The sequence below is a fragment of the Pirellulales bacterium genome (genome assembly GCA_019694455.1).
GTDB lineage: Bacteria > Planctomycetota > Planctomycetia > Pirellulales > JAEUIK01 > JAIBBY01.
Window position 1 is genome coordinate 1 of sequence record JAIBBY010000024.1, and the last position, 57,671, is coordinate 57,671.

Sequence of the window (57,671 nt, forward strand, 5' to 3'; positions counted from 1 at the left end):
GAGGTAGCGACCGTAGGTCGCTGGTGAGGGGGCGCTCCTCTTTCAATCTGAAAAGCCCTCATCCGGCCTATCGGCCACCTTCTCCCGGAGGGAGAAGGTCGAACTCGACTTATCAGTCGCTTCCTCCACTCCGCGTCTCGGCGGTTTTCTTCTTCCCACCTCGCCCCCACGGAGCGAAGCGTAGTAGGGGGAGAGGTAGCGACCGTAGGTCGCTGGTGAGGGGGCGCTCCTCTTTCAATCTGAAAAGCCCTCATCCGGCCTATCGGCCACCTTCTCCCGGAGGGAGAAGGTCGAACTCGACTTATCAGTCGCTTCCTCCCCTCGGCGTCTCGGCGTCTCCGCGGTTTTCATCTCCCCACCTCGCCCCCACGGAGCGAAGCGTAGTAGGGGGAGAGGTAGCGACCGTAGGTCGCTGGTGAGGGGGGCTCCTCTTTCAATCTGAAAAGCCCTCATCCGGCCTATCGGCCACCTTCTCCCGGAGGGAGAAGGTCGAACTCGACTTATCAGTCGCCTCCCCCCTCTGCGTCTCCGCGTCTCGGCGGTTTTCGTCTTCCCTGGTCACTCAACTGCGAGCTCGGCGCCTTGACGACTTTGCGTTTCACTTCACCCTGGCATTCACCTCGTCGCCGTCCTACCGCACCATCGTCGGCGTCCAGTCGTTCAGCCGGGCCACGCTTTGCAACGCGGCCTGCATCTCCATCACCAGTCGGTGGGCCAGTTGCTTGCCCGTCACCCGCTCGAGCGCTTCGCCGTCGTGCGACAAAAAGACCAGCGTGGGCAGCACGTCCACTTTGTGCTGTTCGCACAATCGCGGCTGTTCGTCGGTGTCGACCAGCACGCAGACAAACCGCTCGGAGACCGCCACGACCGGGTCCTGGCAAAACGCGTCGGCCGCCATCTCATTGCAATAGCGGCAGGCGTGCGCGGTGAAATACAACAGCACCGGCTTGCCCTGCTCGCGCGCCTGGGCCAGGCCCGCCTCGTAGTTGTCGACAAACTCGATGCGCCCCCGCACGATCGCCGGCGGCGCGGGTTCTGGCGGCGGCGTGACAGCGGCCAGCGAGATGCTGTCGCCCGCTTGCTGGCAACCAGACGCCAGCAACAGCGACAAGGCCAAACAGCCAACGAGCCAGCGGCGATGCACCATCATGTGGGCCCGAATGAGCGGCGGCGGAAGTATGCGGTAGCGCCTGACTACCGCGCGGTCTAGTTGTTATCGCTTGGCGGCGGCGGCGAATTGAATAGCGGCGAGCCAGTCACCACAACTTCGCCAGCTTCGCTCGCTCGTCAGGCGCGTGCGCCGGCGCCGGCGCGCTGGCAAGTGCTTGTGCAGACGGCGGTTGCTCTGCGCCTGCATCGCCGCAATGAAGCGGGCGCAAGGCCGTCTGGACTTTGAAAATCGTTTCGATTAACTTCCGCCCCGCTTCCTGGGGCAGGCGAGCTTCTCGTCTTCCCTTGCGCTCGAAACCCATAGCCCAAAGACACGGATGTCTAGCGGCGCCACGACAGCTACGAGTCCGCTTGCGCCCTTTATGCGCAGCCAGGACCTGATCTTGCCGGTCGCGATCATCGCGAGCGTGCTGGTGATCTTGGTCCCGCTGCCGCCGGCGCTGATGGATGTGTTGTTGTCGGCCAACATCTGCATCTCGGTGCTCACGCTGCTCACCACCATCTACGTGGCGACGCCGCTCGAGTTCAGCATCTTTCCCACATTGCTGTTGGCGGTCACGCTGGGACGGCTGGTGCTCAACGTCGCCACCACGCGCTTGATTCTCACCCGCGCCGAGAGCGACGGCATGTTGGCCGCCGGCGGCGTGATCAAGAGCTTTGGCGAGTTCGTCGCCGGCGACGACATCGTGGTCGGGCTCATCATCTTCGTCATTATCCTGGTCATTCAGTTCGTGGTGATCACCAAAGGCGCCACGCGCATCAGCGAAGTCGCCGCGCGGTTCGCCTTGGACGGCATGCCCGGCCGCCAAATGGCCATCGACGCCGACCTGAACGCCGGCGTCATCGACGAGAAAGAAGCCCAGCGCCGCCGCAGCGAAATCACCCATCAGGCCGACTTCTTCGGCGCCATGGACGGCGCCAGCAAGTTCGTCCGCGGCGACGCCATCGCCGGGTTGGTCATCACCGTCATCAATATTGTCGGCGGCTTGGCGATCGGCGTCTTCGAGTCGGGCATGTCGCTGGCCGAGGCGTCGTCGATCTTCACCATGCTCACCATTGGCGACGGTCTGGTGAGCCAGGTGCCGGCGCTGTTGGTCTCGTTGGCCGCGGGCTTGCTGGTCACGCGCAGTTCGAGCGAAACCAACCTGCCGCGCGAGTTTTTGGGGCAGTTGTTCTCGCGCCCGCAGGCCATGCTGGTCACGGCCGCGTTTCTCATGCTGCTCACCGTCACCGATCTGCCCAAGCTGCCGCTGTCGGCCATCGCGGCCAGTTGCGTGGGATTGGCGGTGACGATGCGCAAAAAGGAACGCCAGGCGGTGGCGGTCGCCGCGGCGCAAGCCAAGGCCGAAGAAAAAAAGCCCGCCGAGGAGAAGATCGAAGACTACCTGGCCGTCGACCCCATGGAGCTGGAGATTGGCGTGGGGTTGATTCGCCTGGCCGATCCCAAACGCGGCGGCGACCTGCTCGAGCGCATCCAGCGCGTGCGCCAGAACGTGGCGGCCGAGCTCGGCATCATCCTCCCCAAGGTGCGCATCCGCGACAACATGCGGCTCGATCAGTTGCAGTACCGCTTCAAGATCGCCGATATGCCGGTCGCCGACGGCACGGTGCATCCCAATTTGCTGCTGGCCATGGAGTCGCCGTTGGTCAGCAACAAGATCGGCGGCATGCCGGGCAAAGACCCCGCCTTTGGCACGCCCGCCTTGTGGATCGACCCGCGCGAGCGCGACCAGGCCGAGATGAACGGCTATACGGTAGTCGAGCCGGGCAGCGTGGTGGCCACGCATCTCACCGAGGTCGTGCGCAAGCACGCCGACGAAATCCTCACGCGCGACGCCACCAAGCATCTGGTGAATCAGCTCAAAGAAACATCGCCGGCGGTGGTCGACGAGTTGATCCCTTCGCAGCTCAAGCTGCCCGAGGTTCAACAGATCCTGCAAATGCTGCTGCGCGAGCGCGTGCCGATCCGGCATCTGGGGCCGATCTTGGAAACGCTCGGCGACTACGCCTCGCGCACCAAGGATCCGATCTTGCTCGCCGAGTACGTGCGGCATCGGCTTGCCCGTGTGATCTGCACCAAGTATCGCGACGACAGCGGTCGGCTGCATGTGGTGACGCTCGACCCGGCGCTCGAAGACCGGATCCGCGCCGGCGTGGAGCACACCGAGCGCGGCTTGTTTCTGCGCATGTCTCCGCCGGCGGTCGACAAGACCTGCCAGATCATCGCCAAGGACGTGGAAAAGCTGGTGCTCGCGCATCGGCCTCCCATCGTGCTGGTGAGCCCGCAGATTCGCGCGGGGCTCAAGCAGATCACCGTGGGGCAACTGCCGAACCTGATTGTGCTGAGCTACAACGAAATCACGCGCGATACGCAGATCGAATCGGTGGCGCTGGTGGCCGACGAAATTCCGGGTCGCTGACGCCGTTCCTCCTTGAATGTCACTTAGTAGCACGCCATGGAAGTGAAAACCTTTCGAGCCGCGACGATGCAAGAGGCCCTGTCGCTCGTCCGTAGCGAGTTGGGCCCCGACGCCGCCGTGCTGCACACCCGGCTGTGCCGCCCCGCTGGCCTGTTGGGCTGGCTGCCCGGCCGCCGCGGCATCGAAGTGATCGCCTCGCGCGATGTGAATGTGCCGAGCCGCTTGCCGAGCCGCATGGCCCCGCGCCGCGATTGGGACGATGCGCGTCCCGAACCGCCCCGCGGCGCGCCCGTCCCGCCCGCTGCCGCGGCGCCCGCCGAGTTGCCGCCGGCGGCGCATCACGAGTTGAAAACACAAATCAGCGAACTGCAAGCCATGGTGGCTCGGCTCTATCAGAACGCCGAACCCAAAAAATCCACCGACCTGCAACCTGGCCTCTTCACGCTCTTCACCAACCTGATCGAAGCCGAGGTGGGCGAAACCATCGCCCGGCAACTGATCGAGCGCGTGCGACAAACAGCGGCGCCAAACGAACTGGCCGACTCACGTTTGGTTCAGGCGCGCTTGGAACAACTCCTCCAGGCCGACGTTCGCGCCAGCGGGCCCATTGCGCCACCCGGCGATCGCTGTCACACCGTGGCGCTGATCGGGCCCACTGGCGTCGGCAAGACCACCACCATCGCCAAGTTGGCCGCCAACTTTCGCCTGCGCGAACGGCGCCGCGTGGGCCTGATTACCGTCGACACCTATCGCGTGGCCGCGGTCGAGCAACTGCGCACCTACGCCGAGATCATCGACCTGCCGATGGAGGTCGTCTCCACGCCGCGCGAGATGCGCGCCGCTGTCGATCGCTTGTCGGATCAGGAGTTGGTGCTGGTCGACACGGCCGGCCGCAGCCCCACCGACGAAGTGCGCATTCAAGAGCTACGCGCCCTGTTGAACGAAGCCCGCGCCGCCGAGGTCCATCTGGTGCTCTCCAGCGTCGCCAGCGCCAACACGCTCAAGCGCACCATCGAGCGCTTCGCCTGCGCGCTGCCCACTTCGCTGTTGTTCACCAAGCTCGACGAAGCGCTCGCCTGCGGCAACCTGCTCGAGGTGCTGCTCGAAACGGGCTTGCCGGTGAGCTACCTCACCGACGGCCAAAACGTGCCCGACGATATCCAATCCGCCACGCCCGCCGAACTGGTGTCGCGGTTGTTGACCGCTGCGACGACAATCGCCTAACGGAACTCATTTTCAGATGCACATCGACCAGGCCAGCCAACTGCGCGATTTGGTCCGCCGCTCTCGCTGCGGCCAACGGCGCGACGCGCGCTGCGCGCGGCTCGTGGTGGTCGCCAGCAGTCAGCCCGGCGTCGGCGCCACCAGCGTCGCCGTCAATCTGGCGGCGCTGTGGAACGATGGCAAGCAGCGCGCGCTGTTGGTCGACGCCGATCTGGCGGCCGCCGGCGCCACTGCTCTGTGCGACATGCAGCCGAGCCGAACGCTGTGCGACGTGCTCTTGGGACGCTACTCATTGGAAGACGCCATCTCCGCAGGCCCCGGCAGCTTGCCGGTCGTCTGCGGCCTGTGGGGCAGCGAACTACTCGTATCGCAAACCGTGGCGGCCGCGCAGCAGTTGATCGAACCGCTGTTGGCGCTGGCCAACTTTCATGTCGTGCTCGCCGATGTAGGCCACGCGCGCTCGGCGCTGGCGCGCGAACTATGGCGCGCGGCCGACCTGACGCTGCTCGTGACCACGCCTGACAACCCGGCGGTGGTCAACGCCTATGGCGCCATCAAACAACAGGCGGCCAGCGGCTGCGCCACGCCGGTGCGCCTGCTGGTCAACCAGGCCGCCACCGACCGCCTGGCCCGCGACGTGGCCGAGCGATTGCAAGCATCGGCGCGCCGCTTCCTCGGCGCCGATGTCGCCCTGGCGGGCAGGATTCCCTTCGATCCGGCGCTCAAGCTGGCCGGACGGCATCGACAATTACTGGCGCAGACCGAACGCGACGCGCCGGCCCCCCGCGCGCTGACCCACACACGCGACGCGCTACAGGCCCACTGGGCCCGCGCCGCCACCGACCCATCCAACGAAAAACCAGCGCGGGAGCGCGCGGACAATTGCCCAATTTACGTACACGGAAAATCGCGCACAGAATCACTAAACGACGAGGTGTTGCTAGGCCGATAACAGTCGAGCACTATCGGCACTTCACCGATAGTCAAACTGTAACGGCAAGATTGAGTTTACTGGCGACGGGAGTCGGGCATCGTGGGCCGAGCCTATGCGGGCGTTCTCGGTCCTCTGGCAATGGCCACGATGTTGGCTCGGGAAGCGTCCTCCAGCGGGAACGCGAGCACGATGCTCCTTCACGCCTGGCTGTCGTTGGTGGTGTTCGCCCTCTTGGGTTCCATCATCGGCTTTCTAGCCGGCCGGATCGTGGAAGATTCGGTCCGGACGGAAATGTTGGCCGAGAAGGCAGCCTTGGCGGCGAGCGAATCGCTTCCGCGCGGCGCGGCGACTTAGTCGCTTCGCTCGCGGCAAACGACTCGCCCGCCTGGACGAACCGCTCAAACGCACGCTTCGCGCTAGTCAGTCACGGAGGATTGCATGACGACGCTGCTCGCTGTCGGTCGAATTCGTACGCACGTCGAAGAAGACATTCAAGAAGTCTGGAAGGCCTTCAAGGCCGACCCAGAAAACGAGCCGCTGCGTAATCGACTCATCGAGCAGTATCTGCCGCTGGTCAAGTACAACGGCGAACGCATCTGGTCGCGCCTGCCCGAAGGGGTGGAGCTGGACGACCTGGTGTCGGCCGGCGTGTTTGGCCTGATGGACGCGATCGACGCCTTCGACATGTCGCGCGGCGTGAAGTTCGAAACCTACTGCGTGCCGCGCATTCGCGGAGCCATGCTCGACGAGTTGCGCAGCATGGACTGGGTGCCGCGACTGGTGCGTTCGAAGTCGAGCAAGCTCAACGAAGGCATCAAAACGCTGGAAGCCAAGCTGGGCCGCCAGCCCAGCGAGGTCGAACTGGCCGAACACATGCAGTTGAGCGTGCCCGAACTGGAAAAGATGATCATGGACGCCAGCGCGGTGAACCTGATCAGCTTGAACAAAAAGTGGTACGAGACCGACAGCTACAAGGACGTTCGCGAGATCGACATTCTGGAGGACAAGAAGGGGGAAGACCCCACGCGCCGCATCCAGAAGACCGATCTGATGCGGCTGGTGACCAAGGGGCTCAACCGCAACGAGCGGCTCATCATCATCCTCTACTACTACGAAGAGCTGACGATGAAGGAAATTGGCGCCACGCTCGACCTGTCGGAAAGTCGCGTGAGCCAAATGCACAGCTCAATCGTGCAGCGACTGCAAAACCAACTCGGCCGCCGCCGCCCCGAGTTCGGCGGCTGATCGGCCGCGCCTCAAATCACGCAATCGCTCGCAGGCGGACCCGCAAGGGTCCGTTTGCGTTGGTGGATAGCGCGTACAGAGCCACTTTGATCAAAACAGCGGCGGCTTGCCCAACTGCCGCCGCACCACCGCCCACTGCCCGGCGTGCATCAGCCAGTGGCTGCCTTGCAACTCGAACACGGCGCCCACGCTCGGCGCGTAGGCCATGCCGGTCGGCTTGTCGAAATCGGCGTCTTGCGTCTTGGCCAGCGCGGCGAGCGTGGCTGCCCGCACCGCCTTGGCCGTCGCCAATAGCTCGGCCTTGTTGGAGAACTTCGCCGGGTCGTCGATCGTGGCGGTTTCCTTGGTGTACTTCTCCGCAAAGCCCGCCGGCAACGGCGGCATCGCGCCGGGCGCGACCGCTTCAATCATCTGCTGCTCGCTGCTGATGCAATGCCCTAGCTGCCAGTTGATGTGGTTGCAGCCAGGCGTCGGGCGGCGCAACAAGTCGGCGTCGGTCAGGTCGTCGACGTAGCCCATCGCCACTGTCTGTCCCATGTCGATCGAAAGTTTCAAGGCGTCGCGCGCGTTCATCGGGTATCTCCTCGCGTGAGAGGGCATTGCGGCCAATTGCCGAATTCTGCCCCGCGCCCGCCGTGCTGGCAAGTGGCGCGCCGCCCCGACGGTGGCCGGCGTTTTGGCGGTCGCCGCGCGTCATGGTAAAAGACTCTCAAAACATCAGGAGCCGTCATGTCGCGAGAAGTGCTACTGCAGCGCGTGCTAGACCTGGGCGTGGTCGCCATCCTCAGGGCCGATAGCGGCGCGCGACTGGCCGACGTGGCCGAGGCGCTAGTGGCCGGCGGCATCGACGTAATCGAAGTCACCTTCACCGTGCCGCAAGCGCATCGCGTGCTGGAAACCGTCGCCGCGCGGCTCGGCGCGCGCGCTCTCTTGGGCGCCGGCACCGTGCTCGACACCGAGACCGCTCGCATCGCCATCTTGTCGGGCGCCGAGTTTCTCGTCACGCCGGTGGTGCGGCCGGCGGTGATCGAACTGTGTCGCCGCTACTCCAAGCCGGTGATGCCCGGCGCCTTCACCCCGACCGAAGTGCTCACCGCTTGGGAGGCGGGCGCCGACATCGTGAAGATCTTTCCCAGCGAAGTCGTGGGCCCCGCCTATCTCAAGGCGCTCAAAGGCCCGCTGCCGCAGGTGCGCATGATGCCCACCGGCGGCGTCAGCGTGGAGAACGTGCATACCTACTTCGAGGCGGGCGCCGCGGCGGTCGGCGTCGGCGGCCTGTTGGCCAGCGCCCAACTCATCGCGGCCGGCGACCTGAAGACCATCGAGAACAACGCACGCCGTTTGGCCGAGGCCGTGCGCGCCTGCCGTGGCAAGTGACGGTGAACGATTCAATCCGAAATCAATATTCGTTAACCACCAGGGGCGCCGATTCCCATCGCCTTCACCTGCCCGTATTGCGGCAGCCAAACCGACGTCTCCGACGAGTTCATTGGCAAGACCGGCCCATGCGCCAAATGTGGGAAAAGCATCACCATCTCACGCGCCGAAGAGCCATCTATTCTGCCGCGGCTTCTAACGACAATTGGCCTCGCGCTGTTGGCCGGTGCTCTGATTGTGGCCATGGCTTACTACCTTCACTTTTTTGATTTGTTCACGGCGGGTCACGGTTGATCGCCATGATTCAACCCTCGCCCATCCAGTGCGGCAAATCCCGGCCGATCGAATGATCTGCGTGCTAATTTGACACCCGATTGCCGGAGTATAGGCTTCTAGTAGTTCGACACTTCGAAGGAACGACAAAGTGGCCAGTTCAACTCCATCATCCGCCGATAGACCGATTCAGCTCCTTTGGGACGATGGTCAGGTTGGCATCACTCCCGAGGACGAAAATCGCTTTGTCATGGCGTTGCCGACCAAGGTCGACTCCGCTCAGCAGCAGGTTGCCCTCGATCGGTTGCGAACCCAGCTTCGCTCCGACTTCTTTCCGATCGTTCACCGGTGGTGTCACAACCATGCCGAGCGCGTGCTGGCCTGCTACATGACGGCGCCGGCCGATCATTACACGATTTACGTCGTGACTCGATCCAATCGCTTTGATCTCACGTTGAGCGATGCGGTTGCCGAGTTGGACTCGCAGTTGTTCGGCGCCAATTGGCCGGTCGAAGTGCTGCAAATCCCGGCCAGCAACGACCAACAATTGCGGGCGTTCTTCGACCCGGCAAGCTCGCTCGAGATTTATCATGCCCAGCGCGGCTGAGCATCGAGAAAAGTGCGAACGACATCGCCAGTTTCTCGCCATTGTGCCCGACGAGTTTCCGGATTGGCTTGCCACGGTCGCCTTCTATATTGGTGTGGAAGCGATCGAAATGATGCTTGCCGAACGCGGCGCGCACAGCCGCGATCATCACGAGCGAAACCAGGCGGTCAAACGACAGTTTCCCAGCCTCAACGCATCTTGGCACACGCTCTACAACATGTCGTTGGATGTGCGCTATCTGACCGCCGACCACTTTCCGACCATCGGCGAAGTGCGTTCCCAGCTCATCGATCGCAAACTGGCGCATGTGCTGAGTTTCGCCCGCGCTCATAGCGCAGAGGGGAAGCGGCTGAAAGCCTGAATCTCGTCCCCAGCCGATCGGTGCAGTAGCAGTCCGCGGCCCGAATTTGCCGAACTATTCGATTTGCTGGTCAGACCGGCGCCGCGCCACCATAATGACCCGGCCTCGTCACCCAGTAGCCTCCCGTCACTTCAAACTTTAGCGAGGGGCCGATGCCAATCTCTTACGCCTGCCCGCACTGCGGCAACCAAACCCAAGTCTCCGACGAGTTCGCCGGCATGTCGGGCCCGTGCGCCAAGTGCGGGCAGACGATCACCATCCCCGGCCTGCCAGGGCAAGCGGCGCTGCCCCCCGGCTATGCCCCGCCGGCGCGCAAGAGCTCGCCGCTCAAGTGGGTGCTGGTGATCGTGGGCAGCATGCTGCTGCTCTTGTGCTGTAGTGGTATCCCGATCGCGCTGCTGTTGCCGGCGGTGCATGCCGCGCGCGAGGCGGCGCGACGGACGACGTGCACCAACAATCTCAAGCAAATTGGCATCGCGCTGCACAGCTACCACGACTCATTTGGTTCATTTCCGCCAGCGTATATTCCTGACGCCAATGGCCGGCCGCTGGTCAGTTGGCGCGTGCTGATTCTGCCGTTCCTCGAAGAGCAGGAGTTGTACGACGAGTACAAGCTCGACGAGCCTTGGGACAGTCCGCACAACCTGGCGCTAGCGCATCGCATGCCGCCATACTTCGCCTGCCCCAGCGATCCTGATGCCATGGGGCAATACACCAGCTACGTGGCCAATGCCGGCCCCAACCGCATGTTTCAAGCGCCTGAGCCGATCCAGTTGCGCGATATCACCGATGGGATGTCGAACACGATCGCCGTCATGGAGGCGGCCGACTCCAAGATCGTCTGGACCGAACCGCGCGACACCAGCGAACAGATCGAATATGCCAGCGACCCCACCAACGGCAGCACGCACCCCGGCGGCAGCAACGCGCTGTATGCCGATGGCTCAGTGCAATTTCTGTCCAACGACATCGACACGGCGGTCCTCGACCAACTGCTGATCATCAACGACGAAGGCGCCGCCGGCGCTCCGCGCGCAGAAATGGGCAACGACCGAGAACCGGGCGCGGCGTATGATGATCGCGACCCATCATCCACCGACGCTGAGCCATAGCGCCAGCACTGCTGGCAAATCAGCGGCCGGCAAACTTTCGCCGCGCTGCGCCGTTTGACCCTCTCGCCGGCGCTGGCTACAGCGCGTGCGCCTGCGCGGCCGATAAGCCACGATGGCGGTCTCTTCCCGCGCGACGGCGCGCGGGCGGCAATTTTCTGGACCGCGACCGTCGCACCGCGTGGCGAAATGAGCATGAACTGGCCGTTGCGCTCCCTCGCTCTCGGACTGGCCCTGGCCAGCGCCGATGGCGCCAGCGCGCAGCCCGCCGCGCCGCCGACCGCCGGCCCGCCACCGGCCAACTACAGCGCGCCGGTGAACCCCGCGCCCCGCGCCGCGTCGGCGGTGGCGCCCCTCTTTACCCGGCAAACCGTGTTCGCCATTCCGTTCAAAATCGACGCCAGCGCCGGCGGCCAGCGCCCGGCCGGCGTGCAGCTTCATCTCTCCGACGATGGCGGACGCACCTGGCGGCTCTACGAGCAAGTGGAGCCGGGCGCCAGCAAATTCAACTTTCGCGCCGATCACGACGGCGACTATCAATTTTTTGTCCGCACGCTCGACAGCGCCGGCCAACTGCAACCCTCCGCGCCGCCTCAAGCCGAGCTGCGCGTGGTGGTCGATACCCTCGCGCCGCGACTGGAGATCAGCGCCACGCAGGCTCAGTCGGGCGAGATCCACGTTCAGTGGCGAGCGCTCGATCGCTTCTTGAAACCACAAAGCCTGAAGGTCGAGTTCCAGGTCGACGGCAGCACGGAGTGGAACGCCGTCACCGTCCCACCGGTCGCCCCTGGCGCCGAAAAGATCGACTCCGGCGAACTCACCTTCTGGCCCGGCGCCGCCGTCCGCGATGTGGTGATCCGGGCGCAGGTCGACGACGAGGCGGGCAACCCCGCGCTAGCGCAAACCGAAGTCGGCGACGGCGCCGCGATTCGCCAGGCGGCGACGCGCAAAGAAGAACCGCTCGACGCGGCGCCAGGCCAATGGCAGTCGATCGACGACCAGGCCAGTCCCGGCGGCAAGCGCTGGACCACCGCCAGCACCGCCCAGCGCCCGCTAGGCGCCGAGCCAGCGCCAGAAGATATTGGCCCGCCTCCGGTGGCCGAAGAAGTGCCGGCCGGCGCGCCCGTGGGGCGCGTCGCCGATTCGTACGCGCCCCCCGCCCGCACGCCGATCGAAACCACTTCCAGCTCCGAAGAGGTCGCGCCCGAGAGCGACCCCTTCTTGTCGCGCGCCCCCCACGAGTTGCCTCCCACCGAGGCCGAGATGGTGGCGCCCGGCGCCGAGCAGGTCGCGCCCGCGGCGGAAGAGAGCATCGCGCCGGAGGAATACGTGGCGCCCGACGAACCCGCCATGACCGCGCCCGATGTGGCCGACGAGCCTGACACCAGCGAACTGGTCATCGCGCCCGCGCAAGAACCGACGCCGCCGGTCGATCCTGCTCCCTTGGCCCGCGACCCGCGCTACAACTTCGATCGGCTCCCCGCTGGACAGCGGCCGCGGCTGGTCAACTCGCGCAAGTTCGAAATCGATTACGAAGTGGAGGCGATCGGCGCCGTCGCCATCAGCAAGATCGAACTGTGGGGCACGCGCGATGGCGGCCAAACGTGGTCGAGCTTCGGCTTTGACAACGACAATCGCAGTCCCTTTACCGTGGCGGTCGATCAAGAGGGGACGTTCGGCTTTCGACTGGTGGTCGAAACCGCCAACGGACTCGGCGGCCTGCCGCCGCGCAGTGGCGACACCGCCGACGTGTGGGTAGCGGTCGATCAAACCAAGCCGGCGGTCCGCCTGCTATCGGTCGACGAGCGCCCCGGCGACGATATCAGCAACCTGGTGATTCGCTGGGAGGCCGAAGACCTGCTGCTGGCCGCCAATCCCATTGTCATCTCTTATAGCGACCGCGCGAGTGGGCCGTGGACCGTCGTCGCCGAGGGACTGGACAACACCGGCGAGTATGTCTGGCGGGTCGATCGCCGCATGCCCGCACGCATCTATTTGCAAGTGCAGGCCCGCGACGAGGCGGGCAACCTCGGCGCCGCCGAGACGCCCAACGCCATCTCGCTGGAGCGGTTGCGTCCGCAAGGGCGCATCCGGCAGATTCGCCCCTCGCGCGACGCTAAGCGCAAAGGCGGCTGGTCCTTCTTGCGCTAGTCGCCGCTGCGCTACCTCTGCTTGCCAACAAGCTTCGCGCGCGGCAGCGGTCTTTGTTCAATACCAATGCGCCGCGACCGTGCGCTACGCGCCCAAAATTTTACGCGCGGCGCTCCACGATTTGCCTACATCACCGATCGCTGCTGCAATATGCTTATGATTTGCGTGTTGAGAAATGATTAGCTCCGACCAACCTGCGCGAGAAATGAATCGGCTGAAATGCGATTCCGCAGACTCTAGCTCAGCGCGGCGCTTGAAAAACACCAGGGAAACAGCGTCATGAAAATTGTTGTCGCAGCGATGGTCACCGCGTGCGCCGTCGTGGCTAGCACACCGGCCGCCGAGCCGTTCAAATCCGATCTGATCACCGAGTGGGGCGCTGCGGTCACCCCAGAGAACGCCTGGACCGAATACCCCCGGCCCCAGATGGCGCGCGAACAATGGCAATGCCTGAACGGCCAGTGGGATTACGCCATCACTCCCGCCACGCAGACCGACAAACCTAAAAAGTGGGATGGCAAGATACTGGTCCCGTTCGCCCTCGAGTCACGGCTAGGGGGCGTGCAGCGCTTGCTCGCCGCGGACGAGGCGTTGTGGTATCGCCGCCCCTTCTCGGTCGCTGGTGCTGGCCAGCGGCGCACGCTGCTCAATTTCGAAGCCGTTGATTACCGCTGCGATGTCTACGTCAACGATCGCCCCGTCGGCGCGCATCAAGGGGGCAACACCGCCTTCTCCTTCGACATCACAGACGCCTTGCGCGATGGCGAAAACGAACTGGTCGTGCGCGTCACCGACCAGACTGAAGAATGGCAACTGCGCGGCAAGCAGGTGCGCAAGCCCGAGGGCATCTGGTACACGCAAGTATCTGGCATCTGGCAAACCGTCTGGCTGGAACAGGTGGCGCCGACGCATCTGGCCGACCTCAAGCTGGGCGCCGATATCGAGAAGGGAACCATCACCGTCAAGCCGCGTGTGGCCGGCGACGCGTCAGGAACCAAGATCCGCGCCGTCGCCAAGGAGGGGGATCGCGTCGTCGCGGAGGCCACCGCCGACGGCGAACTGACGCTGGTCATCCCCGACGCCAAGCTCTGGTCCCCCGCCGCGCCGCATCTCTACGACCTGGAGATTTCGCTCTCCGGCGCCGACGGCCAGTCGCTCGATCACGTGCGCTCGTACGCCGGCATTCGTTCGGTGGGCAAAACGCGCGACGCCGACGGCAATTGGCGCTTCACGCTCAACGGCAAACCGATCTTTCATTGGGGGCCCCTCGATCAAGGTTGGTGGCCCGATGGCTTGCTCACTCCACCCTCCGACGAGGCGATGCGCTTTGACATCGAGTTCTTGAAGTCCGCTGGCTTCAACATGATTCGCAAGCACATCAAGGTGGAACCGCGGCGCTATTACTATCACTGCGATCGTCTCGGCATGCTGGTGTGGCAAGACCAGGTGAGCGGCGGCAAGAATCCCCCCTGGACCCGCCTCAAGCCCGACCCGCAAGACGCCGATTGGCCCGCCGCCGAACACGAGCAGTTCATGCTCGAACTCGAACGCATGATCAGCCAGTTGGAAAACCATCCCTCAATTGTCGTGTGGGTCCCCTTCAACGAGGCCTGGGGGCAGCATCGCACCGTCGAGGTGGGCAAGTGGGTCGCAAAGCGCGATCCGTCGCGCCTGGTGAACATCGCCAGCGGCGGCAACTTCTGGCCGGTCGGCGATGTGGTCGACACCCATAACTATCCCCATCCCACCGAAGCTCTCGACGAAGATCGCTTTGCCGACTACATCCGCGTGATGGGGGAGTTTGGCGGTCATGGGCTACTGGTCCCCGGGCACGTGTGGGACGCCAACCGCCGTAACTGGGGCTATAGCCTCGCCAAGTCCAAAGACGAATACACCGCGCGCTATCGCGATTCGCTCCAGCGCCTGAACGACTTGCGAAAGAAAGGGATCGCCGCCGGTGTCTATACCCAAACCACCGATGTCGAAGGAGAAATCAACGGGCTTTTGACCTACGATCGCAAGGCAGTCAAAATTCCGGCCAAGGACCTGGCCCAAGAGCACCGGATTCTCTTTCAAGACGATTGACCTGAACCTAACAAGGTGCGCTGCCTTCCTGAAATTGGAGGAGCAATGGAAAGTATCGACGTACGCGGGTTGCCAGAGCCATTCGTTAAGGCCATTGCCGCGATGGTGGAATGCCTTCGCCGACAGCCAGTGGATAGCGAAAAAGGGCCACCGACCAAACCGGTGCGACTGTCGACCTGGCCCGGCAAGGTGCTCGGCCAGCTAACCCGCGAGGAGATCTACGATGACCGCGACTGACCAAGCGCTCGTCGACACGAATGTTCTGGTCTATGCGTATTTTCAAGATAGTGAGCATTTCGAGGCAAGTCGCACATTGCTGGAAGCGGCTCAGAACGAGAATGCTGGGCTGTGCGTCGCGCCGCAGAACTTGTTTGAATTCTTTGCGACGGTGACTAATGCGCGCCGAGTGTCACAAGCGAAAAGCTGTGAGGAGGCGCTAAAAGCCATCGAAGAAATTCTGTCGCTTCCAGGTATGGAACTCCTTGTTGTGCCCGCGGACGTTGTATCCCGATGGGCCGACCTCATTCGTCAGGCGCCAGTGGCCGCGAAAAGATCGTTCGATCATCAACTGGCCGCAACCATGCTGGCGAACGGCGTCCTACGGATCTTTACCTTCAACGTCAGCGATTTTCGCGCAATTTCGAGCATTGAGGCAGTGACTCCTTGATTCGGCATCTCGACCCAAGCGTCGTTGCCCGCTTCATCCTCCGCTCAGGTTCTGGTCTACTGGGCACTCGACGTGCGCCATCGGATTGACTCGAAAACGGCCGACCGGCGCTGCTATCACGCATCCCCTTGCCGACCACCATGGCCGCCGCCACGCTCCACGCCATCGACTATCTCGACCAGCCGCAAAAGCATCCGCCGCGGCCGGCGATCGCCGTCAGCGGCGACGAGCGCTTTCTTAAGCGGCTGGTAATCGAAACGCTGCGCCGCGCGGCGCTCGGCGAAGACAACGACTTTTCGCAAACCGTTTTTTCCGGCGATACCGCCACGCTCCGCGACGTGCTCGACGAGTTAGACACCGTCTCGCTGTTCGGACCGGGCGGCCGCTTCATCGTGGTCGAAGACGCCGACGATTTCGTCAGCCGTTACCGCGCCGAGCTAGAGGACTATGTGGCCAAACCGGCCAAGGCCAGCACTCTGCTACTCGATGTCAAAAGCTGGCCCAGCAACACGCGACTGGCCAAGGCGATCGCCGCCAGCGGACTGACCATCGAAGCCACGGCGCCCACCGCGGCCAAGCTGCGCAAGTGGCTGGCGGCCTGGTCGCAAAAGCGGCATGGCAAAGAGCTTGCCGGCGACGCGCTCGATCTGCTGTTGGAGATCGTCGGCCCGCAGCCGGGCCTGTTGGACCAGGAACTGGCTAAGCTGGCGGCGGCCATCGGCGACGCGCCGGCCATCGATGTCCGGCAGGTCGAAGAGCTAGTCGGCGGTTGGCGCGCCAAAACCACTTGGGAAATGCTCGACGCCGCGCTCGCCGGCAACGCCCCGACCGCGCTGGTCGAACTCGATCGGCTCCTCATCGGCGGCGAGAACCCCATTGGGCTTTTGGGACAGGTCGGCTCGACGTTGCGCCGCCTGGCCGCTGCCACGCGCCTGGTGGAAGAAGCCGAACAAGCCGGCCGCCGCGCGTCGCTCCGCGCCGCGCTCGAAGAGGTTGGCGTGCGTCCCTTTGTCGTCGCCAAGAGCGAATCGCAACTGCGCCAACTCGGCCGCCAACGCGCCGGCAAACTCTGCCAGTGGCTGCTCGACGCCGATCTGGCCCTCAAGGGTGACAGTCAGTTGCCCGCGCGCACGGTGCTGGAACAACTCGTGGTCCGCATGGCGCGACAACCGCAAGGAGCCAAATGAAGATCACCGACATACTCGTGCATCGACTGGTTGGCGGCACGCCCGATGGCGGCTGGCCAGATGGCCACGCGCCCGAGGACGACCTGCACGCGCTGGTCGAAGTGCGCACCGACGGCCCGCTTTACGGCGTCGGCAGCGTGTTCACCGGCCATGCGCTGGTGCAAGCCGGCGTCGATTTCTTGCGCCCACAGTGGCACGGCGAAGCCCCCCTCGAACCCGAACGCGTCACCGAAAAGCTGCGCCAAGCCAGCTTCTGGCAGGGACGCGGCGGCGCCATCGAACACGTCATCTCCGGCATCGATATCGCGCTGTGGGACCTCTTGGGCAAGGCGTGCGGGCAGCCCGTGTCGCGTTTGCTCGGCGGCTGCTACCGCCAAAAGATCAAACCGTATGGCTCCATCCTGTTCGACGAGCCCAATCGCCTGCGCGACACCTTGCAGGCGACCGTCGCCCGCGGCTTTCGCGCGATCAAGCTGGGCTGGCGTCCGTTTGGGCGCGTGAGCCACGACTACGACGAGCTGCTGGTGCGCACTGCCCGCGACACCGTGGGCGGCCAGGTCGAGCTATTGGTCGACGCCGGCGGCAGCGAACAGTTCTGGCCGCATGGCTACAAGTGGGCGCTGCGCACCGCCGAGATGCTGGCGGCCTACGAGATTGGCTGGTTCGAGGAGCCGCTCGCGCCGGACGACATCGAAGGCTATATTCGCCTGCGAGAACATTCCCCCGTGCCGATCGCCGGCGGCGAGGTGCTCACGCGGCGGCAGGCGTTTCTGCCGTGGATCGAGCGCGGCGCGGTCGACATCATTCAGCCAGACGCCACCAAATGCGGCGGTCTCAGCGAGGCGCGGCGCGTCGCCTGGATGGCGCACGATCATGGCATACAAATGGTCAGCCACGGCTGGAACACGGCGGTGGGGCTCGCGGCCGACCTCCATCTAGCGGCGGCCATGCCGGTGGCCCGCTTTGTGGAGTACATCACCCCCGCGCCGTATATCGAAGAGATCGTCGTCGATCCGCCGCGGCTCGACGCCGAAGGACTGCTGTCCATCCCGACGGCGCCGGGGCTGGGCATTGAACTGAATCGCGACGCCCTGCGCCGCTTCGCCGGCAAGTGACGCGCGCTGGGTGGGCGCCGCGAGGCAAGGAAACTCGATGAAACCCGTGCTTGTCTTTCGGCATGTCGCCCGCGAACCGTTGGGCACGATCGACGGCGTGTTTCGCCGCGCTGGCGTCGCCTTTCAATATGTCGATCTGTATCACAACCCGCCGCGCGAGTTTCACCCAGAACTCTTGGCCGGGTTGGTGGTGCTCGGCGGACCCATGAACGTCGACGAGCAAGATCGCTTTCCGTTTCTGGCCCCCGAGATCGACTGGATACGCCAGGCGATCGCGGCCCAGATTCCGCTGCTCGGCATCTGCCTCGGCTCGCAGTTGATCGCCGCGGCGCTCGGCGCGCCGGTGCGGCACAATCCCACCAAGGAAATTGGCTGGTACGAGGTCGAAACAACGCCGGCGGCCGACAGCGACCCGCTGCTGCGGCATTTCGCCGCGCGCGAAACCATTTTCCAATGGCACGGCGACACGTTCGATTTGCCCGCCGGCGCGGAACAATTGGCGCGATCGGCCATTTGCGAGCAGCAGGCCTTTCGTTACGGCCGGCAAACCTGGGCCTTGCAGTTTCACCTGGAAGTGACGCCAGAAATCATCGATTGCTGGATCGACGATCCTGACGGCTGTGCCGAATTGAGCAAGCTAGACTATATTGATCCGGCTCAGGTTCGCCGCGATGTCCCGCGGCGGCTCCCGCCCATGCAGCGGCTGGCCGATCAGGTGTTTGGCGAGTTCGCGGCGCTGTGCCAACAGCGCGCCGGCGGCTAGCCCGCCTCCCAGACACGCCCCGCGTCGGCCGCCCCCCGCCTCACACAGTAGTTGGCAACATGCGCATCGTGATTACCGCCGTCGGGCCCGACAATCGTGGCCTGGCAGACCCCATCGTCCACTACGCGACGGCCGAGGGGGGCAACATCGCCGAAATCCAGATGTACGACCACGACGAAGAGCGGCTCTTCGCCATGCTCATGCGGGTCGACCTGCCCGCCGAGCAGTTGCCGGCGCTGGAGCAGGCGATGCGCGAGATCGGCCGGGCAACGGGTCTCTCGGTGCGCGTCTGGTCGTCCGAGCTGCGCGCCGAGCGCCCCCGCATCGCCATCTGCGCCACCTATCGCCCCGAGCCGCCGCTGGCGCTGCTACGCGCCATTCGCGATGGGCAAATTCGCGCCGAGGCGGCGGTGATGATCGGCAACCGCCCCAACTGCCGCGCGCTGGCGGAGCAATTTGGCGTCGATTGGCATCTGATCGGCAACGATCGTGGCGTCCCCGACGACGACAAACTGATCGAGATCTGCGACCAGTACGACGTCGATTACGTGGTGCTGGCCCGCTACATGCGCGTGCTGCCGGCGAGCAGTTGCTGGAAGTACGCCGGCGGACGCATTATCAACCTGCATCACGGACTGCTCCCCAGCTTCCCTGGCATGCGCCCCTACGACGACGCCTATCGCGCCCGCATGCTCACCTTTGGCTGCACCTGTCACTTCATCGTGCCAGAACTCGACGCCGGCAATCAGATCATCTATCAAAGCACCTTCACGGTGCCGCCGGGCATGAAGCTGGCCGACATCGTGCATGTGGGGCAAGAAGACAACGAGCCGCGCTGTCTGGTCGAAGGGGTTCGCCGCGTGGTCGATCGCGAGGTGGAGTTGCACTTCCACCGCGTCGTCGCCCGCCCGGGTAGGCAGGGATGAACCGGCTAGTTTGACACGAAATTCGCCTATCAAATTGGCGTTAGAAGTACCGGCCATCCTTGCGTATAATGCCCTTTGAATCGCTAAGGTTTTGGTCGCTCACTGACGACACGAAACGATAGCCAGTCTGATTAGCGCCCGACACGGTGAGACAATGGAAGTTCGTCTAAGCAAGAAGATACGCAAGATTCTGGCGAACGCGACCGCGCGCCGGCAGCTTTCCGACGCCATGGAGCAATCCGCCTCCAATCAGCGCGCCAATCGCCCGGTGGTGTCCTTGGCGGGCAAGACCTACGAGGTGTTCGTCGGCCCGGTCCTGCCGAACGAACCGGTTGCCGCACAGTAGCCAGGGCATCGTAGCGCCATGAATTTCGCATTCTCGGCGCTGCTAATCCTGTTCTTCGCATTGCCCGGCATCTTTCTTTGCTACGCATATCGTCGCGAACGAGGCCGCCCCGCTGGCCGTGGCCCGCTGACCGACGAAATCCCGCTAGGACTCACGGTTGCGCTCGTATTGCACGCGGGCTGGATTCTTCTTTTCAATTGGCTGGGTTCGTTTGTTTGGATCCAACGATTGGCGTCTGTGCATGGTCCAATCCAGGTCGATTTGCAATCCGCATTGGTCTTGCTCGCGGCGCAGCCTGGCAAAGAAGGAGCGCTCTTTGAGCAGGCTACTAAATCCATTGCAAGCGGTCCGTTCCCACTTTTCTTGTTGGCCTATTTTGTCTCTCTGTGTATGGCCGCCGTCTTGCTAGGCCGCCTGCTGCGTCATTTGGTTCGGCGATTTGATTGGGATCGCCGATTTCCGCTGTTTCGCTGGAATGATTGGTATTATCTCCTACACGGCGAGTCGCCAGATGGTTCGATTCCCGCAACCGACTACGACGCAATTCGTGTGACGGCAGTTGTCGGCGACTACATCTACTGGGGAATTCTCGTAGATTGGTTCGTCGATAGCAGTGGTGTTCTCGACACCGTCGTACTCGTCTTGCCGCATCGACGAAAACACAACTCGACGGACAGCGATCCCAATCCAAAACCCTTCGAAATCCGAGCGGACTACCTAGTGCTCAAGTACGCTGAATGCAGCAACCTTGCTGTCTTGGGAATCAAGCTGCCCGATTTGGTTCATTGATCCCCGTGATGCACAGCGACTTTCATCACATCCCCGTGCCGACGTTTTCTCCCCCAGCGCTGGAGCAAATTCGCAACCATCTGGCCGAGTGCGTGCGGCGCGACTTCCTGCCCGCGGTCAGCGCGGCGATCGGCACGGTCGACGAGGTCCATACCTGGTCGTTGGGCCGTCAAGAACTTGACTCGCCAGCTCCCTTGCGCGACGACGCCTTGTTTTTGATCGCCTCCCCCACCAAGCCCATCACGGCGATGGCCGTCATGACGCTGGTCGAGTCGGGCGAGTTGTCGCTGGTCGCCCCCGCCGCCGAGTATCTGCCCGAGTTCGGCAAAAACGGCAAGCACGCCATCACCGTGGCGCACTTGTTGACGCACACCTCCGGCCTGCCCGACATGCCCCCCTCCAACGCGCAATTGCGGGCCGCGCAGGCGCCGCTGCCCGCGTTTCTGGCCGAGGTCTGCTCGCTGCGGCCGGCGTTTCTGCCAGGGCACGACGTGCTGTATCAGAGCATGGGCTATCTGGTCCTGGCGGCGATTGTCGAAAAGGTGACGGGCCGGTCGCTGGCCCGCGTGCTCGAAGAGCGCGTCTTCACCCCGTTGGCCCTGCGCGACACCACGCTCGGCCGCGCCGCTCAACTCGACCGCGTGGCCGAGATTCGCGTGGCCGGCATGCACAGCGCCAGCGACCTGTTGTGGAACTCTCCCTATTGGCTCGGTCTGGGCGCGCCGTGGGGGGGCGTTATCTCCAGCGCCGCCGATCTGGCCCGGCTCTGCCAGCATCTGTTGGCGATACCGACCGGCCGCCGCGGCGTGATCAGCCGCGCCAGTCATGCCGCGATGACCGCCAACCAGTTCGCCCAAATGCCGTTCGTGCCAGAGACCCATCGCCGCTGCCAACCGTGGGGCCTCGGCTGGCAACTGCACTGGCCCGCCCATCCCAGCGGCTTCGGCGATCTACTCTCCCCCGCCGCGTATGGGCATTGGGGCGCCACCGGCTCGCTGGTCTGGATCGACCCGGCGCGCGGCGTCTTCGCGGTCATCCTCTCCACCGAGCCCTTGGAGCGCAGCCGCCGCTCGCTGGCGCAGTTCTCCAATCTGGTCTGCGCCGCCATCGATTGACGCAGCACACCGCGCGACCGGGGACGCGGCGGGCGTCACCACCACCCGCCGGTAGAGCGCGTCGACCAGTTCGGTCAGTAGCCCCGCCTCGTGCGTCTCCATGAGTAGCGCCACCTTCTCTTGCACCGCGCGGCGCTGGTTGATTTTGTCGATGGTGGCCAACGTCCCTTCGCGCGTCAGCGCGCCGCCGGCGCCAAACTGGCTATAAAGTTGCCGCAGATCGCTGCTGGTCCAGCGCTCGACCAGCCGCGGCTGCTCGGCCAACACCTCGTCGACCAGCACGTTGGTTTGGCGATCGACCTCCTCGCGGCACGGCGCCTGCGGCGGACGAAACAACTCGTGGCTCGACACCCCCAGCCCATCCGCCAGCCGGGCCAAGGTGCGGGCGTGCGGCCGGCGCTGCGCCCCCGAGAGAATTTGCTTGAGCGTCCGCAGATCAACCCCCGCCAGTCCGGCCAACTGCCGGCGCGTGAGCGCCTGGCGCACCATCAGCCGACGGATGTTCACCGCCAGCGCGCCGCCCGTTTGAAAGGGGTCTGCGTGCAGCACCGCCGCGCCTCGCTCGATGATTGACATATACTGAACATCAGTATATTATCGCTGCCGCGAGAGCATTACAAGTTCATCGAGCGCTTCGCGTGCCACAAAAAATGCGTCGCTCACAGCTTGTACTGCGGAATCTTCAGCAGTTCCCCATCCTTGAGGGCCGATTGATGGGCCACGATCCCCGCCACCGTCATGTTGAGCGACTTCGCCACGTCGATCGCCGGCGCGCGCTGTTCCACGATCGATAGCACAAACTCATTTCCCAGTTGGCCATGCGACCCGCCATGTCCCCCCGCGCTGACCGTCGGTGGCAGCGCCGGTTTGGTCAGGTCGGGCAGCGCCGGCGCCAGCCCGTCGTACTGCATGCCGATCATCGATCCATTCTGTCCGCGAACGCGTCCCACTTCGCCCCCAAAGCCGGCGCTGTCCCAGCTTACCGCCATCCGCGCCATGCCCCCTTCGCTGGTGCGGAATAGCGCGACCTCCGTGCCAAACGGGTTTTTGTAGACGTTGTTCTGCGGCTGGAGGTGCTCCAAGATGCTTGGCTTGCCCATGCACGAGACCTCGGTAAAACTCCCATCCGTCACGCCCACGTAATAGGCGTTGGAGTGGGTGGGGTACCACTGCGGCGGCAGGCCCACGCGCCAGTTTTTATAGGAGTCGATCGAGGTGACCGAGTGGTGAAAGTATTCCCCCTCTGAGTAAAGAAGCTGGCCAAAGCCCCCCGCCTGATACACCTGCCGCATGGCGTACAGGTCGTCGTGGTAGCAGGAGGTTTCGAACATCATGTAGTTCAGGCCAGACTCCTTGACCGCCGCGAAAAGCTGGTCCGCCTCTTCCAGCGAACCGAACACGGCGGGCACCGCGCTCGCCACATGCTTGCCATGCTTCAACACGTCGATCGCATGGCGGCAATGGCTGGGGGCGTCGGTCGCGACAAAAATCGCCTCGATGGAATCGTCCTTCACCATCTCCTCGAGCGATGGATAGGTCTTCTCGCAGCGACAGACCTTGGCCAACTCGCTGCAGCGGTCGGGGAACAAATCGCTGACCGCCACCACCTCGACATTCGGATGATCTTGCAGCGAAAACTGCGCGCCGAATTTGCAGACCCCGTAGCCCACGATGCCCATCCGAATCTTGCGGTCCGAGACCGGCGTCCACTGCTTCGCGGCGGCCGGCGCGGCGCCCTGGTCGTCGAACCCCTGAATCTTTGGCGCGTCGGCCGCGTGGACGGTCGAGACCAGCCCGAGCGCGGCGGCGCCGAGTCCGGTTTCCACGAGAAAGGTGCGGCGGTTGGTGGCGTGCGGCATGGCTGCATCTCCTGCGCTCGAAACAACAAATCGGATCGCAGACTCGATTTTAACCGATGCCAGCTACTCTGGCGTCGACAGCCCCCCTCTGGTTCTCCGTCGATTGCTGGTGCGAGCAGCGAGTGTCGCCGTAGACAACCCCATGCCCCCCCCTCTCTTCTCCAGGAAAAAAAGCCAGCCGGCCCGCCTGCCGTGACCCCGTGTCAGAGAGGGGACGGGAACGCGAAACCCAGGAGACGAGCCGGCTGGCGGACAGTCGAATCGCTACGCCTCGCCTACCTTGCCGACACCCAATACGCTGTCGACCTTCGCCTGCAACAGGGTGAGCGCTCGCAGCGATTCCTCCACCAGCGTATGAAACCCCGTGTCGCGAAACAGAGAGTCGATGCCCCATTGTTCCGCGTGGAACTGGAGCCGGCTGGAGTAGAGGCCCACAATCTCCACCGCCTCTTCGGGGGTGGCGGCTTGCACTGCCGCCGCGATCCGCGACAAGGCTTCCTCACGACTGCTTGAGTGATCGAACACATCCAAGATTATTTCCTCGACTGACATCTTGCGTCTCCGTGGTTTGCCTTGCTTTGCCATTGCGATCATTTACCACCCCCAAAAAGGCGAGGGTTGGACCACGACCGGGGGGACTACGATGGTCGGACTCGGCGCCACGCTGAATCCGTAGCCGCCGCCGAACTGGAATTGATAGCCGGGCGTCCCCGGAATCACCGTGGGGATGCCGGTGCTGTAGTTGGGGTAGAAAGCGCCCCCCGCGACCCGCCCGCCGCCGTAACCCGAGCGATACCCCCAGCCGCCGCCACCCCAATTACTCCTCCCCCAGTTGCCGCTGCCACCCCAGTTGCCGCTACCCCAATTGCCTGCGCGAGCCGACGCCGCGCAGCACAAGAGGCACGCCACCAACACGAGTTTTTTCATGGCGCTGTCCTTTCCAAAAGTCCCCTGCTCCAAAAAACTGGCGATCCGGCTCGACGCCAAGCCTGGGGCCATGGCTCGACGCCGCGTTAAGGCCGGCTCGCCAGAAATCTCACGACAATAATCGCCTCGTCAACTCACCCGCCTCGCGGTCGATCTCCGTGCGACGGTCGGCGTGCGCGACCGACTGCGGCAGGCGAGTGAAGCCTTGCAACACTCCCCAGGCAGTCATGGTCGATGAGTTGGTCGGCGCCTAGTTCGGCTTCCAGCAGAACGGCGCGGCGGTTGGTGAATTGGGCATGGCGGAATCTGCTGCGCTCGAAACAACAGATCAGATCACACGCTCAATTTTACCAGAAACCGACTACTTTTGCACTGAAATTGCGCGCAGTTTCTTCGGATTGCGCTGCGCGTAGACAGCGAAGATCTCAAGCTGCGCCACCCCCTCCGCGCGCCGACCTCGGCGCTGAAACTTAGCCGCTTGAGCCGCGCCGGCCGGCGCGCTATCCTGCGCGGGCCGCTCACATCCCTGCCCCAGCGACTTTCTGTGATTGGAACGCCGCCATGATCGTTCGCCACTTGCTCATCTTCGTGTTGACCATCGCCGCGCTGTCGCCTTCTCTCGGCGTCGCGCAAGACCTGCTCAAGAACGGTCAGTTACGGGTCATCAGCTACAACGTGCAGTTCTTGCCGGGCGTGGCCGCCGTGGCCAACAAGCGCAAGGACCCCAATTACCGCGCCCAGACCATCGGCGAAAAGCTGGCCAGCTTCGACATCATTGGCTTCAGCGAGGTCTTCGAGTCCAAGGCCCGCGATCGACTCGTGGCGCCGCTGCGCAAGGCGTGGGGCGAGCAGTTTCAAATGACGTTCAGCCCGCGCGTGAAGCCCAATCGCTTCACCGGCGGCCTGGCGATCGTCAGTCGGTTGCCGTTCTTGGAAACCCACGTGCTGACCTACACGCAATCGAGCAGCCCCGAAAAATACGGCCTGTTGGCCGACGGCTACGCCACCAAGGGGGCGCTGCACGCGCGGGTGGCGGTCACTAGCGCCAAACAGGCGGCGGAGTCGATCGACGTGTTCGTCACACATCTGGAAGCGCGCGAAGACGCGCTGCGGCCATCGCAGTACATCGAACTGGCCGACTTTGTCCGCCAGCACAGTTCGCCCGAGCGCCCGGCGATCATGCTGGGAGACTTCAACACGCATGGCGACCCGGAGGACATGGCCAACCAAGAGTCGGACTATCATCTGATGGTCAGTCGCTTCGCCGCCGCGCGGCCCGAGAGCGAGTTCGTCGATCTCTGGCCGGCGCTGCATCCCGACCAGCCCGGCGGCACCAGCGAGCAAGATGTCGACGACGCCGGCAGCCGCATCGACTACATCTTGCTGCTCAATCCGCGCGGCACGCATCCACGACTGGCGCCGCAGAGCGTGACGGTCAATCCGTATCGCGATCCTAAGGTGGTGGCGCTATCGGATCACTCGGCCGTCGAGGGCGTCTTTCGCTGGCAAAGCGCGAAGTAATCGCCAGCACTTCGCGAGACAATTCACAAAGATTCAAAAAATTGCCTCGCCGATTGCGCTTGATTTTTGCAAACCGCGCTGCATACGATGCCATTGTCGGTACCGGTGCTAACGTGGCCCGGTAAGGCTGGAGCCCGCAGCAAGCCAGGCTGGTCTGGCGAGCCCCGGGGAAACAATGCCAGCAAGGGAGGTGATCCGTGAGTAGACAGAACCAGGTGAGGCTCGCTTAGCGAGCAGCCGACGGGCTGCTTTGCGTCTTGGCGATGCTGTCGCCAGACGCAGCGCTCGGCAGCCAAGCTTTTTAGCAATAGCCATCGGCACAACGCCACTGGCAGGCCCGGCCCCGCTCAACGCATCGGGGCCGGGCTCTTTTTTGCGCCTGCGATTGTTCGCTTCGCTGACTTGGCGCGTCTGGGGTCAATGCGGCGACTCGCTGAGCGCTTGCTTCACAAAGCTTTCAATGCTTTGGCAATAGCGCTCCAGCGGCAGGTCGTCGTCTTCCACGCCAAACGGATCTTCAATCGCCTCGGCCGTCAGTTCCAGCGCCACCAAAAAGTAGATGCCGACGGCCAAGGGCGGCAGCGACCAAACACCCAGATCGAGCGACAACGACCACGGCGCCGCCAACACGTACAGCGCAATCCCCTCACGCGCCAGCGCCTTGTAAGAACGCGCCAGCGGCGTGTTCTTGATGCGCTCGCACGCGCCGCACACGTCCATCAGACCGCGCGCGTGCTCTTCGCAAATCAGCGCCAAGGGGCCGGCCATGCCGCCGGCGCGATACCACCGCCCCAGCTCGTCTTGCAATAGGCCCGCCACGTAGCCCGGCCGGTGCATGCCAGCGGGAATCTCCATCCCGCTGGGGGTCTCGCCGTCGACCGGCGCGCCGTGCAAATGATCGCGCAGCTCACGCGCGAACGCCACCAGCAGGTCCGCAAAGCGGCGGCGCGCGGCTGTGTCGAGCGGCACGAAGGCCCGCACCTTGAGCGCCAAGTTGCGCGAGTCGTTGACCAATTGCCCCCACAGTTTTCGCGCTTCCCACCAGCGGTCATTGGCGGTGTTGTTGCGAAACACAATCAGAATGCCGAGCACCACCCCCAGCGACGCGGTCAACTCCGCGCCCGCCTCGTACGCCGGCAACCGCGCGGCGGCAATCAATAGCGCCGCCAGCACGCTATAGCAGACCGCCGCCAACGACACCCGCGCCGCGCGCCAAGCCACTGCGGGAGACAACAGCCAGCGCTGCCGAAACGTCGATCCGTTCGCGGTGTCGGGACTCGCGGGGGCGGTGGGTGTGCCGGTCGTCATCGCATGTCCGCAAACCAGCGCCGCGCGCGGCGGGAGACGACTAGTTAATCATCATCTTCGTCGTCATCGTCGTCGTCATCTTCCCCTTCATCGTCGTCGTCCCAGTCGTCGTCTTCTTCGTCCTCGTCGTCCCAGTCGTCGTCCTCTTCTTCGTCGTCGGCGTCGTCCGCTTCTTCATCCTCTTCGTCGTCGACCTCTTCCCACTCGTCGTCTTCGAGGTCTTCATCGCCTTCGTCGTCGTCGTCATCGTCTTCGTCGTCGTCTTCGTCATCCCAATCGTCGTCGTCGTCATCGGCGGCGAGCACGTAGGCGCGATCCAACTCGGACCAGTCAGCTAGTCCGGTCGCGCGTGTGCCGGCCAGCACACGCTGTAATGCATCGAAAACGCCTTGCCCCGGCTCGAATGAGGTCTTCACTGATGGCTCCTCTGCGCAATCCTAGTTCAGTTATCCAATACGTTACGGTGTGTCGCTTGTCATGTTGTGCGATGGTGGCCCAGCGGCGCTGGTCGCCGCGACTCTTAGTTCCGCCGCGCGGGGCAGTTCGTCCAAACCCTTCAGGCCGAACACTTCCAAGAATCGCTTCGTTGTTCCATACAGCAGGGGGCGACCCAGTTCGCTAGATCGTCCGACGATCCGCAACAGGTCGCGATCCATCAACTGCCGTAATATCTCGCCGCATTGAACTCCACGTATCGCCTCGATGCCGGCCCGCACGACGGGCTGTCGATATGCCACGACAGCCAAGGTTTCCAACGCCGGGGCCGAAAGCCTGGTTTCCACGGGGGTGCGATGTAGTCTTCGTAGCCAGGCTCCAAATTGGGGTCGCGTCAGCAGCCGATATCCGCCCGCCACTTCTTCCACGCGAAAGGCGCAGGCCGATGCGTCATAATAGCGGTTGAGCTGGCGAACTAATGTACGCGCCTCGGTGCCATCCGCCAAGTTCGCTAGTTGTGCCAATTTCCGCAGGCTCTGCGGCTCGCGCGAGACAAACAGCGCCGCCTCCAGCCGCGCCAATCGCTCGTCGCGCGGCGCGGTGGCCGCTCGCACGCTCTCGCCCGAGCCATGATCGTAACGGTCGCCCCGAAAATGGGCTAGTCTCCCCGCCCCCCAGTTCCGCGCGGCTTGGCTCCGTGCGGCCTGTGCCAACGGATGCCGCGACCCCGCGGTGCTCCACGTCCTCGCGCTCCAGGGCAAACCCTTCATCGACTGCATCCCGGAGGTTCGACAATCCCAACGCGTCGCGTTTGGCTCTGAAAATTGGAGAGAATGGCCGTTCGCGCCCGCCGTTGATCGTCGTGCCCAGGGCGGTAAACGACACAAGGCTATTCCCTGAACTGGTGATTGGCAAGCCACTTTTGAGCCAACCAATGGCCAGTCTGGCCGCCAGAAACGACCTCTGCTGGCCCGCGGGAAAGCAGGAGCCAAATGCGCCAGGTTTGGCTCAATCTTTGCTCACTGAAGCGGCGCGGCGCCGCGAGATTACGGTTGGCGACCGGCCTTCCAGTCTTCGACCGAGCTCAGCACCCGGCGCATCGCCGTTAGTGGGTCATCGGCGATGACCTCGAACTGCCGGCTGTAGCGCTCGCTGCCGGCGACCGCCATTTGACAGTGGAAGCGATACTGGGCGCCATCCGCGCCCCAGCTTTCCAGCAGATAATAGGTCGCTCCCAACTCCTTCAGCCGATGCTGCACCAGCGTAAACGGATCCTCCGTCCGCGGCGAACCGGCGGAAGTACTGCTGAACATCGACATCGCGCCACGTTGCGCGTCGGCGGAACCTGCCCCCACTCGGCGAGCGGCGGCCGGTACTTGGTACGAAGCGCGAACCTCTCCGCCGTCAGCCATTAGCGGCTCGGGTGTCGGCAACTTCGATGCGGGACCAGCCGGCATCGGCCGCGGCGCGGCCCCACCACCGATCCAATCCGCGCCGGCTGTTTGCGCCGCACGCGCCTCAAAGCGTGGCGCTTCCATCAGCCCCAAGCGCTCCTCCTCGCGCCGCGCTTTGCCCGGGTCGGCCCAGGTGGTCGGATCAGTCAAAGAAATGCCCAGCCGATCTTCGCAGCGGGCCAGGAACTGGTCGACGCACGACGGGACCGATTTCCAAAATAGCGCTGCCATCGGCACCGCGACGAGGGTGGCCAACATGACCAAGGCCCGCAATGCCAAAAACGCCGGCGTCTGCATATCGGCGAGGTCTCCGTCCCTGTCGACGACCGCCACATGGCGCCGTGCAACCAAATCGTGCGCAGCGGGGGGCCTCCTGCCGCCTCCAGCGCGGGGCGGATCATAGCGGCGCCCCGCCGGCGTCAACAATGGCAATTGCCCGTATGGCGACCGCGGCCTGCTAGCATCCCGGTAAGCCGCCTATATTGATGCGCTGTCCACCCTTGGCCGCCAGGTCGCCGATGAACGCTCCGCTCTATCTCGATCACAACGCCACCACGCCAGTCGCCCCCGAGGTGCTGGCAGCGATGGACGAATGCTATCGTCAAGGCTTTGGCAATCCTTCCAGCCAGCACGCCGCCGGCCGCAAGGCGCGGCAACTATTGGAAGACGCCCGCGAACGAATCGCCGAACTGCTCGGCGCCCGACTCGCCGGCCCCGCGGCCGACCGGCTGATCTTCACCAGTGGCGCGACCGAGGCCAACAATTTGGCCCTGTTCGGTATGACGGGCGACACGCCGGCGCGCATCGCGGCCTCTCGCATCGAGCATCCCAGCGTCATCAACGCCGCGCGCGAACTGGAACGCCGTGGCTGGCAGGTCGATTGGCTTTCGGCGCAGGCCGACGGCGTGGTGGCGCTGCCCGACTTGCAGGCGGCGCTCGAAGCGCGCCCCAAACTCGTGTGCCTGATGCTCGCCAACAGCGAAACCGGCGTGCTTCAGCCCGTGGCCGAGGCGGCCAGTCTGGCCAGCGAACGCGATGTGCCGCTACATACCGATGCCGTGCAGGCGATCGGCAAACTTCCGGTCGACTTTGGCGGCCTCATGGCTTCATCCATGTCGATCGCCGCCCACAAGTTTCAGGGCCCGCGCGGCATCGGAGCCTTGCTGGTGCGCGGCGGCGCAATACTGCGACCGCTGCTCTTTGGCGGCGAGCAACAGCAAGCCGCGCGGCCGGGCACGGAATGCGTCGCGCTGGCGGTGGGCATGTGCCGCGCTTTGGACCTGCGCCACACCGATCTCCAACAGCAGCAAACCCGCATCGCCGCGCTACGCGACCGCCTGGAGCAAACCTTGTCGCAAGGCTGTGGACCAGTGGTGATTCACGGCGCCGACGCACGGCGACTCCCCAACACCAGCAACGTGTCGTTTCCGGGGGTTGATCGGCAGATGCTGGTGCTGGCTCTCGATCTGGCCGGAGTGGCCTGCTCAACCGGATCGGCTTGCGCCAGCGGATCGAGCGCGCCATCCCCCACCTTGACCGCCATGGGGCTGTCGCGGGAGTGGATCGACTCGGCCATTCGGCTCAGCCTGGGCGCCGATTGCGCCCCGGTCGAAGTGGACCAGGCGGCTGACCGCATCACGGCCGTTGTCAACCACTTGCGCCACGCCAATTCTGGTGGCTGAAATCGCTCTAGTGTCTCGTCAGCGGCCCCAAATTTCTCTATAATTCAGGCTCTTTACCTGGAGCCAATTCTCACCTGGGCTGACGGTTATTTCTTGCTCATCCGAGCGCGAAAAATGAACGTCGCTGTTCATCGGCCGCGCAGCGATCGACAAGCGTCATCCCGCACCTTGGACGGACCCTCTGGCGTGGTCGAAGGCGTCATCACGATCCCGTTTGCCAGCACCGCTTTGCTCGCCGAACCGCGCGCTGCTGGCGAGCCAGGCTCGCGCTCTTCCACAGCCGACTTCTTCGCCGGTCCCGAGAACCGCCTAGCCGTGGTCGCCGCGCTCACGGTCCTGCTCGATCAATGTCCGTATCATCCCGTTGTGCTGTGTGGACCAGCGGGCGTCGGCAAGTCGCACCTGGCGGCCGGCGTCGCGCGGCTGGCGATGTCACGCTTTCCCGACCGCCAGATCATCTACAAGCTCGCCGCCGATTTCGCTCGCGAATTCGCCGAGGCGGTCGACACCTCCAGTGTCGAAGAGTATGTCGGCGGCCTCAGCGCCGCGTGGTTGTTGGTGTTGGAAGATCTCGACCAACTGGCTGGCAAGCAAGCCGCACAGCAGCAATTGGCGTCGTTGCTCGATTGGGCAGAGAGCAACGGCGGGCGCGTGCTGCTCACCCTCTCGCAGCCCCCCGCCTATGGCACAACGTTCATTGCCGGTTTGCGCAGTCGCTTGATGGGGGGCTTGGTCGCGGAGATTCACCCGCCCAGCGAGGCCTGTCGGCGCCAAATGGCCTCGGATTGCGCGGCGCGTCACGGCGTGACGCTCGCGCCAGAACAGTTGACTCGCCTCGCCGCACACGCAGGCGGCGGCTACCGTCAGATCGATGCCGCGGTGCGCCGCATCGCCTTGCGCGCTGCCGTTCCGGCGCATACCCGGCCTTTATTGGATAGTGAAGCGCTGGCGTCGGCGCGACCCGCCGTGAGTCTGTCGCGCATCGCGACACTGGTGGCGCGCGAGTTTGGCCTGCGCGTCGGCGAACTGGCGGGCGTTAGTCGCCGTCGGCAAACGGCACGCGCCCGCGGCGTGGCGATGTACCTGTCGCGCGAGTGGACCGCCGCCAGCTTGCAACGCGTGGCCCAGCATTTTGGCCGCAGCGACCATACCACCGTGATGCACGCCTGCGAACAGACCAAACGCAGATTAAACAGCGACCCGGAACTGAGTCGGCAAGTGGCGGCCATCGAACGAGCGCTCGCCGGCGCCTAAGGTCGCGAGCCGCCTCCTGTGGAAAAAGTGAAGATGATGTGTCGAACAGTTTGCTCTGGCGACTGGTTGCCAACAGCGAGCCAGGGGCGATCAATCAACGCGATTGATTGGCGCCAGGCCGCCGTCGTGCCGCGAACAGGCGAACAACGGTTTATCCACCACGCTGAAAGGGTGATCGTCGCGTAAGAAACGCTTGTCGCTAAATAACTTGCCCGGCGAGTGACGCCGCTGAACCAACACACGCGACCGCGAATCACTACTGCTGCTGACAATACAAAAAAATAAATAAGAAGAAAAAATCCCCAAGAGAAAGGTTCTCGACCCATGAAGGTGTCGTGCGAACGAGACAAGCTGGCTCCCGCGTTTCAAACCGCCAGCGCGGTCGCTCCCGCGCGGAGCACCAAGCCCATTTTGCAGAACGTCAAATTGGAAGTGCATGGCGATTCGGCCACGCTGATCGCCAACGATCTGGAGATTGGCGTGCGCGTGGAAGTGCCCGGCGTGCAAATCGAAACGCCAGGCAGCGTCATGCTCCCCACCTCGCGATTCAATCAAATTCTTCGCGAGAGCGGCGATGCCGCGTTGCGTTTGGAGTCCGACGCGCAAGGCACGCTCGTGCGTGGCGAACGCAGTGAGTTTCGCCTGCTGAGTGAGAACCCCGACGAGTTTCCCACGGTCGCCACCTTCAACGAAGCGGCTTATCACGAGTTGCCTGCCCGCCTGCTGCGCGAACTCATTCGTCGCACGGTGTTTGCCACCGACGTGGAGAGCACGCGTTATGCGTTGGGCGGCGTGCTGATCGAGTTGACCGAAGACAAGATCACCGCCGTCGGCACCGATGGCCGCCGCCTGGCGATGATGTCGGCGCCGGCCGCGTCGGTCGGCGGCCACAAGACCGGCGACACGACCACCATCATCCCCACCAAGGCGATGCATCTGATCGAACGCGCGCTCGGCGACGCCGACAGCGAGATTCGACTGGCGCTCAAGAGCAACTCGGCGCTGGTCAAGAGCGAGCGCACCACGATCTCCTCGCGGTTGGTTGAGGGGCGGTTTCCCAAGTGGCGCGACGTATTCCCCAAACGCGACAGCGCCGCGCGGATCGAAATGGCCGTGGGCCCCTTTCTCTCCGCCGTCAAGCAGGCCGCCATCCTCACCAGCGACGAAAGCCGCGGCGTCGACTTCACTTTCGGCGACGGCAAGTTGACGCTCGCCGGTAAGGCGGCCGAAGCGGGGCAATCGCGCGTCGAACTGCCCATCGCCTACGATGGCAGCGAGTTGTCGATCACCCTCGATCCGCGGTTCGTCATTGATTTCTTGAAAGTCCTCGACCCCGCCAAATCGTTCACCATCGAAATCAAGGACGCCGAGAGCGCCGCGGTTTGCAGCACCGACGATGGCTATGGCTATGTCATCATGCCGCTGGCCCGCGAACGCTAGCATGTCGCAACCAAATTGACCACGACAGGCGCGGCGAAAGCGCTATGATACGTCCGCTGCCACGGGAGAAAATGACCTCACGACCACCCCAACCCATCGGCGATTTGCTCGGCGAGCTCATGGCTCGGCGCGGCTTTGCGCGCGTGCAAGCCGCCGCCGCCTGCGAAAACGCCTGGCGCGACGCCGCCGGTCCGCTGTTGGCGTCCCAGAGTCGCGTGGGCTCGGCGCGCCGCGGCGTGCTTGAAGTGATTGTCGCCAGTTCGTTGTTGGCGCAGGAAGTTGGTTTTCAGAAGGCGGCCTTGCTCGCCCAACTCAAACAGCGACTTCCCGACGAAGGGATTCACGATTTGCGCGTGCGCGTCGGTCGCATCGCCTGAACTAATCCATCTCAGCACATCGCTCTCGCGGTCGCGCCGCGAGAATCAAAAACACAATCGTTCGCGAAGGATCTAGCATGACCGCCGATTCGCCAGAGAACCCGTCCACTGAGAACACAGCGCTGTCAAATACAGCGGCTACAGCTTCCGCGCAGCACAACACCGCGGCGCCAGGCGCTCAGGACGAGGCGGCCGATCAGCCCGCCATGCCAGAAATTCGCAAAGTCGAAGGCGAATACGGCGCCGAGCAAATCGAGTACAAGACCGACCTGGAGCACGTGCGCGCCCGCCCCAGCATGTACATCGGCGACACGACACTGCGCGGTCTGCATCACATGGTTTACGAAGTCGTCGACAACTCGATCGACGAGGCCATGGCCGGCCACGCCAAACACGTGTCGGTGGTCATCAACATCGACGGCAGTGTGACGGTCGAGGACGACGGACGCGGCATCCCCGTCGAGACGCATCCCGACCTGGGCATCTCCACGCTCGAAGGGGTGATGACCAACCTGAAGATGGGTGGCAAGTTTCAAAAAGGCGCCTATCAAACCTCCGGCGGGCTCCACGGCGTCGGCGCCAAAGTGGTCAACTTTCTCTCCGAATGGTGCGAGGTCGAAGTCTGCCGCGACTCGCACGTTTACCAGCAAGAATACGAGCGCGGCGTCCCCCTCACCGAAGTTCGCCGCATTGGCGCCACCGACAAGACCGGCACCAAGGTCACCTTCAAACCGGACGGACAGATCTTTCCGGTCACCAAGTTCAACTACAGCACCTTGCAGCGCCGCCTGCAGGAGTTGGCGTTTCTCAATCGCGGCGTGCGCATCGAGTTTCGCGACGAGCGCGTGGGCCAGAGCGAAACCTTCCACTACGAGCGCGGATTGCTGCAGTTCATCGAGCATCTCAATCGCGCCAGCGAAGCCGCGCATGCCGACATCATCTATATCGCTGGCGATTTCGAAGGCGTGGCGGTCGAAGTGGCGCTGCAATACTCCACCGACTACACCGAAAATTTCCACTCCTATGTCAACAACATCAACACCGTGGAAGGGGGCACCCACGTCTCCGGCTTTCGCACCGCCCTTACCCGCTGTCTCAACAACTACGGCAAAAAGAACAACCTGTTCAAAGACCTGACCCCTTCCGGCGACGACTTCCGCGAGGGACTCACCGCCGTCGTCTCCGTCAAAGTCTCCGAACCGCAATTCGAAGGGCAAACCAAAACCAAGCTCGGCAACGGCGAGGTCGAGGGCATCGTCAACTCCGCCGTCGGCGATTACTTGTCCGACTATCTGGAACGCCATCCAAAGTCGGCGCAGATCATTGTGAAAAAGGGGATGCTCGCCGCCGAGGCCCGCGAAAGCGCCCGCAAGGCGCGGCAACTCATTCGCGAGCGCAAGGGAGCGCTCTCGCACGGCGGTCTGCCCGGCAAGCTCCGCGACTGCACCAGTCGCCAGGTCGAGCGCTGCGAGTTGTATTTGGTTGAGGGCGACTCCGCCGGCGGCAGCGCCGAAGGCGGACGGCTGCGCGAGTTTCAGGCCATCTTGCCGCTGCGCGGCAAGATCATCAACGCCTACAAATCGCGTGAGGACAAAGTCCTGGCCAACGAAGAAGTGCGCGCCATGATCGCCGCCATCGGCAGCGGCATCGGCGAAGAAAGCGACCTCTCCAAAAGGCGCTACAACAAAGTGGTCATCATGACCGACGCCGACGTCGACGGCTCGCATATCCGCACCTTGCTGCTCACCTTCTTCTATCGGCAGATGTTTCATCTCGTCCGCGCCGGGCATGTCTACGTGGCGCAGCCGCCGCTGTTTCGAGTGAAGTCGAAGAAGGACACCTATTACGTGCAGACCGACGAGGAGATGAAGACGCGCCTGCTCGACCTCGGCTTGTCCGAGTGCGTCTTCGAGCCGGGCGATGGTCGCCGCATCGAGGGGGACGAAATCAAGAACCTCTGCCGCATTCTGGCCGGGATGGAAGACGCCGTCATCACCCTCGAGCGCCGCGGCGTCAGCCTCAAGCGCCACGCGCTGCGGCAAGACCCCGCCACCGGCAAGCTGCCGGTCTATCACGTCTTTCTCGGCTTGCAGGAGCATTGGCTCTACACCCGCGACGAGCTCGATCATCTCGTCGCGCATCAAGAAGCGATGACCGGCGTCGAACCCAAAGTCACCGACCAGCATCCGGCCCCGACGCCCCGAGCCGAACATGACGCGGCGAAGCAAAACGGCGCCACCGACAAGACAGTCAGCCGGCTCCACATCGTCGAACTGCATGAGGTGCGTTCGATCAACTCCGCGCTGGCGGAGCTTGCCGGCCTAGGCTTCGACATTCAGTCGCTCATTCGCCAAGAGCGCACCGGCAGCGAGGATCCCCGTTACATCCTGCGCCGCGGCGATAGCGTGATTCCGCTAGAAGACTTGCGCGGCTTGCTGTCCGCCGTGCGGCATGCGGGCGAAAAAGGGCTGGCGATCACCCGCTTCAAGGGGTTGGGCGAAATGAACGCCGAGGAGCTGCGCGACACCACGCTCGACCCGGCCCGGCGCACTTTGCTGCAAGTCACCATGGAAGACGCCGCCGCCGCCGACGACTTGTTTCGCATCTTGATGGGCGACAAAGTCGAACCCCGCAGAGAGTTTATCGAAACGCACGCCTTGGAAGTGCGCAATCTCGACGTGTGAGCGAACCCCCCCCGATTGTAGCTAACTGCTTGCCTGTGCTTGGGTTGTTGCTTACATTCGATTGGTAGTCTCCGCCGGCGCCACGCTGCCGGTCGCGGGCAATGCCTCGCTTCAACCCGCAACGCGTCTTGCTCCACGGTCACACGTGTCGATTGCACACTGGCGACGATTTGCTCGCGCCGGCGCGCCCCTTTCGGTCGCGTTGCTGCTCGCGCTCGCGCCAGTCGCGGCAGGCGCCGAACCCAATGAGGCAGCCGGGCTGGAACTGTTCGAGTCGCGCATTCGACCGTTGCTGCATCGCTCCTGTCTGGAGTGCCACAACAAGGGCGCCGAAAGCGAAGGGGGACTCCAGCTCAACAGTCGAGAGAACATGCTGCGCGGTGGGCAAACCGGCCCTGCCGTCGTGCCGGGCCAACCGGACCAGAGTCTGCTGCTCGCCGCCGTCCGGCACGAGGGGGACCTGCAAATGCCCCCCGAGACGAAGCTCTCTCACGAAGAGATCGACGCCCTATCGCGCTGGGTGTCGCTCGGTGCGCCGTGGCCGTCCGATGCTGAAATCGCCGCCGACCTGTCTGGCGACAAGGAAGACCTCTGGTCCCTCAGGCCAATTCAAGATCACCCCGTGCCAGACGTGAAGAACACGGCCTGGCCACAGTCGCCGATCGATCGCTTCGTGCTGGCGCGATTGGAGCAAGAGCAACTTGAGCCAGCGGCGCCGGCCGACAAGCGCACGCTGCTGCGGCGACTCACTTTCGACCTTGTCGGACTGCCGCCAACTCCAGAAGAGATTGCCGCCTTTTTGGCCGACGAATCTCCCACGGCCCTGGCGACGGTTGTCGATCGTCTGCTCGCTTCGCCCCACTATGGCGAACGCTGGGCGCGACACTGGATGGACCTGATGCGCTACGCCGAGACCAACGGCTACGAGCGCAATCGAGAAAAGGTCAACGCTTGGCGCTATCGCGACTATTTGATCGAGGCGTTCAACTCCGACCTCCCCTTCAATCGGCTCGTCCAGGAGCACTTGGCGGGCGATCTGCTCCCCGATCCGCGCGCCAGCGCCGACGGCAAGCTCGTCCTGTCGCCGCAAGCCACCGCGTCATTGTGGTTTCAAGAGATTCACAATTACACCACCGATTGGCCCACCACGCAGGCCGACGAGTTGGAAGACCAGATCGATGTGCTCGGCAAGGCTTTCCTGGGCCTCAGCACGGGCTGTGCCCGCTGCCACGACCATAAGTTCGATCCCATCAAGGCGGCTGACTATTACTCTCTGGCGGGCGTGATCCTCAGCTCGACCAACGTGCAATCGTGCGTCGACACGCCGCAGGTGCAAAGTCGCCAGGCCGAACTCGCGGCGGCGCTTGACGAGAATCAAGCGGCCATCGACGCGCTCTTGGAAAAAGCCCGCCGTGGCCGAGACGAATTTGAGCGGCGACTGGCCGAAGCGCGCCGCGTGCGCGACTATCTCATGGCCACGCGCGAGTTGATTCTGGCCACGTTCGACAAAAAGAAGCCCATCCCGGAAGTCGCCGCCGCCTACAAGCTCGACGCCGAGCGGCTCGAGCGCTGGATCGAGGAATTCGCCAAGGCCGCCGCGCAGCCCGATGCGCTGTTGGGCAGTTGGACCCGCGTGGGATTGTGCGCCGATGATGTCTTTGGCTATCGCAAAGACGCCTTGCTCCATCGCGCCCAGCGCCCCGCCAATCCGCCGAAAATCACCCCCCTCTTCGAGTTCGAAAACTCCGCTGGCTTCGACGGCTGGACCGTCGCGGGCGCCGCTTTCGCTAGCGGCCCCGAGCTTGGCCAGCCGTATGGCGCACAGGGCTACGCGGGCAAAGGCTTCGCCTCTAGTCACGCCGGCAGCGACGCCTTCACCGGCACGATGCTCAGCCCGCGCATCAAAGTCGATCGCCCCAACTTGTCGCTGGCGTTCCTCCTGGCCGGCGGCAATCACCCGGAACGCGCCTGCGTCAATCTCATCATTCACAGCCAGGTGTTGCATCAAGACGATGGCAGCACCTACACCGGCGAGAACGACCATGTGTTCCGTCCCCAGGTTTTTTCGCTCATGCCATTCAAGGGGCGCGAAGTTTGCGTCGAATTGGTCGACGACGCGCAGGACGAGTGGGGGCACATCATGGCCGACCATTTTTGCCTGATCGATCCCGGACCCGATAGCGGCGCGGCCCCCGATGCGCTGATGGTCAATGACGCCGTGCTGCGCGTCTTGACCGATCCCGCCTGCCGCCAGTCAATCGACTTGGCCACGGGTTACCAAACCGCGATCGTCAACGCCTTGACCGAATGGCGCAGTGAACTCGACCGCTACCTCGCCGCGCCCGAGGGGCAACCCGAGCCCGCCGCCTTGCGCTGGACGCGCGAAGGTTTTGAGTATTCGGAGCGCAACGAGTTGCTGGCCTGGGCGCTATCCGACAATTCGTTGCTGGGTTCGCTGACCGACGCCGAGGCGTCCCTGCCAGAGGCGGATCGCGCCCAACTTGCCCGGCTTCGCGAGCGGCATCAGAAGTTGTCAGCCGAGGTCGAGGCGTCAGCGCTGGCGATCACCAGCGCCGAGGCCGAGCCGCGCGATGCGACGATCCACCTGCGCGGCGACGCGCATCGACCCGGCGCCATGGCGCCGCGCGGCTATCTGCTGGCGGTATCTGGCCCAGGCCCCGCGGTCGCTTCCGGCAGTGGCCGACGCGAACTCGCCGCATGGATGTCGGCCGCTGACAATCCGCTCACGCCGCGCGTGATCGTCAATCGCGTTTGGCAGCGGCATTTTGGCCGCGGCATCGTGGCCACGCCCGACGACTTTGGCCATCGCGGCGAGCCTCCCACGCATCCGGAACTGCTCGACTATCTGGCGACTCGATTCATCGCATCGGGCTGGTCGCTGAAGTCGTTGCATCGCGAGTTGCTGTTGTCGAGCGCCTATCAACAGTCGAGCGCCGCCAGCGCCGCGGCGCGCGAGCGCGATCCCGACAATCGTTGGCTCAGCCACATGCCCATTCGCCGGCTGGAGGCCGAATGTGTGCGCGACGCGATCTTCGCTTCCACCGGCGCGCTGCGGCTCGAAGTCGGCGGACCCAGCGTCAGCTTGGCGCCGCGCATCGAGAACGACGCGCGACGCACCTACGTTGCGCCCACGCACACCGCCGCCGAGCAGACGCCGCGGCGAACCATCTACCTAGAGGTGCGCCGCAACTTCGTCCCCAAGATGCTCGAAGTCTTCGATTTCCCCGAGCCATCAGGCTGCGTTGGCCAGCGGGCTGTTTCGATCACTCCCCTCCAATCGTTGAACTTGCTCAACGACTCGCTGGTCGCCGCGGAGGCTCAGCGCTGGGGAGCCAGCCTGCATGCCACTTCGTTGTCTCCCGCCGAGCGCGTGGATCAGGTATACGAGCGGGCTTTGGGCCGACTGCCAATGGAGGAGGAGCGCGCCACGGCGCTCGCCTTCGTTGCCGACCAAACCGCCCGCCAGGTGGCCGCCGGATCGGCCGCCGCCGAGCGCGACGCCTGGATCGACTTTTGCCACCTGGTGTTCAACCTCGGCGAGTTCATCTTCGTTCGTTAACCCCGCCGCAAATTTATGTTTGAGCAAGACACCTTCCATCGCCGCAAATTGCTCTTCGAGTGGGCGCACGGCTTCGGCGGGCTGGCGCTACTGAGCCTGATGTCGGGCTGCGATCGTCCCGCCGCCGCGCCGGCGCCGCTGGCGCACGCCCCGCGCAAAAAGGCCAAGAGCGTCATCTTCTTGTTCATGGACGGCGGCCCGTCGCAGATGGACACCTTCGATCCCAAGCCGCGACTGACGCGCGAGCATGGGCAGCCTATCAAGATCAAAATCGTCAATCGGCTGGCCAGCAACACGGTGCTCAAGTCCCCTTTCAAGTTTCAGCGCTATGGCCAGTGCGGCGCCGACGTGAGCGAGTTGTTTCCGCACGTGGCCACCTGCGTCGACGATATGACCATCATCCGCTCCATGGTGGCCGACAATGTGGAGCATGGTTCGGCCACGCTGATGATGGCCACCGGCAGCGCTCTTTCCGGACGGCCCAGCATGGGCTCGTGGATCCATTACGCCTTGGGCAGCGAGGCCAGCGACTTGCCCGGCTACGTCGTCATGCACGGTGGCGAGTTGCCGCATGTGGGGGTCGGCTCGCTCGGCAATGGCTTCTTACCGGCCAAGCATCAATGCACGCTGTTTTCTCCGCTCGACAAACAGCCGTTTGGAGACATCCAGCGCTGGGAAGCCACCGACGCGTTGCAAAAAGCGAAATTGCCGGTGCTAGCGCGACTCAATCAATTCGCCGCCAGTGAACTTGGCGCCAGCAGCGAGCTGGAGAGCAGTGTCGCCAATTACGAAATGGCCTATCGACTGCAAAGCTCGCTGCCCAAGCTGATCGACTACAGCGACGAGAGCGCGGCCACGCAATCGCTGTACGGCATCGACGACGCGGCCACCCGCGCGTTTGGCATCGAGTGTCTGCTCGCCCGCAAGATGGTGGAAAAAGGTGTGCGGTTCATCAATTTGATCGCCCCCGTGGTCCCCGAGGCCGATCGTTGGGACCAGCACAGCAACCTCAAGGTTGGCCTGACCTACAATTGCCAGGCGACCGACAAACCCATTGCCGGGTTGCTCAAAGACTTGAAAGCGCGGGGCCTGCTCGACGAAACGCTGGTGATCTGGGGAGGCGAGTTTGGCCGCACCGCCACGGCGGAATTTCAAGAAGGCAAAGATCCCGGTCGCGAACACAACCCCTTTGGCTTCACTATGTGGCTGGCCGGCGGCGGCGCGCAGCGCGGGCTGGTGTACGGCGCCACCGACGAATACGGCTACCACGCGGTCGAAAATCCGGTGCATGTGCATGATCTGCATGCGACGATTCTGCACCTATTGGGGATCGATCATACGCAACTGACGTTTCGCCACGGTGGTCGCGACTATCGCTTGACCGACGTGTATGGCAACGTGATGCACGACCTTTTGGCCTAGCGCGGACTACCCGGAGACCCGTGTGAGTCGGACCCTGACGCAGCCATCCGCGCCCGCGACATTGGTCGCCGCTGGGCCACCGCTGTTTCGCCGCGCGCTGGTGGGGTATTTGGGATTGGCGCTGCTGCCGCTCTTGTTGCTTGCCGACACCGCGCTGGCTCGCGCGCGCGGCTGGTCCGCCGCCAGCGAGGGCACGTTCGGCAAGCTGCCATATTTGTTCGCGGCGGCCGTAGTGGCACTAGCCCTGCCGCTGGTGTTTGCCGGCTATCGCCGCTGGTTGGCGCGCCGGGCCGGCCAATTATGGCTGGCCAGTACGACGACTCTCGTGGCGGCGGCCATCGGCGATGCGGCCCTCCGCTTTTGGCTCCCCACCGCGCCGTTCCACCTGCGGCCGCCGCTCGCCCGTTTCCAGTTCGATCCCGACTACACTTCCTTTCCGGGCGTGACGGGGGGCGCGACCAGCGCCATCAACGCGCAAGGCGTGCGCGGCGCCGCCTGGCCCGCGCGCGACAAGGCGCTGCGCGTCTTGTGCCTGGGCGGCAGCACGACCGAGTGCCTCTTTCTCGACGACGATGAAGCGTGGCCTGCCCAATTGGGCGCCGACCTGTCGCAACAGTTGCAGCGACCCGTGTGGACCGGCGCCGCCGCCGTTAGCGAGTACGCCAGCGGTCAGCACCTGCGCTTTCTCCGCGAGTCACCGCTAGTCGAAGAAGTCGATTGCGTGGTCGTCTTGGTCGGGGTGGGCGATCTGGTCCGCACGTTGCTGGGCCTCGATGCGGGCGCCGCGCCACCGCCGTGGTGGATCGACACGCGAGCCTTGAGTCTGGTCAAGGAAATCTGGAACGTGCGACTGCGCAAGGGGCTGGTGGTCGACTTCGATGGCCGCAATTACACGGCCAAGCGCCGCTCACGCGAGTTTGCGCCGCCGCCCGGCTACAACATCCCCGCCGCGCTCGACGCCTATGCCGCGCGGCTGCGCCAGTTGGTGGCCACGGCCCAGTCGCGAGGTGTGTCGTTGGTCCTGGTCACGCAGCCCACGCTGTGGGACGACTTTCTCAACCCGATTCTCCAGCAGCGGTTGGCGCTGGGCCGCGTGACGCCCGCGCCGCGCAAGTGGAAGCAGCTATTGCCACGAAATCTGCGTGAGAACATCGACCGCTTCAACCTGCGACTGATCGCCGTGGCCCAGGAATCCGGTACCCCGCTCGTCGACGCGGCGACCAGCATGAGCGGCGAAGGCGCCTACTTCTACGACGATTACCACTTGAGCGAGGCGGGCTGCCAGGAACTGGCGCGGCTGGTCGCCCAGCGCGTGGCCCCCGCGCTCCAGCAGCGGACCAACTAGGCCGGTTCCCTCCCCGCCCCGGCGGCCACTAGAATTCGTGTGCGTCGGGCAGTCGAGAGTTTATCCATTGCTCCAAGGACCAATCATCATGCGGCAATCGCGCTTCGCGCTAGCAAGGATCGTTGTTGGTATGTGCGTCATCTCCAGCGCGCGAGCCCAAACCCCCAGCCCGCTTGACTATCCCCAAGCGCGCCGCGCCGATCAGGTCGATCACTACCACGGCGTGGCCGTCGCCGACCCCTATCGCTGGCTCGAAGACCCAGACAGCCCGGAAACGCGCGAGTGGATCGAGGCCGAGAACCAGATCACGCATCATTATCTGGAGCAAATTCCGCAGCGCGACGCGCTGCGCGCGCGGCTCACCGAACTGTGGGATTTTGAACGCTACGGCGTGCCGGTCGAGCGCGGCGGACGCTACCTGTTCTCCAAAAACGACGGCCTGCAGAACCAGAGCGTGCTCTACGTTGCCGAGCATCTGAGTCCCGACGGCCAATTGCAACAAGTCCGCGAACTGTTGGACCCCAACACGCTCTCGGCCGATGGCACGGTGGCCCTCTCGGGTTATGCCCTCTCCGACGACGGCAAATGGCTCGCCTACGGGCTTTCCAGCGCCGGCTCCGATTGGCAAACCTGGAAGGTGCGCAGCGTCGACACCGCCGAAGACACCCCCGACCTCGTCGAGTGGGTCAAGTTCTCCGACGCTTCCTGGACCAAGGACAACGCCGGCTTCTTCTACAGCCGCTACGACCAGCCCGACGAGGAAAACAAGTTCGTCGGCGCCAACTTCCATCAAAAGCTGTACTACCATCGCCTCGGCACTCCGCAGTCCGACGATCCGCTGATTTACCAACGGCGCGATGAAAAAGAATGGGGCTTCTCCGGGCAGGTGAGCGACGATGGCCAGTACCTGGTGATCAGCGTTAACCGCGGCACCGCCCGCAAGAACGACCTCTTCTACCTACCGCTCGCCGGCTTCACCGGCCAACAAGGCCCCGACTATCAAGGGCAGGTGATCGAACTGCTCAAGGAATTCGACGCGCAGTATCTGTATCTCGGCAACGAAGCCACGCGTTTCTGGTTTCTCACCGACCTCGACGCCCCGCGCTACCGCGTGATCGAAATCGACCTCAATCGACCGGCCCGCGACAGTTGGCGCGAGGTCATCCCCGAGGCGGCCGAGGTGCTGGAAGGAGTTAGTCTGGTGGGAGATCGCTTCGTCGCGGCCTACCTGCGCGACGCCCACAGCCAAATCAAGCTGTTCGACATCAATGGCCAACTCGAGCGCGAGCTGGACCTGCCGGGCATCGGCACGGCCACCGGCTTCACCGGCCAGCGCGCCGACCGAGAGACGTTCTACGCCTACACCAGCTTCAACACGCCAGCCGCCATTTACCGCTACGACTTCGATCGCGGCGCCAGCCAGCTTGTGCATCGGCCCCAACTCGCCTTCAATCCAGAAGATTACGTCACCAGCCAGGTCTTCTACCAAAGCAAGGACGGCACGCGCGTGCCGATGTTCATCAGCCACAAGCGCGGCCTGGAGAAGGCCGGCCAAACGCCCACCTTGCTCTATGGTTATGGCGGCTTCAACATCTCGCTCACACCGAGCTTTTCGGTCTCCAATCTGGTCTGGATGGAACAAGGAGGCATCTTCGCTGTCCCCAGCCTGCGCGGTGGCGGCGAATATGGCCGCCAGTGGCACGAGGCCGGCATGAAGCTCAACAAGCAAAACGTCTTCGACGACTTCATCGCCGCGGCCGAGTATCTGATCGCCGAGGGCTACACCACCCGCGACCGGTTGGCCATCAGCGGCCGCTCGAACGGCGGCCTGCTCGTCGGCGCTTGCCTCACGCAGCGCCCCGATCTGTTTGGCGCCACGCTGCCCGGCGTCGGCGTGCTCGATATGCTCCGCTTCCACAAGTTCACCATCGGCTGGGCCTGGGTGTCGGACTACGGCTCCGCCGAAAATCCCGAAGAGTTCGCCGCGCTGCGCGCCTATTCGCCGCTGCACAACATCAAGCCCGGCGAGCGCTACCCCGCCACGCTCATCACAACCGCCGACCACGACGATCGCGTGGTGCCGGCGCACAGCTTCAAGTTCGCCGCGGCGCTGCAGGCCGCCCAAGGAGGGCCCGAGCCGGTCTTGATCCGCATCGACACCAAGGCCGGTCACGGCGCTGGCAAGCCAACCGCCAAGTTGATCGAGGAGGCCGCCGACATATTGGCCTTCCTGGTGCGCGAACTGGGCGTGACGACGAAGTAACGGTCACCGCGCTTGCCAAGGGGTGGCGTTTCGAAACGCCCGTTCACACTTCGCGGCGGCCACGCCGACCACGATCCAAGCGACGGTCACAACGAGGCGCATAACAATTCCCTGCGGCCGGTCGTCCGGGTCGCCAAACGGCATGAAAACCACGCTGCCCGCAACGAAGCCAACACTGGCGATCGCGCAGTATTTTATCGTGCGAAAGGCGTTCACGACTTCTGGCGAGAAAAGCCTGTTCTGCCCGGCGTGCCCTAACACCTGAAATGCCTGATAGAGCGCCACGAAAAACGCGCTGGAGGCGGCATACGCATACGCCAGGAACGGGTCGTTGAAATAGATTTCAAACGGCGTCGCTTGTTGGTTCCTGCCCTCGATGTGCGGCTCCCCAAGCAAAAAGACCAGCGCGCCGATGCCGATGAGCACAACAACGAACTGCAGAAGTCGTGTTGAGCTTCTAGGCATGGTCTTGTTCTGGTTCTACATGAGCCGGCTGCTACTTCTTCGCCGGTTCGATCTTGGGAAATAGCGGCGCCACCTTGCCATCGGCGGAAAGCGGCGCCGTCACGCGCAGATCGTCGCTCGCCACGGGCCGATTGGCGATCTGAGTGTAGTTGGCCTCGCTCCATGGCGCCGCAAAATTAAAGCCCGCGTAGATCGTTTCCGCCGCGCGCGGCAGAAACGGCCGAATCAAAATCGCGGCCACGCGCAGCGCCTCGGCCAGATTGACCAGCACGCGCCGGCACGCCTCCATGTCGTGTTCCGGCTTGGCGGGGTTCGCCAGCAGCCACGGCCGCGTCTCCTCGATGTAGCGATTGCCGCTGTCGAGCACCTCGCGCCAAATGGTCTCCAGCGCCGCCGAGTAACGGCAGCTTTCGATGTCGGCCGCCACGCCACGCGCCACGTCGCCCAGGTTGACGCTCCGAAACACTTCGTCCGGCGCTATCTCGCGCGAGCCCGCCAGTCGGCCATCGAAGTAACGCTGCGCCATCGACAACGTGCGGCTGAACAGGTTGCCCAGGTTGTTGGCCAGGTCGCTGTTGTAGCTGGCGGCGAACCGCGCGAAGCTGAATTCGCCATCGCCGCCAAACGGGCACTCCCGCATGAAGTAGTAGCGAAAGGCGTCGCTCGAAAACTCGCGCACAATGTCCATCGGCTCGATCACGTTGCCCAGCGATTTGGAGATCTTTTGCGCCTCGTCGGTGGCCTCGTTCTTGATGTACACAAAGCCGTGGGCGAATACCTTGCGCGGCAACTCGACCCCCGCGCTCCACAACATGGCGGGCCACAGCGCGCAGTGAAACCGCGTGATGTCCTTGCCGATAAAGTGCATGTCGGCCGGCCAGTAGCGGTTGAACAACGCCTCGTCGGTTCCATACCCCACGCCGGTGATGTAGTTGAGTAGCGCGTCGAACCACACATAAATCTTGTGCTCGGCGTCCCACGGCACGTCGATCCCCCAGGTGAAGTTGCGCCGGCTGATCGACACGTCTTCCAGACCGCCGCGCACCAAGCTCACGATCTCGTTGCGCCGCGACTCCGGCTGAATGAAATCGGGCCGCTCGTCGTACAGCGCCAACAGTCGCTCGCCATACTTCGACAAGCGAAAGAAGTAGTTCTCCTCCTCCACTCGCTTGAGCGCGCGGTTGGGATGGTTCGCGCAGCGTCCCTCGGCGGTCAACGAACTCTCGGTCTTGAACTCCTCGCAACCTTCGCAGTACAGCGCCTGGTAGTTCTTCTTGTAGATGTCTCCCGCGTCGTACACCCGCTGGATGAACTTTTGACAGCCGATGCGGTGCCGCTCCTCGCTAGTCTGGATGAAGTCGTCGAGCGAGATGTCCAGCGCCCCCCAAACTTCCTTGAACTGGCGCGCCATGTCGTCGACATACGGCTTGGGCGACTGGCCCAGTTGCTCCGCCCGCTCGACCACCTTGATGGTGTTCTCGTCGTTGCCCATCAGAAAGCGAACGTCGAGCCCCTGCTGCCGCCGATAGCGGGCCTGCACGTCGGCGCCGATCTTTTCGAAGGCGGTGCCGATATGCGGCCGGCTGTTGGGGTAATCAATCGCGGTCGTGAGATAGAACTTGCCAACTGGCATATTGCTTCCCTGATGAGCAGTCTAATGGCGGACAATCAAGTTCTCGGATTCGTTCGCCACTCGCGGCGCCAGCAGCGCAGGCATTGGAATCCCGCACGCTTCGCGGCACGAACACAAACCGCAAATTGTAGCGAATCGGCCTCACCGCGCTGACACCGCTTGCCGCGCGCGGCACGGCATCTGCTCCTTCCCGGCCGCCGCGCTGCTTGTTTTGCCGTCTCGCGTCGAGATCGCCAGCGCGCAAGTAGTTGATGTCAAACGATTGCACGGCGGGCGCGGGTCGCCAATCGAACCAGAAAAACACGCCGCTTGCGGGCCATTTGGGATTGTAAGATTTGCACCCCTCGACCAAGATGCCGCCCACTTTTGACCCGAAAGTTTTTGGCGACGGCGCCCAGCGCACCCTGCAATCCGCCGTCGCCAGGCGCCCCAGCGCTCGACAGACAAACCCTCGGTCGGCCCCGCTGACTGTCCAATCGTCCCCCGCGGGTGACGGTTGCGCCAGTCGACCGCCCGCGGGAACCGGCAACCACGATGGTTGCCGATACCACTTCCAAGGAGGGAAGCATGATCTCGCTGCCAGCGGCCTTGGTCGCCCTCGCCACGCTTGGCGCGGGCGACACCGTCTTGCTTGATTTCTATGCCGACTGGTGTGGCCCTTGCCAACAGATGGGCCCGGTGGTCGATCAGCTTGGCGGACTCGGCTACCCAGTCCGCAAGGTCAACATCGATCACGATAAACAGCTCGCCGCGCAATATCGCGTGACCGGCATTCCCTGCTTCGTCCTGCTGGTCGATGGCCGCGAAGTCGACCGCATGGAAGGCGCCGCCAGCATCGACAGCCTCAAACGCATGCTGGCCAAGGGGGGCGTTGGGCCGGCGGGCGCCATCGACAACGGCGCGCCCGTAGCACAACAGCCGCCCAGCCTGGCCACGCTTCCCCCGCCGCCGACCGCCAACCCCGCTGGCCTCGGCCATCGGCGTCTCGACGATTTTCTGCCCGGTGGCGGCGCATCGCCCGTGCGTCCGGCGGCGCAACCGGCCCCGTCGCTGGCTTTGCCACAGCAGACGGCCGCCGCTCCGTTGGCCGCGCCGCACGCCGCGCCGGCGGCGCCCACCGCGCCCAATGCCAGCGCCTTGCGCGTCGATCCGCAACAACTCGTCGCATCCAGCGTGCGGCTGAAGATCGAAGACGCCACCGGCAACTCCTTTGGCAGCGGCACCATCGTCGATGTGCGGGGCGACCAGGCGCTGGTCCTGACCTGCGGGCACATCTTTCGTGACTCAAAAGGCAAGGGGCGCATCACGGTCGATCTGTTCGGCCCCGGCGCGCCGCAAGGACTAGAAGGGCAAGTCGTCGGTTACTTCGACGGCAACGATCTGCCCGACGTGGGACTCGTCAGCTTTCGGCCCGGCGTGCCGGTGCGCGTCGCCCAGGTGGCGCCAGCCGGCCACCGAGTCCAGCGCGGCGATCCGGTCGTCAGCGTCGGCTGCGACAACGGGGCCGACGCCTCGGCGCGAATCAGTCACGTCGCCTCCATCGACAAGTACCTTGGTCCGCCCAACGTCGAAGTCGCCGGCCAGCCAGTACAGGGGCGCAGCGGTGGCGGCCTGTTCAACGCCGATGGGCTGGTGATCGGCGTTTGCAACGCCGCCGACCCCAGCGACGACGAAGGTCTGTTTGCCGCCGTCGCCTCCGTGCATCAACTGCTCGATCACGAAGGCTTGAGCGCCGTCTATCAAAATCGTGGGGCCGCGCTCGCGCAGCAGTCGCAGCCCGGCATCGCGCCGCTCGGAGAGCTGGTCGATATCCGCTCGCCGCAAATGCCCGATCGCATGCCGCGCGCCATCCCGGCGGGCATGCCGCTCACCAGCAGCGCATCGCCGCTGGGCCCGCACGAGCAAGCCGCGCTGGCCCAACACCAAGGCGCCGAACTGGTCTGCGTGATCCGGGATCCGCAAGATCCGCACGGCCGCAGCCAGATCGTGGTGCTCGATCGCGCCTCGCCCGAACTGCTGCGTCAATTGGCGCTGGAGCAAGAGCGACAAAGCGCCGGCGGGACCACATCGCTGGCCGACAGCGGTTTGCCGCAACCGCCCACCAGGACGGTGGCGCAGCGCCCCGTTACTCCCGCCACGCCAGCCGTCACTCGCCGACCACTCAACTGGTTGGCGCCTGGCACGAACTAAGCGCCGCGCAACCCCCCAGCTTGCCAATTGTCGCCTGCGCGCCCTGCGCTAGCGCACATGGCAACTGGCCATGCCGCGCTTTTCCAAATACTGCTGGTGGTATTCCTCGGCCCGCCAAAATTCGCAGGCCGGCGCGATCTCGGTGACCACCGCGCGGCGCAATTTGCCACTGGCGTCCAGCGCGCTCTTGGCGGTCTGCGCCGCCAGGCGCTGCGCATCGCTGTGATAAAAAATCGCCGAGCGGTACTGCGATCCGTAGTCTGGCCCCTGCCGATTGAGCTGCGTCGGATCGTGGCTGGCCCAAAACACATCCAGCAACTGCCCGTAGCTGACATGCGCCGGATCGTACTCCACGTCCACCGCCTCGGCGTGGCCCGTGTCATCGCCGCACACTTGCTCGTAGGTGGGGTCTTTGAGGTCGCCCCCGGTGTAGCCTACGGCCGTGCTCAGCACGCCCGGCACGCTTCGAAACGCCGCCTCAACTCCCCAAAAACAGCCCGCCGCGAACGTCGCCCGTTCCATTACATTCTCCTCCCTCTCTGTTCGTTCCCAACACCCGTATTTGTACGTAACGCTTCTTGGGGGGTTCGCAACAAAATGTCGCCAATTTTGAGAAATATTTGACGCCCGCCGTTGGTTCGCCGCGCGACCCAAAGGCTTGCATCGCGCCATGCGGCGCGCCATCCTGTCTCACCGACGTCACGCTACATCTTAGCGGCGGGACGCCCCGCCGCATTGCCACGGAATATCGAAAGGAGCCCATCTGTGAGTCGACAACCTCGTCGCGATTTTCTCAAGGCCAGCGCGCTGGCCGGCGCTGGTTACTTCGTCGCTGGCGGCACGACCCCCGCGTTGAGCCGATCGGCCAATGAAAAACTCAACATCGCCGTGGTCGGTTGCGGCGGCAAAGGTCAGAGCGATACCGAGCACGCCGGCTCGCAAAACATCGTCGCGCTTTGCGACGTCGACGATCATCGCGGCGCGGCGTCGTTCAAAAAGTTCCCCGATGCCAAACGCTACAAAGACTTTCGCGAGATGCTCGAAAAAGAGAAGTCGATCGACGCCGTGGTGGTGAGCACGCCCGATCACACCCATGCGCCAGCCGCGGCCATGGCCATTCGACTCGGCAAGCATGTCTACTGCCAGAAGCCGCTCACCCATACCGTCTACGAAGCCCGCACCCTGCGCGACCTGGCTCGCGAGTACAAGGTGGCCACCCAGATGGGCAACCAAGGGACGGCCAGCAGCGGCTTCCGCCAAGGTGTCGAGGTATTGCAGTCGGGCGCCATCGGCCCGGTGAAGGAGATTCACGTTTGGACGAATCGCCCTATCTGGCCGCAAGGCGTCGAGCGGCCGCCGGCCGATCAAGTGCCGGCGCATGTCGATTGGAATCTGTGGCTCGGCCCCGCGCCAGAGCAGGCGTATAGCAAGCGCTACGTTCCCTTCTCGTGGCGCGGTTTCTGGGATTTTGGCACCGGCGCGCTCGGCGACATGGCCTGCCATACCGCCAACCTGGCGTTCATGGCCCTCAAGCTGACCCAGCCCACCAGCATCGAGGCCGAAAGCGATGGCTCCGGCACCGATGTCTCGCCACCCAAGCAGAGCAAGATTCGCTTCGAGTTTCCCGCCAGCGGCGATCGACAGGCGGTCACCATGTTCTGGTACGACAAGAGCAACCTGCCGCCGGCCGAGCTGTCGCACGGGCATAAGCTCTCCGACAGTGGGCTGTTGCTCGTCGGCGAGAAAGGGGTGTTCTTCTCGCCAAACGACTACGGCGCCGCGCATCAATTGTTGCCGGAGGCCGACTTCAAGGACTACAAGGCGCCCGAGCCCAGCTTGCCGCGCCTGGCCGACGATGGCGACAACGGCCACATGCAAGAGTTCATTGCGGCCTGCAAGGGAGGTCCGCCCGCCATGTCGAACTTCGACTACGCCGCCAACATGACCGAGGCCATCTTGCTCGGCAACGTGGCGCTGCGCGTCGGCAAGAAGATTCTCTGGGACGCCGAAAAGCTCGAGGCCACCAATTGCCCCGAGGCGGCCCAGTACGTCCGCACCGAGTATCGCTCTGGCTGGACGCTGTAAGCGCAGCGCCGCTTGCGCGTTCAGCGGTCAATCAACCGACTAAAAAAGCCCTGGGAGGGTCGCTTCCCAGGGCTTTTGATTTTCTGTGGCGCACGGCTGGCGCTTACAGATCTTTGCGGAAGATGCGATAGCGCTTGTACGGTCGGCCGCCGATCTCGGCGTCGAAGCGGTTGATGTTTTCGTTGTCTTCCAGGTTCCAGCCCAGCTCCAGATACTTGTAATGCTTCTTCTCGCGCAACAAGTGGTTCAAGTGGTCGAACACCACCAGCGGCAAGCCCACCTTCTGCGCCTCTTGCTTGAAGCCAAACAGGATCGCCCGCAGCCCGCAAACCTCGTGGCGGTAGCGCCAATAAGTGAGCAGCCCCAGCACGCCGACCTTGCCGTTGAAGCGCTTCAGCAGCGGATTGATGTCGGGGATGATGACGCAAATGCCCACCGGCTCGCCATGGAAGTAAACAAATAGCACCAGGTCGGGGTCGATGATCCGCAGTAGCGTCTCGCCCATCTGGTCCATCTCGGCGTCGGTCATTGGGACGAATCCCCAACTCTTCGACCATGTGGCGTGATAAATCTCTTTGATCAGCGCCAACTCGCTATGAAAATCTTTCTTCTTCGCCGCGCGAATCGAAATGTTGTTGTTCCGGCGGATGCGCGCCGCCAATCGGCCCACGCGCTCCGCCGGCGCGTTCTGCGGTTCCAGCAATAACGAGATCAGGTCTTTTTCCTTCACCAGGCCGTGGTTCTCGGCCAAATCCACGTAGTAGCGCGGGTTGTACGGCATCATGACGCAAGGGGGATATTGGTAGCCGTCGATCAACATGCCAATTTCGTAGTTGGTCGACGGGTTCAACGGCCCGCGCAAAAAGTCCATGCCGCGATCGCGCGCCCACTGCTCCGCCGCGCCGAACAAGCTGCTGGCCACACGCTGGTCGTCGATCGATTCAAAAAACCCCCACGCCCCCATCCGCTCGTTGTGAAACTCGTTGTAGTTGCGATCGACATGCGCCACGATGCGGCCCACCGCTTGATTACCGCGCATCGCGAGAAACAGTTCGCGCTCCGAGAATTGCCAAAACGGGTGGCGCTCGCGATCGAGCAGATGGCGCACCTCGCTCTTCAGCGGCGGCGCCCAATTCGGCTCTCCCTCATAAAGCCGCCACGGCAGGTCGATGAATTGCCTCATCTCCCCCGCGGTGCGCACCGGGGTGATCTGCACGTCCGCCACGGGCAACACTCCTACAACACTCATGGCGCCTCGATCCTTCGGTTGACTGAAGATGAGATGGGCGCGATACCGCCGCCGGCCAATTGGTTTGCGAAGGTGACCGCAGTAACGCTGCGTAACTGGTCGGCGGGCGCGCCAGGGTTCAATCTACGGCGCCGCCGGTCCTTCGCAAGCAAACTACCGCCGAAATCCGAATTTGCCGTTCGCGCCGATTGCATCGCCTGGGCGAAGCTAACTCTTGCCGTGGACATGGTTTTCTTTTTCGTTGACCCGCCAGTTCGCCCCATCTAGCATGGAACCAGACGCCCCCAGACGCTGGCGGCCTATCGCCCGGGTGGCCTTTTCCTCAACCCCCGCCCTTCGGCTCATCTTGGCGGTCGCCACACGCCGCCAGTCGCGATCTTGTCTAAAATCGGGCTAGGGTCCGCCCCGTTTGGGCCCGCGAATGAAACCGCCTTCCCACTTGGCATAGTTCGGAACACGCAACGATGGCTCGCCGCGAGAATCAAGGCTATCAAATCGCCGTGGTGTCTCTTTTGATCCTCTGGATCATGACCACGGTCGGCATGTTCGTCTTCTTCAATAAGTACAAGACGGTGTTCGCCCAGTCAGAGAAAGACAAGGCGGACAACCAAAACTCGCAGCAAGCGCTGCGCACCGCCGGCGAAGACATCGACAAGCTCAAGCAATGGATGGGCTTTGAGCAGTCGACCAGCACCGCCGAGATCGAGAAGGCGGCCGGCGCCGATTGGGAGCGCTTCGCCGCCACGCTGCCGCAGGCGCAGCGCAACTATCGAGCCGCGCTGGAGCAAACCGCCGCTTCCTTGGGCGACGCGCAGAACAACCTCCGCGTTTCGCACGAAGAGGTCCAAAGCCTCAAAGACCGCAACGAAGCGCGCGAGGCCGCCAAAGACAAACAAATCGCCGAACATCGCGCTGAGTTGGACAAGACCCGCACCGAACTGGCCGACATGCGATCCAAGTACGACGAGGCCCGCGCCGGACTCGAACAGCAGCGCGACGCGGCCCATCAAGAATCGCAAAAGACCAAGACACTGCTCACCTCCACGCAGCAAGAGTTTGACCAGCATGTGTCCAAATCCAAGCAGGACGTCAACTTCAAAAACCAGGAAATCAAGAAACGCAACGAACAAATCGCCGAACTGCGCGGCGAGACGCCGGGCGTGGCCGATGGTCGCATCCGCAAGATCGATCAACACACCGGCGTGGTGTGGATCAACGTCGGCCAGGCCGACGCCCTCCGCCGCCAGGTGACCTTTAGCGTCTATGGCCTCGACAACAACGGCGTGGCCCGCGCCAAGCGCAAGGGCGCCATTGAGGTCACCCGCGTGCTGGGCCCGCACCTGGCGGAGGCCCGCATCCTCGAAGACAAAACCGACGATCCCATCGTCACCGGCGACGAAATCTACAGCCCCCTCTGGCAGCCTGGGCGCCCCGAGCGCTTTGCCCTGGCCGGCTTCTTCGACATCGACGGCGACGACCACAGCGACCGCCAGATCATCCAAGAACTGGTCAGCATGAATGGCGGCATCATCGACGCCGAGCTCGACGACCAAGGCAATGAGACCGGCGCCATGACCATTGAAACTCGCTTTCTCGTGGTCGGCGACGAAAAAGAAAACATCGTCTCCAAACTCGGCGCCATCAAAGCCCGCGCGCAAGAACTGGGGGTCGAAGTCCTGCCCATGTCCAAGTTCCTCGATCACATCGGCTGGAAGAACACCAACAAGGTGCTTCGCTTCGGCAGCGATCAACATCGCGACTTCACCGCCCCCATCCCCGATGGCGGCGTGCGTACCTCGTCGGGCATCACGACCGATCACTTCCGTAAGCGCTATCCGCGCGAGGCCGAAACCAAGCATCCCACCAGTAGCGCCTTCGACGACGCGGGTTCGAAGTAGCGGCTCAAGTTGCGCGGGCGGAGCGGGGTGAAGATAGCCCCGATGCTTGCTTCACCCGATGGATAGCTGCTTGCTACGGAAACAGCCGCGCCTGCAGGGCGCGCAGTTCCGCCCCGTGGCGCGCCGCGAAGTCGGCCGGCAATTGCCGCGCGTCGAAGCGCTCTGGCGCTAGGAACAAGTGCGCTGGCTCGTTCAAGTCCCCCTGCCGGGCCAACTCTTGCAATACTCGGCGCTGCGGAGCCCCCAGGCCGTGCAACTGGCATAGCGCCAAAAACAACCCTCGTGTACTGTGGCGTCGCCGCTGTTGCACATAGCCAAACACCAGCCAGCCCAGCCCCGCCAGGATCAAACCGGCGACCGTCAACACCGCGAAGAGCGCCGCGGCGCTGCTAGCGCCCGGCGCCGAGTGATCGCCGCTCACCCGGCTCATTGCCGATTGCCACGGATACAAGGCCGCCAGCAAGCTCATGATGCGGCCTCCATCGGAAGTTGACTGTCCAGTGGCGCGCCCAAGTTGGCAGGGACGACAAATGGCGCGGCGCGTTCCTCACCTGTTTGCCCCGCCAACGCCTGCAAGGCCGCCTCTTTCACCATCGGCGTCGCATCGACGCTCGCCACTTCCAAGGCCGCCCGCGCGCTCGGCGTGCCGACGCGCGCCAGTCGCCGCGCCGCCTCGGCGCGTGTGAAGCCGTCGCTGTCCGCCAATAGCGCCACCACCGACGATTCCACTTCGGCCAGCAGTCCCAGCGATTCCGCCGCGGCCAACGCTCGTAGGCGGCGCGCGCGCACCGGCGAACGCAGTTCTTCGTGCAACCGCGACGCCGCTTCGTCGTCGACCTGCCGCACCAGTTCGCCCGTGCTGGCGCGGGTTTCCGGGGTCAGGCTGTCGTACAGACTCAGGTAGCGGTCAAAACTGAACTCGCTCAACGATTCGCGCGCCGCCGCGCGCACCAGCGCGTGTGGGCTGTTCAAGCGATCGATCAGTTGCTGCAACGCGCCCGGCACGCCGCGCGAGCGCAACTGCGCAATGAGGATCGACTGCACCTCGGCGTCGACATCGCCCAGCGCCTCGATCGCCAGCGCGTTCGCCTCGGCGCCGGCGAAATCGGCCAATGCGCGCGCCGCCGCGCGGCGGGCTGCTAGCTGTCCATGGCACAACAGGTACGCCACCAGTCGAAACGCCTGCTGGCGCTTCATGCGCGAGGCCAGCACCATCCGCAGCGCCGCCAGTTGCGCGGCGTCGCTCAGCGTGCCCAGCACGCCTTGGTCGCAATAGACCCAAGCAAACGCCTCGATGCGCCGCACGTTGCGCTCAAACGGCGTCCACTCGTGTTGGGCCACCTGATTGAGCAGTGTCCGCAGGAACTCGGGATCGGCGCGCCGCCCCAAGATCACGAGCGCGCCCGACGGCGGCAGCGGCGCGTCCAAAAAGCTCACCACCAACCGCAAAATGCCAGGATGCTGATTCCGCGACAGCACATCGCAAACCGCCAGATAGGCGCCGTTGTGCGGATCGCCCAATATCTCCAACAGGCCAGCCGTCTCCCGATCGGCCAATCGCAGGTACGACTCCACCACTTCGCGCCGCCGGTGCAGGCCAAAGCGGCGCACCGAGGCCTCCAGGCTTTCCAGGCTGCGGATGCGGAGCAACTCGGGGTTGGCCAGCGCCCTGTGGTTGCGGTGCAGTTCGTCGTACAACTGCTCGCACAGCGCCGCCAAGGTGCGGGCCGCCAACTCAGGGTTGGGATGCGCCGGGTCCTCCAGCGCGGTGATCAGCGTGCCAATCGAGGCGAACTCGTGGTTCCGCAAGATCTCGTGACAGGCGTTGACGAAAGTTTGCAGGTCGGGGCCCAGCACCGCGTCGCGCAGGGCCAACGCCAAACTGCCTTGCTCCTCTTCCAAAACGCGCCGCGCGCGCGGCCCCAAGATGTGCAGTCGGCGCAAGATCTCTCGTTGTCCGCTGCCGCTGCGCCGTCGCAACATCGTTCGCAAGGCCCCGTCGCGGATCGCCTCGCTTGGCGAATCGAGCGCGGCCGCCAACAGCGGCGCGGCCCACTCGTCGCTCGCGCTCGTCAAGAATTCGAAGGTCTTTTGCAATCCGTCCGACACGGGGCCGATCTCTCGGGGGCGGCGCTCGCCGGCGCCGTTGCTTGATTTCGCGGGGAATGCCGACGAAACTGAAGCCATGGGACCGCCGCGCAAGCCCCGCTCGCGGCATCAAAAGCCGGCCATCCCCACGACAACTCTAGGTCAGCCGCGGCGCGCCAAGGATCGTATGGACCGACAAGAAATATTGGATCGCGAGTATCTGGACATTCGCGCCCGCCTGCTGGCGGTCGCCGCGCAGTTGGATCGTATCGATCGCGCCGACGGCGCCGATCGCGACGACCCCCGGCTGGCCGCAATTCGCCGCGCGGTCGAAATCCTGCTCTCCAGTCAATCGGGTCGCGCCGAGGCCGTGCAGCTCACTTTCTCGCTGCCGTACGACGCCGCCTGGAAGCAAAAATTCAACCTGGCGGCCGCGGGCAACCACTCCACCGGGCGCGGAGCATAAACCATGTACTACTTCGACCCGCACATTCACATGGTCTCGCGCGTCACCGACGACTACGAAACCTTGGCCAAGATGGGCTGCGTCGGCGTCAGCGAGCCCGCGTTTTGGGCCGGCTTCGACCGCGGCAGCGCCGACGGTTTTCGCGATTATTTCCGCCAGCTCACCGAGTTCGAGCCCAAACG

Annotated in this window: 50 protein-coding genes (1 of these 50 running past the window's edge); 35 read left to right on the forward strand and 15 right to left on the reverse strand. The window is 64.0% G+C overall.

Annotated features, from left to right (window positions below; translation table 11 throughout):
- Positions 1-631: 631 nt before the first annotated feature.
- Positions 632-1,150 carry a thioredoxin family protein gene (locus K1X71_11405; protein ID MBX7073743.1) on the reverse strand — a complete coding sequence of 173 codons (519 nt, stop codon included), beginning with the start codon at positions 1,148-1,150 and terminating at the stop codon, positions 632-634.
- Between the two features lie 382 nt (positions 1,151-1,532).
- On the opposite strand from K1X71_11405, the gene flhA reads away from it, so the two are divergent.
- From flhA to K1X71_11430, 5 genes are all read left to right on the forward strand, one after another.
- Positions 1,533-3,590, forward strand: coding sequence for a flagellar biosynthesis protein FlhA (gene flhA / locus K1X71_11410; protein MBX7073744.1), 2,058 nt, complete (start codon positions 1,533-1,535; stop codon positions 3,588-3,590).
- Between the two features lie 42 nt (positions 3,591-3,632).
- Entirely contained in the window at positions 3,633-4,814 is a 1,182-nt protein-coding gene (flhF, locus tag K1X71_11415; protein ID MBX7073745.1) for a flagellar biosynthesis protein FlhF, read from the forward strand.
- A gap of 16 nt (positions 4,815-4,830) precedes the next feature.
- A complete protein-coding gene (locus K1X71_11420; GenBank protein MBX7073746.1) occupies positions 4,831-5,766 on the forward strand; it encodes a hypothetical protein in 936 nt (311 codons plus the stop codon).
- Positions 5,767-5,937: 171 nt separating this feature from the next.
- Positions 5,938-6,102 (forward strand): hypothetical protein, encoded by a 165-nt coding sequence (locus K1X71_11425; protein MBX7073747.1) that lies wholly within the window; start codon positions 5,938-5,940, stop codon positions 6,100-6,102.
- Between the two features lie 84 nt (positions 6,103-6,186).
- Positions 6,187-6,993, forward strand: a complete 807-nt coding sequence (locus K1X71_11430) for a FliA/WhiG family RNA polymerase sigma factor (GenBank protein MBX7073748.1) — start codon at positions 6,187-6,189, stop codon at positions 6,991-6,993.
- A 90-nt stretch (positions 6,994-7,083) separates the two neighbouring features.
- On the opposite strand, the gene K1X71_11435 is transcribed toward K1X71_11430, so the two are convergent.
- On the reverse strand, positions 7,084-7,566 hold the full coding sequence (locus tag K1X71_11435) for a DinB family protein (protein MBX7073749.1): 483 nt from the start codon (positions 7,564-7,566) through the stop codon (positions 7,084-7,086).
- Between the two features lie 156 nt (positions 7,567-7,722).
- On the opposite strand from K1X71_11435, the gene eda reads away from it, so the two are divergent.
- The 15 genes from eda to K1X71_11510 all read left to right on the forward strand — a co-directional run bounded on the left by eda (position 7,723) and on the right by K1X71_11510 (position 21,864).
- A complete protein-coding gene (eda, locus tag K1X71_11440) occupies positions 7,723-8,370 on the forward strand; it encodes a bifunctional 4-hydroxy-2-oxoglutarate aldolase/2-dehydro-3-deoxy-phosphogluconate aldolase (GenBank protein MBX7073750.1) in 648 nt (215 codons plus the stop codon).
- Between the two features lie 424 nt (positions 8,371-8,794).
- Positions 8,795-9,250, forward strand: a complete 456-nt coding sequence (locus K1X71_11445) for a hypothetical protein (protein ID MBX7073751.1) — start codon at positions 8,795-8,797, stop codon at positions 9,248-9,250.
- Positions 9,234-9,611, forward strand: coding sequence for a hypothetical protein (locus K1X71_11450; GenBank protein ID MBX7073752.1), 378 nt, complete (start codon positions 9,234-9,236; stop codon positions 9,609-9,611). Before K1X71_11445 ends, K1X71_11450 begins: the two co-directional genes overlap by 17 nt.
- A gap of 152 nt (positions 9,612-9,763) precedes the next feature.
- The gene (locus K1X71_11455; protein MBX7073753.1) at positions 9,764-10,723 is read left to right on the forward strand and encodes a DUF1559 domain-containing protein; all 960 of its coding nucleotides are present in this window, start codon (positions 9,764-9,766) and stop codon (positions 10,721-10,723) included.
- A 192-nt stretch (positions 10,724-10,915) separates the two neighbouring features.
- A complete protein-coding gene (locus K1X71_11460) occupies positions 10,916-12,871 on the forward strand; it encodes a hypothetical protein (GenBank protein ID MBX7073754.1) in 1,956 nt (651 codons plus the stop codon).
- Positions 12,872-13,150: 279 nt separating this feature from the next.
- On the forward strand, positions 13,151-14,956 hold the full coding sequence (locus tag K1X71_11465) for a glycoside hydrolase family 2 (protein ID MBX7073755.1): 1,806 nt from the start codon (positions 13,151-13,153) through the stop codon (positions 14,954-14,956).
- 45 nt (positions 14,957-15,001) lie between these two features.
- Positions 15,002-15,193, forward strand: coding sequence for a hypothetical protein (locus K1X71_11470; GenBank protein MBX7073756.1), 192 nt, complete (start codon positions 15,002-15,004; stop codon positions 15,191-15,193).
- Positions 15,180-15,623 carry a PIN domain-containing protein gene (locus K1X71_11475; GenBank protein ID MBX7073757.1) on the forward strand — a complete coding sequence of 148 codons (444 nt, stop codon included), beginning with the start codon at positions 15,180-15,182 and terminating at the stop codon, positions 15,621-15,623. The genes K1X71_11470 and K1X71_11475 overlap by 14 nt, the downstream gene beginning before the upstream one ends.
- A 140-nt stretch (positions 15,624-15,763) precedes the next feature.
- Positions 15,764-16,810 (forward strand): DNA polymerase III subunit delta, encoded by a 1,047-nt coding sequence (gene holA, locus K1X71_11480; protein ID MBX7073758.1) that lies wholly within the window; start codon positions 15,764-15,766, stop codon positions 16,808-16,810.
- Entirely contained in the window at positions 16,807-17,925 is a 1,119-nt protein-coding gene (locus tag K1X71_11485) for a mandelate racemase/muconate lactonizing enzyme family protein (protein MBX7073759.1), read from the forward strand. The genes holA and K1X71_11485 overlap by 4 nt, the downstream gene beginning before the upstream one ends.
- Positions 17,926-17,962: 37 nt before the next feature.
- On the forward strand, positions 17,963-18,688 hold the full coding sequence (locus K1X71_11490; protein MBX7073760.1) for a gamma-glutamyl-gamma-aminobutyrate hydrolase family protein: 726 nt from the start codon (positions 17,963-17,965) through the stop codon (positions 18,686-18,688).
- Positions 18,689-18,747: 59 nt separating this feature from the next.
- Complete coding sequence (locus tag K1X71_11495) at positions 18,748-19,614, forward strand: formyltetrahydrofolate deformylase (GenBank protein MBX7073761.1); 867 nt, start codon at positions 18,748-18,750, stop codon at positions 19,612-19,614.
- Positions 19,615-19,768: 154 nt separating this feature from the next.
- Complete coding sequence (locus K1X71_11500; GenBank protein ID MBX7073762.1) at positions 19,769-19,960, forward strand: hypothetical protein; 192 nt, start codon at positions 19,769-19,771, stop codon at positions 19,958-19,960.
- A 60-nt stretch (positions 19,961-20,020) separates the two neighbouring features.
- Complete coding sequence (locus tag K1X71_11505) at positions 20,021-20,749, forward strand: hypothetical protein (GenBank protein MBX7073763.1); 729 nt, start codon at positions 20,021-20,023, stop codon at positions 20,747-20,749.
- A gap of 8 nt (positions 20,750-20,757) precedes the next feature.
- Positions 20,758-21,864: a beta-lactamase family protein gene (locus K1X71_11510; protein ID MBX7073764.1), complete on the forward strand. Its 1,107-nt coding sequence runs from the start codon at positions 20,758-20,760 to the stop codon at positions 21,862-21,864.
- A gap of 659 nt (positions 21,865-22,523) precedes the next feature.
- Here K1X71_11510 and K1X71_11515 read toward each other — a convergent pair.
- From K1X71_11515 to K1X71_11525, 3 genes are all read right to left on the reverse strand, one after another.
- Positions 22,524-23,723, reverse strand: coding sequence for a Gfo/Idh/MocA family oxidoreductase (locus K1X71_11515; protein ID MBX7073765.1), 1,200 nt, complete (start codon positions 23,721-23,723; stop codon positions 22,524-22,526).
- 264 nt (positions 23,724-23,987) lie between these two features.
- Positions 23,988-24,275, reverse strand: a complete 288-nt coding sequence (locus K1X71_11520) for a hypothetical protein (protein MBX7073766.1) — start codon at positions 24,273-24,275, stop codon at positions 23,988-23,990.
- 42 nt (positions 24,276-24,317) lie between these two features.
- On the reverse strand, positions 24,318-24,650 hold the full coding sequence (locus K1X71_11525) for a hypothetical protein (GenBank protein MBX7073767.1): 333 nt from the start codon (positions 24,648-24,650) through the stop codon (positions 24,318-24,320).
- Between the two features lie 561 nt (positions 24,651-25,211).
- Here K1X71_11525 and K1X71_11530 point away from each other — a divergent pair.
- On the forward strand, positions 25,212-26,171 hold the full coding sequence (locus tag K1X71_11530) for a sphingomyelin phosphodiesterase (protein ID MBX7073768.1): 960 nt from the start codon (positions 25,212-25,214) through the stop codon (positions 26,169-26,171).
- A 417-nt stretch (positions 26,172-26,588) separates the two neighbouring features.
- On the opposite strand, the gene K1X71_11535 is transcribed toward K1X71_11530, so the two are convergent.
- The 4 genes from K1X71_11535 to K1X71_11550 form a co-directional block, all read right to left on the reverse strand.
- Entirely contained in the window at positions 26,589-27,479 is an 891-nt protein-coding gene (locus K1X71_11535; protein ID MBX7073769.1) for a hypothetical protein, read from the reverse strand.
- 44 nt (positions 27,480-27,523) lie between these two features.
- Positions 27,524-27,895 (reverse strand): hypothetical protein, encoded by a 372-nt coding sequence (locus K1X71_11540; protein MBX7073770.1) that lies wholly within the window; start codon positions 27,893-27,895, stop codon positions 27,524-27,526.
- Between the two features lie 42 nt (positions 27,896-27,937).
- The gene (scpB, locus tag K1X71_11545) at positions 27,938-28,495 is read right to left on the reverse strand and encodes an SMC-Scp complex subunit ScpB (GenBank protein MBX7073771.1); all 558 of its coding nucleotides are present in this window, start codon (positions 28,493-28,495) and stop codon (positions 27,938-27,940) included.
- 465 nt (positions 28,496-28,960) lie between these two features.
- Entirely contained in the window at positions 28,961-29,665 is a 705-nt protein-coding gene (locus K1X71_11550) for a hypothetical protein (protein ID MBX7073772.1), read from the reverse strand.
- Between the two features lie 221 nt (positions 29,666-29,886).
- Between K1X71_11550 and K1X71_11555 the strand changes: the two genes are divergently transcribed.
- The 9 genes from K1X71_11555 to K1X71_11595 all read left to right on the forward strand — a co-directional run bounded on the left by K1X71_11555 (position 29,887) and on the right by K1X71_11595 (position 45,415).
- A complete protein-coding gene (locus tag K1X71_11555; protein ID MBX7073773.1) occupies positions 29,887-31,050 on the forward strand; it encodes a cysteine desulfurase in 1,164 nt (387 codons plus the stop codon).
- Positions 31,051-31,164: 114 nt separating this feature from the next.
- Positions 31,165-32,304 (forward strand): ATP-binding protein, encoded by a 1,140-nt coding sequence (locus K1X71_11560; GenBank protein ID MBX7073774.1) that lies wholly within the window; start codon positions 31,165-31,167, stop codon positions 32,302-32,304.
- Positions 32,305-32,628: 324 nt separating this feature from the next.
- Positions 32,629-33,744, forward strand: a complete 1,116-nt coding sequence (gene dnaN, locus K1X71_11565) for a DNA polymerase III subunit beta (protein MBX7073775.1) — start codon at positions 32,629-32,631, stop codon at positions 33,742-33,744.
- Between the two features lie 71 nt (positions 33,745-33,815).
- Positions 33,816-34,121, forward strand: coding sequence for a DUF721 domain-containing protein (locus K1X71_11570; GenBank protein MBX7073776.1), 306 nt, complete (start codon positions 33,816-33,818; stop codon positions 34,119-34,121).
- A gap of 77 nt (positions 34,122-34,198) precedes the next feature.
- A complete protein-coding gene (locus K1X71_11575; protein MBX7073777.1) occupies positions 34,199-36,805 on the forward strand; it encodes a DNA gyrase subunit B in 2,607 nt (868 codons plus the stop codon).
- A gap of 145 nt (positions 36,806-36,950) precedes the next feature.
- On the forward strand, positions 36,951-40,385 hold the full coding sequence (locus K1X71_11580; GenBank protein ID MBX7073778.1) for a PSD1 and planctomycete cytochrome C domain-containing protein: 3,435 nt from the start codon (positions 36,951-36,953) through the stop codon (positions 40,383-40,385).
- A 15-nt stretch (positions 40,386-40,400) separates the two neighbouring features.
- Positions 40,401-41,807, forward strand: coding sequence for a DUF1501 domain-containing protein (locus K1X71_11585; GenBank protein ID MBX7073779.1), 1,407 nt, complete (start codon positions 40,401-40,403; stop codon positions 41,805-41,807).
- A gap of 22 nt (positions 41,808-41,829) precedes the next feature.
- On the forward strand, positions 41,830-43,152 hold the full coding sequence (locus K1X71_11590; protein MBX7073780.1) for a hypothetical protein: 1,323 nt from the start codon (positions 41,830-41,832) through the stop codon (positions 43,150-43,152).
- Between the two features lie 88 nt (positions 43,153-43,240).
- Positions 43,241-45,415, forward strand: a complete 2,175-nt coding sequence (locus K1X71_11595) for a prolyl oligopeptidase family serine peptidase (protein MBX7073781.1) — start codon at positions 43,241-43,243, stop codon at positions 45,413-45,415.
- Positions 45,416-45,418: 3 nt separating this feature from the next.
- Here the strand turns inward: K1X71_11595 and K1X71_11600 are convergent, their stop codons facing one another.
- Together K1X71_11600 and metG are read right to left on the reverse strand one after the other, a co-directional pair.
- On the reverse strand, positions 45,419-45,841 hold the full coding sequence (locus K1X71_11600; protein MBX7073782.1) for a DUF2975 domain-containing protein: 423 nt from the start codon (positions 45,839-45,841) through the stop codon (positions 45,419-45,421).
- 70 nt (positions 45,842-45,911) lie between these two features.
- A complete protein-coding gene (metG, locus tag K1X71_11605; GenBank protein ID MBX7073783.1) occupies positions 45,912-47,513 on the reverse strand; it encodes a methionine--tRNA ligase in 1,602 nt (533 codons plus the stop codon).
- 567 nt (positions 47,514-48,080) lie between these two features.
- On the opposite strand from metG, the gene K1X71_11610 reads away from it, so the two are divergent.
- Positions 48,081-49,703, forward strand: coding sequence for a trypsin-like peptidase domain-containing protein (locus K1X71_11610; protein ID MBX7073784.1), 1,623 nt, complete (start codon positions 48,081-48,083; stop codon positions 49,701-49,703).
- 48 nt (positions 49,704-49,751) lie between these two features.
- Here the strand turns inward: K1X71_11610 and msrA are convergent, their stop codons facing one another.
- Positions 49,752-50,225, reverse strand: coding sequence for a peptide-methionine (S)-S-oxide reductase MsrA (gene msrA / locus K1X71_11615; protein MBX7073785.1), 474 nt, complete (start codon positions 50,223-50,225; stop codon positions 49,752-49,754).
- Positions 50,226-50,468: 243 nt separating this feature from the next.
- On the opposite strand from msrA, the gene K1X71_11620 reads away from it, so the two are divergent.
- Positions 50,469-51,788, forward strand: coding sequence for a Gfo/Idh/MocA family oxidoreductase (locus K1X71_11620; GenBank protein MBX7073786.1), 1,320 nt, complete (start codon positions 50,469-50,471; stop codon positions 51,786-51,788).
- 103 nt (positions 51,789-51,891) lie between these two features.
- On the opposite strand, the gene K1X71_11625 is transcribed toward K1X71_11620, so the two are convergent.
- Complete coding sequence (locus tag K1X71_11625) at positions 51,892-53,037, reverse strand: hypothetical protein (protein ID MBX7073787.1); 1,146 nt, start codon at positions 53,035-53,037, stop codon at positions 51,892-51,894.
- A gap of 464 nt (positions 53,038-53,501) precedes the next feature.
- Between K1X71_11625 and K1X71_11630 the strand changes: the two genes are divergently transcribed.
- Positions 53,502-54,935, forward strand: a complete 1,434-nt coding sequence (locus tag K1X71_11630) for a hypothetical protein (protein ID MBX7073788.1) — start codon at positions 53,502-53,504, stop codon at positions 54,933-54,935.
- 73 nt (positions 54,936-55,008) lie between these two features.
- Here the strand turns inward: K1X71_11630 and K1X71_11635 are convergent, their stop codons facing one another.
- Together K1X71_11635 and K1X71_11640 are read right to left on the reverse strand one after the other, a co-directional pair.
- Positions 55,009-55,404: a hypothetical protein gene (locus tag K1X71_11635; protein ID MBX7073789.1), complete on the reverse strand. Its 396-nt coding sequence runs from the start codon at positions 55,402-55,404 to the stop codon at positions 55,009-55,011.
- Positions 55,401-57,044, reverse strand: a complete 1,644-nt coding sequence (locus tag K1X71_11640) for a hypothetical protein (GenBank protein MBX7073790.1) — start codon at positions 57,042-57,044, stop codon at positions 55,401-55,403. The genes K1X71_11635 and K1X71_11640 overlap by 4 nt, the downstream gene beginning before the upstream one ends.
- A 166-nt stretch (positions 57,045-57,210) precedes the next feature.
- On the opposite strand from K1X71_11640, the gene K1X71_11645 reads away from it, so the two are divergent.
- The gene (locus K1X71_11645; GenBank protein ID MBX7073791.1) at positions 57,211-57,489 is read left to right on the forward strand and encodes a hypothetical protein; all 279 of its coding nucleotides are present in this window, start codon (positions 57,211-57,213) and stop codon (positions 57,487-57,489) included.
- Between the two features lie 3 nt (positions 57,490-57,492).
- Positions 57,493-57,671: the beginning of a TatD family hydrolase gene (locus K1X71_11650; protein MBX7073792.1), read on the forward strand. It continues 655 nt past the right edge of the window; 179 of the gene's 834 nt are visible here — the first part of the coding sequence; the start codon lies at positions 57,493-57,495; its stop codon lies off the right edge, out of view.

Bases quoted from the DNA above. Each gene is read 5' to 3' on its own strand.
- K1X71_11405 (MBX7073743.1), bottom strand. From the start codon at position 1,150: ATGATGGTGCATCGCCGCTGGCTCGTTGGCTGTTTGGCCTTGTCGCTG.
- flhA (MBX7073744.1), top strand. From the start codon at position 1,533: ATGCGCAGCCAGGACCTGATCTTGCCGGTCGCGATCATCGCGAGCGTG.
- K1X71_11420 (MBX7073746.1), top strand. From the start codon at position 4,831: ATGCACATCGACCAGGCCAGCCAACTGCGCGATTTGGTCCGCCGCTCT.
- K1X71_11425 (MBX7073747.1), top strand. From the start codon at position 5,938: ATGCTCCTTCACGCCTGGCTGTCGTTGGTGGTGTTCGCCCTCTTGGGT.
- K1X71_11430 (MBX7073748.1), top strand. From the start codon at position 6,187: ATGACGACGCTGCTCGCTGTCGGTCGAATTCGTACGCACGTCGAAGAA.
- K1X71_11435 (MBX7073749.1), bottom strand. From the start codon at position 7,566: ATGAACGCGCGCGACGCCTTGAAACTTTCGATCGACATGGGACAGACA.
- eda (MBX7073750.1), top strand. From the start codon at position 7,723: ATGTCGCGAGAAGTGCTACTGCAGCGCGTGCTAGACCTGGGCGTGGTC.
- K1X71_11450 (MBX7073752.1), top strand. From the start codon at position 9,234: ATGCCCAGCGCGGCTGAGCATCGAGAAAAGTGCGAACGACATCGCCAG.
- K1X71_11455 (MBX7073753.1), top strand. From the start codon at position 9,764: ATGCCAATCTCTTACGCCTGCCCGCACTGCGGCAACCAAACCCAAGTC.
- K1X71_11460 (MBX7073754.1), top strand. From the start codon at position 10,916: ATGAACTGGCCGTTGCGCTCCCTCGCTCTCGGACTGGCCCTGGCCAGC.
- K1X71_11465 (MBX7073755.1), top strand. From the start codon at position 13,151: ATGAAAATTGTTGTCGCAGCGATGGTCACCGCGTGCGCCGTCGTGGCT.
- K1X71_11470 (MBX7073756.1), top strand. From the start codon at position 15,002: ATGGAAAGTATCGACGTACGCGGGTTGCCAGAGCCATTCGTTAAGGCC.
- K1X71_11475 (MBX7073757.1), top strand. From the start codon at position 15,180: ATGACCGCGACTGACCAAGCGCTCGTCGACACGAATGTTCTGGTCTAT.
- holA (MBX7073758.1), top strand. From the start codon at position 15,764: ATGGCCGCCGCCACGCTCCACGCCATCGACTATCTCGACCAGCCGCAA.
- K1X71_11485 (MBX7073759.1), top strand. From the start codon at position 16,807: ATGAAGATCACCGACATACTCGTGCATCGACTGGTTGGCGGCACGCCC.
- K1X71_11490 (MBX7073760.1), top strand. From the start codon at position 17,963: ATGAAACCCGTGCTTGTCTTTCGGCATGTCGCCCGCGAACCGTTGGGC.
- K1X71_11495 (MBX7073761.1), top strand. From the start codon at position 18,748: ATGCGCATCGTGATTACCGCCGTCGGGCCCGACAATCGTGGCCTGGCA.
- K1X71_11500 (MBX7073762.1), top strand. From the start codon at position 19,769: ATGGAAGTTCGTCTAAGCAAGAAGATACGCAAGATTCTGGCGAACGCG.
- K1X71_11510 (MBX7073764.1), top strand. From the start codon at position 20,758: ATGCACAGCGACTTTCATCACATCCCCGTGCCGACGTTTTCTCCCCCA.
- K1X71_11515 (MBX7073765.1), bottom strand. From the start codon at position 23,723: ATGCCGCACGCCACCAACCGCCGCACCTTTCTCGTGGAAACCGGACTC.
- K1X71_11520 (MBX7073766.1), bottom strand. From the start codon at position 24,275: ATGTCAGTCGAGGAAATAATCTTGGATGTGTTCGATCACTCAAGCAGT.
- K1X71_11525 (MBX7073767.1), bottom strand. From the start codon at position 24,650: ATGAAAAAACTCGTGTTGGTGGCGTGCCTCTTGTGCTGCGCGGCGTCG.
- K1X71_11530 (MBX7073768.1), top strand. From the start codon at position 25,212: ATGATCGTTCGCCACTTGCTCATCTTCGTGTTGACCATCGCCGCGCTG.
- K1X71_11535 (MBX7073769.1), bottom strand. From the start codon at position 27,479: ATGACGACCGGCACACCCACCGCCCCCGCGAGTCCCGACACCGCGAAC.
- K1X71_11550 (MBX7073772.1), bottom strand. From the start codon at position 29,665: ATGCAGACGCCGGCGTTTTTGGCATTGCGGGCCTTGGTCATGTTGGCC.
- K1X71_11555 (MBX7073773.1), top strand. From the start codon at position 29,887: ATGAACGCTCCGCTCTATCTCGATCACAACGCCACCACGCCAGTCGCC.
- K1X71_11560 (MBX7073774.1), top strand. From the start codon at position 31,165: ATGAACGTCGCTGTTCATCGGCCGCGCAGCGATCGACAAGCGTCATCC.
- dnaN (MBX7073775.1), top strand. From the start codon at position 32,629: ATGAAGGTGTCGTGCGAACGAGACAAGCTGGCTCCCGCGTTTCAAACC.
- K1X71_11570 (MBX7073776.1), top strand. From the start codon at position 33,816: ATGACCTCACGACCACCCCAACCCATCGGCGATTTGCTCGGCGAGCTC.
- K1X71_11575 (MBX7073777.1), top strand. From the start codon at position 34,199: ATGACCGCCGATTCGCCAGAGAACCCGTCCACTGAGAACACAGCGCTG.
- K1X71_11585 (MBX7073779.1), top strand. From the start codon at position 40,401: ATGTTTGAGCAAGACACCTTCCATCGCCGCAAATTGCTCTTCGAGTGG.
- K1X71_11595 (MBX7073781.1), top strand. From the start codon at position 43,241: ATGCGGCAATCGCGCTTCGCGCTAGCAAGGATCGTTGTTGGTATGTGC.
- metG (MBX7073783.1), bottom strand. From the start codon at position 47,513: ATGCCAGTTGGCAAGTTCTATCTCACGACCGCGATTGATTACCCCAAC.
- K1X71_11610 (MBX7073784.1), top strand. From the start codon at position 48,081: ATGATCTCGCTGCCAGCGGCCTTGGTCGCCCTCGCCACGCTTGGCGCG.
- msrA (MBX7073785.1), bottom strand. From the start codon at position 50,225: ATGGAACGGGCGACGTTCGCGGCGGGCTGTTTTTGGGGAGTTGAGGCG.
- K1X71_11625 (MBX7073787.1), bottom strand. From the start codon at position 53,037: ATGAGTGTTGTAGGAGTGTTGCCCGTGGCGGACGTGCAGATCACCCCG.
- K1X71_11630 (MBX7073788.1), top strand. From the start codon at position 53,502: ATGGCTCGCCGCGAGAATCAAGGCTATCAAATCGCCGTGGTGTCTCTT.
- K1X71_11635 (MBX7073789.1), bottom strand. From the start codon at position 55,404: ATGAGCTTGCTGGCGGCCTTGTATCCGTGGCAATCGGCAATGAGCCGG.
- K1X71_11645 (MBX7073791.1), top strand. From the start codon at position 57,211: ATGGACCGACAAGAAATATTGGATCGCGAGTATCTGGACATTCGCGCC.